General features: G+C 36.9%; 43 protein-coding genes and 1 tRNA gene (1 of these 44 cut by a window edge). 26 read left to right on the top strand and 18 right to left on the bottom strand.

Features of this window, described 5'->3' with window-relative positions; all coding sequences use genetic code 11:
- Position 1 precedes the first annotated feature (1 nt).
- A tRNA-Asp gene (locus FW781_RS15620) sits at positions 2–75 on the top strand.
- Between the two features lie 163 nt (positions 76–238).
- Here FW781_RS15620 and FW781_RS15615 read toward each other — a convergent pair.
- The gene (locus tag FW781_RS15615) at positions 239–4,858 is read right to left on the bottom strand and encodes a T9SS type A sorting domain-containing protein (protein ID WP_172625739.1); all 4,620 of its coding nucleotides are present in this window, start codon (positions 4,856–4,858) and stop codon (positions 239–241) included.
- Positions 4,859–5,480: 622 nt separating this feature from the next.
- On the opposite strand from FW781_RS15615, the gene FW781_RS15610 reads away from it, so the two are divergent.
- Entirely contained in the window at positions 5,481–5,807 is a 327-nt protein-coding gene (locus FW781_RS15610) for a winged helix-turn-helix transcriptional regulator (RefSeq protein WP_149388272.1), read from the top strand.
- 74 nt (positions 5,808–5,881) lie between these two features.
- On the opposite strand, the gene FW781_RS15605 is transcribed toward FW781_RS15610, so the two are convergent.
- The 3 genes from FW781_RS15605 to FW781_RS15595 all read right to left on the bottom strand — a co-directional run bounded on the left by FW781_RS15605 (position 5,882) and on the right by FW781_RS15595 (position 11,113).
- A complete protein-coding gene (locus FW781_RS15605; RefSeq protein WP_149388271.1) occupies positions 5,882–7,063 on the bottom strand; it encodes a phosphatidylinositol-specific phospholipase C domain-containing protein in 1,182 nt (393 codons plus the stop codon).
- An 18-nt stretch (positions 7,064–7,081) separates the two neighbouring features.
- Positions 7,082–9,928, bottom strand: coding sequence for a TonB-dependent receptor (locus FW781_RS15600; RefSeq protein ID WP_149388270.1), 2,847 nt, complete (start codon positions 9,926–9,928; stop codon positions 7,082–7,084).
- Positions 9,929–10,063: 135 nt separating this feature from the next.
- Entirely contained in the window at positions 10,064–11,113 is a 1,050-nt protein-coding gene (locus tag FW781_RS15595; protein WP_149388269.1) for an AraC family transcriptional regulator, read from the bottom strand.
- Positions 11,114–11,357: 244 nt separating this feature from the next.
- Here FW781_RS15595 and FW781_RS15590 point away from each other — a divergent pair, with 244 nt between their 5' ends.
- The 3 genes from FW781_RS15590 (at position 11,358) to FW781_RS15580 (ending at position 13,723) form a co-directional block, all read left to right on the top strand.
- On the top strand, positions 11,358–11,645 hold the full coding sequence (locus tag FW781_RS15590; RefSeq protein ID WP_149388268.1) for a hypothetical protein: 288 nt from the start codon (positions 11,358–11,360) through the stop codon (positions 11,643–11,645).
- Positions 11,646–11,654: 9 nt separating this feature from the next.
- Positions 11,655–12,494: an XAC2610-related protein gene (locus FW781_RS15585; protein ID WP_149388267.1), complete on the top strand. Its 840-nt coding sequence runs from the start codon at positions 11,655–11,657 to the stop codon at positions 12,492–12,494.
- Positions 12,495–12,679: 185 nt separating this feature from the next.
- Positions 12,680–13,723: a L,D-transpeptidase gene (locus FW781_RS15580; protein ID WP_172625738.1), complete on the top strand. Its 1,044-nt coding sequence runs from the start codon at positions 12,680–12,682 to the stop codon at positions 13,721–13,723.
- On the opposite strand, the gene FW781_RS15575 is transcribed toward FW781_RS15580, so the two are convergent.
- From FW781_RS15575 to FW781_RS15565, 3 genes are all read right to left on the bottom strand, one after another.
- The gene (locus FW781_RS15575) at positions 13,716–14,243 is read right to left on the bottom strand and encodes a hypothetical protein (RefSeq protein WP_149388266.1); all 528 of its coding nucleotides are present in this window, start codon (positions 14,241–14,243) and stop codon (positions 13,716–13,718) included. The genes FW781_RS15580 and FW781_RS15575 overlap by 8 nt on opposite strands.
- A gap of 4 nt (positions 14,244–14,247) precedes the next feature.
- On the bottom strand, positions 14,248–15,567 hold the full coding sequence (locus tag FW781_RS15570; protein WP_149388265.1) for a PDZ domain-containing protein: 1,320 nt from the start codon (positions 15,565–15,567) through the stop codon (positions 14,248–14,250).
- A 119-nt stretch (positions 15,568–15,686) separates the two neighbouring features.
- Complete coding sequence (locus tag FW781_RS15565) at positions 15,687–16,325, bottom strand: alpha/beta hydrolase (protein WP_047381019.1); 639 nt, start codon at positions 16,323–16,325, stop codon at positions 15,687–15,689.
- Between the two features lie 246 nt (positions 16,326–16,571).
- On the opposite strand from FW781_RS15565, the gene FW781_RS15560 reads away from it, so the two are divergent.
- On the top strand, positions 16,572–17,003 hold the full coding sequence (locus tag FW781_RS15560) for a hypothetical protein (RefSeq protein WP_223601703.1): 432 nt from the start codon (positions 16,572–16,574) through the stop codon (positions 17,001–17,003).
- A 48-nt stretch (positions 17,004–17,051) separates the two neighbouring features.
- On the opposite strand, the gene FW781_RS15555 is transcribed toward FW781_RS15560, so the two are convergent.
- Both FW781_RS15555 and FW781_RS15550 read right to left on the bottom strand, forming a co-directional pair.
- Positions 17,052–17,690, bottom strand: coding sequence for a response regulator (locus FW781_RS15555; RefSeq protein WP_149388264.1), 639 nt, complete (start codon positions 17,688–17,690; stop codon positions 17,052–17,054).
- Positions 17,680–19,653: a tetratricopeptide repeat-containing sensor histidine kinase gene (locus tag FW781_RS15550; protein ID WP_149388263.1), complete on the bottom strand. Its 1,974-nt coding sequence runs from the start codon at positions 19,651–19,653 to the stop codon at positions 17,680–17,682. The genes FW781_RS15555 and FW781_RS15550 overlap by 11 nt, the downstream gene beginning before the upstream one ends.
- A gap of 200 nt (positions 19,654–19,853) precedes the next feature.
- Between FW781_RS15550 and FW781_RS15545 the strand changes: the two genes are divergently transcribed.
- Positions 19,854–20,273: a hypothetical protein gene (locus FW781_RS15545; protein ID WP_149388262.1), complete on the top strand. Its 420-nt coding sequence runs from the start codon at positions 19,854–19,856 to the stop codon at positions 20,271–20,273.
- Between the two features lie 70 nt (positions 20,274–20,343).
- On the opposite strand, the gene tyrS is transcribed toward FW781_RS15545, so the two are convergent.
- A complete protein-coding gene (tyrS, locus tag FW781_RS15540) occupies positions 20,344–21,639 on the bottom strand; it encodes a tyrosine--tRNA ligase (RefSeq protein WP_149388261.1) in 1,296 nt (431 codons plus the stop codon).
- A 176-nt stretch (positions 21,640–21,815) separates the two neighbouring features.
- On the opposite strand from tyrS, the gene FW781_RS15535 reads away from it, so the two are divergent.
- Entirely contained in the window at positions 21,816–22,376 is a 561-nt protein-coding gene (locus FW781_RS15535; protein WP_149388260.1) for an RNA polymerase sigma factor, read from the top strand.
- Between the two features lie 96 nt (positions 22,377–22,472).
- Here the strand turns inward: FW781_RS15535 and FW781_RS15530 are convergent, their stop codons facing one another.
- The gene (locus tag FW781_RS15530; RefSeq protein WP_149388259.1) at positions 22,473–23,105 is read right to left on the bottom strand and encodes a hypothetical protein; all 633 of its coding nucleotides are present in this window, start codon (positions 23,103–23,105) and stop codon (positions 22,473–22,475) included.
- Between the two features lie 113 nt (positions 23,106–23,218).
- Here FW781_RS15530 and lipA point away from each other — a divergent pair, with 113 nt between their 5' ends.
- A complete protein-coding gene (lipA, locus tag FW781_RS15525; protein WP_027374985.1) occupies positions 23,219–24,085 on the top strand; it encodes a lipoyl synthase in 867 nt (288 codons plus the stop codon).
- Between the two features lie 291 nt (positions 24,086–24,376).
- Here the strand turns inward: lipA and FW781_RS15520 are convergent, their stop codons facing one another.
- Positions 24,377–25,276, bottom strand: coding sequence for an AraC family transcriptional regulator (locus tag FW781_RS15520; RefSeq protein ID WP_149388258.1), 900 nt, complete (start codon positions 25,274–25,276; stop codon positions 24,377–24,379).
- Between the two features lie 182 nt (positions 25,277–25,458).
- Between FW781_RS15520 and FW781_RS15515 the strand changes: the two genes are divergently transcribed.
- Positions 25,459–26,661, top strand: a complete 1,203-nt coding sequence (locus FW781_RS15515) for an MFS transporter (RefSeq protein WP_149388257.1) — start codon at positions 25,459–25,461, stop codon at positions 26,659–26,661.
- A 72-nt stretch (positions 26,662–26,733) separates the two neighbouring features.
- Here FW781_RS15515 and FW781_RS15510 read toward each other — a convergent pair whose 3' ends face one another.
- Positions 26,734–27,114: a SpoIIAA family protein gene (locus tag FW781_RS15510; RefSeq protein ID WP_047377160.1), complete on the bottom strand. Its 381-nt coding sequence runs from the start codon at positions 27,112–27,114 to the stop codon at positions 26,734–26,736.
- Positions 27,115–27,228: 114 nt separating this feature from the next.
- On the opposite strand from FW781_RS15510, the gene FW781_RS15505 reads away from it, so the two are divergent.
- Positions 27,229–28,434, top strand: coding sequence for an NAD(P)/FAD-dependent oxidoreductase (locus tag FW781_RS15505; protein ID WP_149388256.1), 1,206 nt, complete (start codon positions 27,229–27,231; stop codon positions 28,432–28,434).
- Between the two features lie 371 nt (positions 28,435–28,805).
- Here FW781_RS15505 and FW781_RS15500 read toward each other — a convergent pair whose 3' ends face one another.
- From FW781_RS15500 to FW781_RS15490, 3 genes are all read right to left on the bottom strand, one after another.
- Entirely contained in the window at positions 28,806–29,993 is a 1,188-nt protein-coding gene (locus FW781_RS15500) for a VWA domain-containing protein (RefSeq protein ID WP_149388255.1), read from the bottom strand.
- A 165-nt stretch (positions 29,994–30,158) separates the two neighbouring features.
- Positions 30,159–30,839 (bottom strand): SIMPL domain-containing protein, encoded by a 681-nt coding sequence (locus tag FW781_RS15495; RefSeq protein WP_149388254.1) that lies wholly within the window; start codon positions 30,837–30,839, stop codon positions 30,159–30,161.
- A gap of 112 nt (positions 30,840–30,951) precedes the next feature.
- Positions 30,952–31,869, bottom strand: a complete 918-nt coding sequence (locus tag FW781_RS15490) for an SIMPL domain-containing protein (protein ID WP_149388253.1) — start codon at positions 31,867–31,869, stop codon at positions 30,952–30,954.
- A 133-nt stretch (positions 31,870–32,002) separates the two neighbouring features.
- Here FW781_RS15490 and FW781_RS15485 point away from each other — a divergent pair, with 133 nt between their 5' ends.
- The 5 genes from FW781_RS15485 (at position 32,003) to FW781_RS15465 (ending at position 36,558) form a co-directional block, all read left to right on the top strand.
- Positions 32,003–33,796, top strand: coding sequence for a tetratricopeptide repeat-containing sensor histidine kinase (locus FW781_RS15485; RefSeq protein ID WP_149388252.1), 1,794 nt, complete (start codon positions 32,003–32,005; stop codon positions 33,794–33,796).
- 193 nt (positions 33,797–33,989) lie between these two features.
- Positions 33,990–34,688 carry a DUF4386 domain-containing protein gene (locus FW781_RS15480; RefSeq protein WP_149388251.1) on the top strand — a complete coding sequence of 233 codons (699 nt, stop codon included), beginning with the start codon at positions 33,990–33,992 and terminating at the stop codon, positions 34,686–34,688.
- A 10-nt stretch (positions 34,689–34,698) separates the two neighbouring features.
- Positions 34,699–35,115 (top strand): DUF6326 family protein, encoded by a 417-nt coding sequence (locus tag FW781_RS15475; protein WP_149388250.1) that lies wholly within the window; start codon positions 34,699–34,701, stop codon positions 35,113–35,115.
- 90 nt (positions 35,116–35,205) lie between these two features.
- Entirely contained in the window at positions 35,206–35,940 is a 735-nt protein-coding gene (locus FW781_RS15470; RefSeq protein ID WP_149388249.1) for a LytR/AlgR family response regulator transcription factor, read from the top strand.
- A 75-nt stretch (positions 35,941–36,015) separates the two neighbouring features.
- A complete protein-coding gene (locus FW781_RS15465; protein WP_149388248.1) occupies positions 36,016–36,558 on the top strand; it encodes a lipocalin family protein in 543 nt (180 codons plus the stop codon).
- Between the two features lie 45 nt (positions 36,559–36,603).
- Here the strand turns inward: FW781_RS15465 and FW781_RS15460 are convergent, their stop codons facing one another.
- Entirely contained in the window at positions 36,604–37,077 is a 474-nt protein-coding gene (locus tag FW781_RS15460; RefSeq protein WP_149388247.1) for a DUF7832 domain-containing protein, read from the bottom strand.
- A 114-nt stretch (positions 37,078–37,191) separates the two neighbouring features.
- Here FW781_RS15460 and FW781_RS15455 point away from each other — a divergent pair, with 114 nt between their 5' ends.
- The 4 genes from FW781_RS15455 (at position 37,192) to FW781_RS15440 (ending at position 46,629) form a co-directional block, all read left to right on the top strand.
- Positions 37,192–38,442 (top strand): CinA family nicotinamide mononucleotide deamidase-related protein, encoded by a 1,251-nt coding sequence (locus FW781_RS15455; protein ID WP_149388246.1) that lies wholly within the window; start codon positions 37,192–37,194, stop codon positions 38,440–38,442.
- Positions 38,443–38,529: 87 nt separating this feature from the next.
- Positions 38,530–41,928 (top strand): polysaccharide deacetylase family protein, encoded by a 3,399-nt coding sequence (locus FW781_RS15450; protein ID WP_149388245.1) that lies wholly within the window; start codon positions 38,530–38,532, stop codon positions 41,926–41,928.
- A gap of 172 nt (positions 41,929–42,100) precedes the next feature.
- On the top strand, positions 42,101–44,158 hold the full coding sequence (locus FW781_RS15445; protein ID WP_149388244.1) for a M13 family metallopeptidase: 2,058 nt from the start codon (positions 42,101–42,103) through the stop codon (positions 44,156–44,158).
- Between the two features lie 374 nt (positions 44,159–44,532).
- Positions 44,533–46,629, top strand: a complete 2,097-nt coding sequence (locus FW781_RS15440) for a M13 family metallopeptidase (RefSeq protein WP_149388243.1) — start codon at positions 44,533–44,535, stop codon at positions 46,627–46,629.
- Positions 46,630–46,694: 65 nt separating this feature from the next.
- On the opposite strand, the gene FW781_RS15435 is transcribed toward FW781_RS15440, so the two are convergent.
- Positions 46,695–47,741, bottom strand: a complete 1,047-nt coding sequence (locus tag FW781_RS15435) for a hypothetical protein (RefSeq protein ID WP_149388242.1) — start codon at positions 47,739–47,741, stop codon at positions 46,695–46,697.
- Positions 47,742–48,094: 353 nt separating this feature from the next.
- On the opposite strand from FW781_RS15435, the gene FW781_RS15430 reads away from it, so the two are divergent.
- The 6 genes from FW781_RS15430 to FW781_RS15405 all read left to right on the top strand — a co-directional run.
- The gene (locus FW781_RS15430) at positions 48,095–48,541 is read left to right on the top strand and encodes a type VI secretion system contractile sheath small subunit (RefSeq protein WP_172625737.1); all 447 of its coding nucleotides are present in this window, start codon (positions 48,095–48,097) and stop codon (positions 48,539–48,541) included.
- Positions 48,542–48,561: 20 nt separating this feature from the next.
- Positions 48,562–49,923: a DUF5458 family protein gene (locus tag FW781_RS15425; protein ID WP_149388240.1), complete on the top strand. Its 1,362-nt coding sequence runs from the start codon at positions 48,562–48,564 to the stop codon at positions 49,921–49,923.
- Positions 49,924–50,001: 78 nt separating this feature from the next.
- Positions 50,002–50,463: a hypothetical protein gene (locus FW781_RS15420; RefSeq protein WP_228720209.1), complete on the top strand. Its 462-nt coding sequence runs from the start codon at positions 50,002–50,004 to the stop codon at positions 50,461–50,463.
- A gap of 42 nt (positions 50,464–50,505) precedes the next feature.
- A complete protein-coding gene (gene mutY, locus FW781_RS15415; RefSeq protein WP_149388238.1) occupies positions 50,506–51,573 on the top strand; it encodes an A/G-specific adenine glycosylase in 1,068 nt (355 codons plus the stop codon).
- 44 nt (positions 51,574–51,617) lie between these two features.
- A complete protein-coding gene (gene gldD, locus FW781_RS15410; protein WP_149388237.1) occupies positions 51,618–52,175 on the top strand; it encodes a gliding motility lipoprotein GldD in 558 nt (185 codons plus the stop codon).
- A gap of 27 nt (positions 52,176–52,202) precedes the next feature.
- Positions 52,203–52,870 carry the 5' portion of a PfkB family carbohydrate kinase gene (locus FW781_RS15405; RefSeq protein WP_149388236.1) on the top strand. Its footprint extends 256 nt past the window's final position, so only the first 668 of its 924 coding nucleotides appear in the window; its start codon is at positions 52,203–52,205; its stop codon lies beyond the right edge, outside the window.

Raw genomic sequence — 52,870 nt, 5'->3', positions numbered from 1 at the left:
TGATCCGGTAGTTCAGCTGGTTAGAATGCCGCCCTGTCACGGCGGAGGTCGCGGGTTCGAGTCCCGTCCGGATCGCAAAAAATCTTCTATTTCTAGAAGATTTTTTTTTGTTTATTCCCTTGATAAAAATTGCTGCCTCAAAAATGGTAAAACTTTATCTACTTTTATATATTTAAACATAAATAAAAATGGCCGGAAGAAATTCCGGCCATCGTTGCTTTAAAGTATTGTTTATAATTTACTTTTTAATAATTTTTACAATAGTTTCAGAATTGTTGATTCTTACCAGATAAGCTCCGGTCAATAATGAAGTAACATCTGTTTGTTTATTGATAAATTTACCTTCTTTCATCAGCTGTCCGGACATATTATAAATCTGATAATAATAATCCTTATCATCTTTTGCTTCAATATATAGGATATCTTTTACAGGATTAGGGTATAAAATAAGCTTATCATCTTTTACTTTTTCCTCGATAACCGTTTTACTGAAAGCCGTTCTGGCCTGAAAACCTGTGTTTGGTGTTACAGGAATACCTGGCAGCGGACCTCTTGGAGTTCCAAGATCTTCCTGTTTCACACATCTGCAGCTCAAAGATGCAAAGGGATCTACGTCGGTGTTTTTTACATTGTTTCTGCTATAAATATCAAAATACATATAAGTAGATCTTCCTGTCATTTCACCGTTCAAATTAGCATACCATATTCCTCCTGATGCGCCAACAGCTGTACTTAATGCGCCTGCATACATTACACTTCTGCTTCCTCTGCTAACGGCCTTTGGATAATTTCCTATATTATATAAACTGTTGGTAAAGGAGTATCCTACCGTTTTACCCCAGAAACTTGGTGCTGTTACGCTATAGATAGGCGCTCCGTAATAACCTGCTTCTGTACCGTCAATAGTTCTGAGTGCTTCAGGATTGCTTTTCAGACTCCAGGGAGAAGTTTTGTTTGAACCTTTACCTAACACTTCGGGAATTCTCCATCCATTCGGACAAGGGTCAAATACAGACTTTTTACCACCTATTCCCCATCTTTCATCATATAATCCCTGATATTGGGTATCAAATAACCAATCTGAAGCAAGAGTATAATGAGGCGTGTTATCTCCACGATACGGATATGCAGTCACCGGCATCATTAATTTTAATGGATTTGCAACGGAATATCCAAGAATTTTTTCTATTCTCACATCTATTTTATCTGTTGCAGTAATGCTGCTCTTGTACGTATTGTAGTTTACAATATTACTTGAATTATAGTTTGCCTCTGTAAAAGTTGAATACGTTACAGCACCACTATTATTGGTAGTACCTAAGAATATATTGTATTTAGTACCATTAATATTATTGAATATAGGCAGAGGATCTTTTCTTCCCCATTGATAATGTAGTCCTTGTGAACCGTTGAGCTGATTTACCTGAGCGACAATAGTTGGGTTATATGGACTTGGCATTGCCTCAACAGCCCCTATGTTCCTATCCATAATAGTGGTTTTCAGGATAGTTCCGTATTGGGTATAATTTACATAATTATCAGTGGTGATAGGGGTATCGTTTACATGGGTAAAGGAATTTACGGATGTATTGGTCACCCAGATATGCCAGCTCCAGTATACAGGATTGCTTATTGAACCATTGTGTAAGGTCAGTACAGCATTTCCTGATTGGTTTGCATTTACTTTCACATTGATATTTGCCTCTTTGGAAGAAGTATTGTCGAGGGTTAATTGTGTAATTAAACCTGGATTATCCGTCCAAAGTATATTTGCTTTTAAGTCATTAAAACTTGTTGTATTAAGAATCTGAGTATTTCCTAAATAATTACTCTGTACGGAAAAAGCTTTACTTACCGGTACCGAAACGATCTGATCTGCAGTAGATTTTGTAAGCATATAGGTATTAGGGTTGTCTAATCCTGTTTTATAGGTTTCAGTTTCAGTAAAGAAGGTCGTATCGAATTTATAATTATTTTTTATAAATAACGGATCTTTAATACATCTGCACGCATGTGCGTTGTTGGTTGAATAATCATCGGAAGGCCTGTAACTATACAAACCATAAACATTAGGATAATTGGCAGCATCAGGTCGGTAGTTATTGACGATCTGGTCAGCAGCTGGAATTAATCTTAATGAGCTTGCTAATGATGAATAATTACCAAAAGTAGTCATTGTAGATGTCCATAGGTAAGTTTCAAGCTGATCCGTAAATGTTGCTTTAGTATGATATCTGGCATCTGAAGCGGCTCCTCTTCCAATCCATCCGGTTCCCGGGAATATCCCGATATTGTTGCCAGCTACATTCGTCATATCGAAACCATACTGAGGATATACTTTTATACCAGCAAGATATCCTTTTAAATTAGATAATCCTGGAGGAATATTTGACTGAACTCCATTCAATGCTGATAATGGACTGTTTACTTTAGCTCCAAAAGGTGTAAAATCCATTCTTACGTTTTTGGTTGAAGATGCAACTAAAACCGAAGGTAGTCTCCATCCGTTAGGACAAGGGTCATAAGATGATTTATTTCTATAGGGCTGTGGCACTGAAATATCGGCTGCCTGTACTCCCTGAGAGTTATCTGACCATAAGTTAACTTTACTTAACTCATTAGTCTGTAATCCCGGCACCTGTCCAAACCAGTTGTAATAGTAAGGAATATTACTAATCGTTCCATAAACGGAAGGAGTAGTGGTATTATCATCATTAACGTATATCAGACTTAAAGGGTTTTTAACCGATGATCTAATATTGTCCGTTATGTTTGCAGCTGATTTATTTACAAATAACCTCAGATCATTAAAATTTTTATAATCATTAAAAGGACTGTTGGTAAATTTTAATCTTGGTATTGCATCATCATAAACAACTTTCCCTAAGCTTCCTGTAACCTGATAAAAACTGGTATCAGTGTAAGTTAAAGAAGGGAAAGGATCTTTTCTTCCCCATTGGTATAGAAGTCCTCCATTTCTGTGCCATCCATTTCCATTAAGGGAATTTCCTATTGCACCAAGGTTTCTGTCCATCCATCCCCATTCAGAATTAGGAATAGTCTCTACAGTTCCGTCGCTTAACTGTCTTTTTACATCATCATAACTTTTATAGGTAGAGCCATTTGTTGGGTCATCTGTTACCCAGACATGCCATGACCAGAACACTTCTCCATTTACCTTAAAAGCAACAACCGCATTTCCTTTTTTTACTTTGTTTACAGGTACTTTTATTTTTGCATTTTCATCTGATCCTATAATGTCCAGAGTATAATTTTCTTTAGATTTTATCAATCCCATAGTATCTTCCCACAAGACATCTGCAGTTATAGGTCCGGAAGGTATGTCGATTCCTTTCATATAATTGCCGCTTCGCCACATTTCGTAGGCTTTTTTTACAGGGATATAAAGCCCGTCTACATCATTGCCATCTTTATCTTTACCTGTGAAAATGTAGCTGTTAGGAGCTTTTGTCCAGTCTGCTACTGTATTGTCAGGCTGTGCTCCGGCATTGATTGCGAAGCAGTTATTTGAGCAGTCTGCTGAATCATATGCTGTTGTATTTCCAAAAATACCTACATACTTTATGAATTTTTTGATTTCAGCTTCTACTTCCGAAAGGGGCCTCATCGGTCCGTTCCAGTCAGCACGCACTTTTCTGTTTCTGATGGCTCCGATACCATATAATGATGCTTGAGGAGTATTGCTTAAGAAAAAATTTTCAGAGCCGGGTCCTCTTTGTTTGTCATATAAAGGAGGGTAACCGAAATCGTTCACTGTATTATAATTGCTTAATGCATTTACAGTGATATACTGTCCGGTAGATTTATATACCCTGAAACCGGTTATTTCGCTTACAACAATAACTACAGGCTCCTGGTCCGCAATAATGTCGGTCAGTTTCTCGTTGATGTAATTGTAAAGGTTGTAATATCTGTTAACTAAAGCATTAGGGTTTGTAAAATCCAGATATCCTCTACCCCAGGGTTCTCCGCCCTCCTCAGGAGGTAAAAACCAGTTACTGAAGTTAATAAAGAAGCCTGAACTTGAAAACTTGCCTGCAAATACATACACAGGGTCATGATAAGAAAACTCAAAAGGGCTTGTATCACTGCCCTGGTAGATGTATTTCTGTGAGCTGACAATCGTCCCGAGATTATTAGGATTTTCAATGTTGATGACAGGAGCATTGGTATTCGTATTATCTAATGTACCATTTGCATTGACTGATAAAACAATATCGTCAAGTTTCTTTGTCAAATGCTGTGATTTTACCCTGTCTTTTACACCAGAAACAGTTCCGTTAGGATTAAACAATACCGTACCGCTTTTTTTCGGGGTGAAAAGTATTGTGTATTCGTTTTCATCCAGCTCACAAGCTGTGGCTGTATAATCTCCGAATTTGTAATGGCTCACCGCCTTATTCCATGTGATGCCGGAGAAGCTGTTGGTTTCTGAGCCTAGCTCAACTTTTAAATTGTATGTACTGTTTACAGAAGCAGGCAATTCAAATGTTGCATTAAGATTTTCATCATACTGGTTACTGGCATACAATGTTTTACACCATGCACTGATCCATTCTCCCTGGGAATTCTGATATTTTACGGAAATCAGAATGTCACTGGTGGTGACAGGTTTGTGGAGCTGGCCGCTCATGACAACGGCTCCTTTTTCATTCGCATTTTGTGAAATTACAATCAAAGGATCCAGATCAAAATTGTAGGTCGTCACAGGAATGTAACTTCCCAAAATAATGGGGGAATTACGAAAATGCCATTCCGTGTCGCCCCGTGGAGAGGCATAAACGGATGCTGCTGAGCATAATACAGCCCAGATTGATAAGAAGGTTTTTTTTCTCATACACATGTTTTTTTAGATTAATATTTGATCCTATGAATAACTTGTATTCAAATTCTACGGTATTTGCAGATTCTCAATCATAGACTATTGAAGAAGTATAATAAAGTAGATCTACTTTAAAATGGTCGTTTGTCGAAAATTAAACTGTTAATTATTGTATCGAACTTGTAGAACCGATTATTCACTACAACCATTTCTTTTTCATTATGAAATCACGATAGGGAATCCAGATCAGATGAGTAAGTTGTTACAGCAATGCCGTTTTTTGGTTTAAATGATCATTCCTGGTCTGTCGGATCATGTTGCCTTGTGGTGGAGTATAGGCTGGAACAATAGAATATATTGCAGCCCGGATTGGAAATAAAGGTCTTTTTTCATGTTTGTGTTTCTAGGTTTTTAGTTTTTATTAAAAATAATTGATAATCAATTATACAATTATGCAAACTTACAATCAGAACAAATTAGGAAGAAACATTTCAGAAACAGATGTTTTTTAATGAGAAATTTCTAAAAAGTTTTTTGCGCTTTCCTTAATGTTTTTTGTTAAATGTTTGAATAAGATTATATTAATTTATTAATAACTATTATGTTTGCAAAGTTACTATATTAAAAAAAACACACAATGAGTCAAAAAAATCTGACTAATAACAGCTCTGCTGATGGGGAAGAAATATGCCCTGTACAGAAGTTTTTAAAAGCACTTTCAGGTAAGTTAAAACTGGAAATATTCATTCTTGCATCCAAATCAACTTTACGTTTCAGTAGTTTGCTGCGTGATATAGAAGGGGCTAATAAACAATCACTATCCATTGCATTGAGAGAACTGGAAGAAATGAATTTGTTGGAGAGGGTAGTCATCAGGCAGAAACCTTTGCACGTAGAATATAATCTTACTAAAAAAGGACAAGCATTGATCCCTATTTTTCAACAGTTGGAAGGTTTGGTATAAAAACGAAAAATTATTTGCCCTCAGGTAGAGCAGATGATAATTAAAAAGCCGGTTCGTTCAGAACCGGCTTATATTTATTTACATGAAGAGTTTAAAGGGTTGTTAAGATAATCTTTCCCTTGTGGCGGCTGTACAAAATAAGGTGTTCCATAAGTATTTCCCGGGCGGAAAAAGTCGGTGGAAATTACCTGGGCACCGCTGCTGGATGCTGCCTTAGATCGTGTAAAATCATTAGTTTTTGCTTCGTAGGTTTCAATATCTGATCTGGTTCTGACCATAAAGCCCTGTTTTACCAGATTCTGTATCTCTTTCTGCCTTACGATGGCGTTATCCCGAAGGATAAATCCTGCGAAAGAATCATCAGGTTCACTGTTCAGGAACATGACTCTTTCCTTTAATGAACCGCCTATGAGGTAAGGATTATTTTTTGAAGATAAAGTTCCCGCACTTCCGGGAAGCAGCATGAAAATGAATTTTCCTTTGCTGTCGTTCAGTTTAGGCCAGTTATTGTGGGTTACAGCTTCTCTGAGTGTAGGGTATTTACCCTGAACTTCTTTTGGAGTGATGATCTTGTCCTTTCCAAGGTATTTTACAATTTCTCCATCCAGATCATCGTAGGCTTTTTTATCAAAAGGCAGGACTTTTGTACTGTTTTCAAGAATCGGGAAACCTGAATCTTTGGCTTCGATCATCATAAAAACCGGAGTGTGATCAGGATGTTGATCAGACCATGTTTTAAGAGCGGTAAGCGCATCTTTCAAAGTTGGATAATGAGTTCTGAAATCAATATCTGCCATATGCAATACTTTAAAACCAGGCTTATCCATCCCTGTTGTATTAAAAGAAGCCAGATCTGTTACTCCTTTTGCCTTTAATATTTCATACGTGGCAGGATGGCTGAATCTGCCTCCTTCCGGGTCATAATAGACATCTATTTCCAGGCCTCTAAGATTGGCGTTGAGCTGTTCTGTGAAGTCAGGATGATTATAATTCAGTCCTTCTTTCAAGTCCATTCCGTAAGGGTGATACTCTTTAAATTTGGCTTTTTGCTCTTCAGACATCATCCTGTTGTATTTCTGCATCATTCCGCTGATGATAGGAGTTACCAGATCCAGCACTTTAGGGTCTGCGGGCTGTGCGTATGAATTATGAGTTCCTACAATCTGAAGTTGATTGATTCTTATATTCTGGCATTTATCCTGTGCCTGCAGCAGTGCTGTCATACAAAATGCAGCTCCATACATATACTTTTTCATATGAATAAAAACTTTTGATTAAAAATTAAAATTGAATCCCAGCTGCCCCCGTATTCCTGAGTAAGAAATATTTTCTACGCGATCTTTTGTTCCCATATAATAGCGGTTGGGTTCATTAAAAATATTGTTCAGCTCTATAAACAGACGGACTTTCTTTGTAAGACTGTAAGAAGTGGACAGATCTATCGTAAAGTTTTTATCAAAATACTGATAATGATCTGCACCTGCAGCGGCTCTGATTTCGCTTACATAATTTCCTTTATAATTTCCGGCCAGACGGATCATGAGTTTACTGGTTTCATAGAACAGAATGGTATTGAAAATATGTTTTGCCTGATTGGGGATTGTGGTAGACATGGTTCCGGTCTGTTTGCCGTTTTCGTACACCGGCATATTCATTTTGGAAGAGATATAGGTGTAATTCCCTTCAAAACCAATATTTTTCAAAAATCCGGGCAGATTTTCAAAACGTTTGGATATTCCGAATTCAAAACCGAAAAGCTTTGCTCCTTCCAGGTTTTTAGGAGCTGTAAAAGTATAAGTTCTTCCTGCGAGATCTACCACAGACTGGTCTTTATAGATAAGATTGGTAATATCTTTATAGAATACTCCGGCCGTTATCAGATCCAGTTTTCCGAAATAGTTCTCAAACATAAGATCAAAGTTATTTGAAAACGTAGGATCCAGTTTGGTATTTCCCTGGGTGATGGTGTTGGTAATATCATTGACGATGGTTCCGGGGTTCAGATCATTGAAATCCGGCCTTGCAAAAGAACGGGTGTAGGCCAGTCTCAGGATGCGGTCACTGCTGATATTCCATTTCATATTCACCATAGGAAGCACTACATTATAAGTTTTATTGTCTTTAATGTCTTCTGTTTTATTGTCTTTATCAGAGATTACTTTTTTGCCCCAGAAGGTAACGTCATTATATTCATTTCTGAAACCTCCCAATATCTGGAGCTGGTCCGAAATCTTCCAGGTTCCCATCAGATATGCCGCCCATACATTTTCAGTACCTCTGTAGGAACTTGTAATATTCGAATTGCTGTCTTTGCCGCTCACCTGCATCAGTCCCAGACTGTTTTGTGTACCCGGATTGTACATCTGATCGATCTGCGCATTGGTAATCTGATCGATGATTACCGCATTGTAAGGATTGCCCAAAGGGTTCATAAAACCTCCTTTATATTGAAAAGCTTCACGCTCAAGCTGATTTAGATAAGTGACCGGAGTTCCTGGAATCCCCAATGATGATTTTGGCATCCAAACAAGCACAGAACTGTTGACGATCTTGTTCTTATTGTTGTATTTGCTCCCGAATTTAATTTCAAAATTATCAGCAGCTTTATATTTAATATCAATTTGCCCTCTGAGGTCGGTTTCACTGTTGTGGTTCTGGCTCAGGATAATCTGATTCAATTTGAGTTTATCTGCTGCAATTGACTGTTGGTTATAAGGCAGGGTATATCTTCCGGTATCACCAATGCCATCCGGAGCATCCATCGCCATATACTTTCTTCCGTCAGTAGAAAGATTCCCATAGGTCATGGCTTGTGTGAAATTAATAATAGGGTAGCCTCTTTGATCTTCTTCAAGATTGTCAGGGGAATTGAATTTAAACTCAGAGCGTGCTTTGGATAAGGACCAGTTCACCTCCATACGCTGTCCTACCTGATGATTGCCGCCTACCTGCATAGAATAAAGGTCTGTAAGATAATCCGCATGCCGAGCCTGAAGAAGAACATTTTTACTGTCAAAATTAAAATAGGTTTCCCTTACAGATTGACCGTCTTTATATTGGCTGTATAGTGCTTTTGCATATAATTTATTTCTGCTGTCTATCTCATAATCCAAGCCTAAATTGAATCCCAGCGTTCTCCGGTTCGCCAGATAATCACGAAGTTGAAGCTGATTGATGGAATAAGAGGCTGTTTTATCTTTCAGTCCATAGTTATAAATATTTCTCATCTGGTCAATAGCCGTAGAACGCTCCCAGATCACTGCTGAGGTAATGAATTTCAGCTTATCGGTAATTTTATTTCCATAGACAATAGATGTGTTGTAACTTGGAGATTTTGACATGTTGACATATCCGGAAGCCATACTTACAGCCAAAGTTTCTTTATTGGGTGAGGTTTTCGTGATAAAATCCACATTTCCGCCAATAGCATCTCCATCAAGATCCGGAGTCAGGGCTTTGGACAAGCGGACATTCTGAATAAGTTCTGAAGGGAAGATATCCATCTGAACTCCACGGTTGGCATTGTCACCGCTGGCACTTGGCATTCTGTTGCCATTCAGGGTGGAAGAGGTCCATTGTATAGGCGTTCCTCTTACGGCAACAAAACGTCCTTCACCCATATCCCTTTCAATAGATACTCCCTGCATACGCTGTACGGCATCTGCAGCATTACGATCCGGTAGTTTCCCGATGGCATCGGCAGACAGTACTTCTGTAATTGTGTTGGAGTTTTTCTTCATGGTAATTGCTCTGGCCTGTGATGCTTTATACACACTGGTAACCACAATTTCCTGAAGATTGTTTTCTTTAAACTTAGCTCCGAATTTAATTAAACCAAGGTCTACTTCTTTTTTATCGGTAACCGTAAAAGGAATATAAACATTATCATATCCCTTATATTCCACAACAAGCTTATAACTGCCGTCATAAATAGGAGTAAGAACAAAAGAACCATCGGTATCGGAAGTTACCTTCTGTCCGCTGTTTTCAATATAAACCAGGGCGTTGGGAAGGTTTCCCTGGCTGTCTACTACAGTTCCGTGAACGCTGGTTTGTGCAAAGGCCAAAGGCCCAAGAAGAAAAAATGCTGTTTTTGTTAAAAAAAGTCTTTCTCGTGACATCCTTATAAAGTTTGGTGCAAAGATGTCAGCTCCCTCAAAAGTTTTGGTTCATTTAAATTTTATGCAACTTCTTCTGTTGAGTTCGAGGTGAACTGTGTTGTAAATCAATAAGTTGCTAATGTTAAATAATTGTAACTAATGAACAAGCTGAGAAGGAAGACAATCGAATTCCTTTTTAAAATATTTATAAAAAGTAGATTTGGATTTAAAACCACATTGAAATGCAAGATCTGTAACACTGGCTGAAGGATCTTCCGATAAGATCTGTTTAAAGTGCTGTATACGGTTTCTGTTGGTATATTCGTGAAAATTGGAATGAAGATGTTTATTAAAAGTAATGCTTAAATCTGCCTTGCTTATTTTCAGATAGCCCGAGAGCTGATCTAAAGTAAATTCCTCATCCAGATAATCATGACTTTCCTGATAGAAAGAAGTAATGGCACTTTGCACAGAGTCAAAATCTATTTTTGAAAGATCTTTATACAGATAGGTTTCTTTAGGGGCAGAAGAATGTGATATATTTTGCTGTTCCTGAAGTTTGTGCTGGTACGTTAAAATATAAACGTACAAAATCCATCCGAACTGGAAGAGAAAAAGAAGGCTGTAGATTTTCTGATAAATCAGAGTATCCCATCCCAGTTTGTAAACCGCCCAGAATATCAATACTCCCAACAATACATAACCCACAAGATAACGGAAATTGCCGGCTGCAGGATGAGTAATGTTTTTGCGGTATCTTGTCAGTAAATAAATACATAAAACAAGGCACGCAATCCAATAATAACTGTAATAAACAAAATAGGATTTGTATGAACTGATAGCCAGATCTGCCCAGGAAAGGCCCAGCATCTTTGCAGAAAGTGCAATGGCATGATGGATGACAACCAATGTTAGCGGAACGATAAGGTATTTAAGCTTATCTCTCCATTTTGCATGAATTAAATGAGTAGCGATATAGAGAAAAATAAGCCCTTTAAAAACGCGAAGACTTCCCGGAATTTCATACAGTACAGATTCATAACCGAATTTTTGGATGATGAAATATTCATATCCCATATCCAGCGTGACCACTCCGATATACAATAGCAGCATATTCAGTACAGATTCCCTGTTTTTGATAAGAGACAGCAGCAGAGTAAGGGTGATAAGTGCCTGTAGTACAACTACCATAATGATGTATAACATGATAACTGATATTTTCTCAAAATTATAGATAATATGGGTATGGCATCTTTAACAAATTATTAAATATCAACTTGGAAAACAGACAATAAGTAAGATATAAATTCTGACAGGTATTTTTTCCGATTTTGTATATTGAGTGGATATTGCTATTTTAGCTAGTAAGCATAAGTTGGATGTCAAAAAGAAAATTTATTACTACAGATTCATTCCACTTCACCTTCACCAATCACTGATACTATAATTCATGAAAAAACAATTTCAAAACTGGACGCTCTTTTTTATTATTGGGATCACCGCGATCATTGCCGGATTGATTGCTTCTATTATCCTGATGAATGGATCCTCGGCTCCTGATGGATTATTCGGAATGTATATCCTGTTCAGCCTCATTCCCATATTACTCGTGATTATCATAGATCGGATTCTCGTATGGAAATTCGGAAATAAAAATGTCAATAAAGTTCAGTTTTCAATACTGCTTTTGATCGTACTCTTATGGATTGTAAGGTTTGTAGTGAATCTGATTATATAAATTAGTCCTATGAAAAAATTATTGCTGTTCTGTATTATCATGATCTCTGACGTGTATTTCGCGCAGCCTTTTACCCTGAAATCTACAGGAGAAGCAAAAGAGTTCAGGCTCACGCTTTATTACGGAGCGCAAGGCAAAGGAGCTTTTGTGCAGTATACAGGGAAGAAAGAAATCATCCCTTTACAGGTAAAAAGTTTTAGAGTGGATACTGACGGGAGAAACGATGGACAGCCGGATATCGAGTATTACATTTGGAATGAAATGATTGAAGGGAAAATAAATGGAGTGTATAGGTTTGAAATCATGCATCATCAGACTTCAAACATTAGCTATACAAGAGGAAAAGACAACAGAAAGTTTACGCTGGAAATGGTTGAAGATGAAAAAAAGTACGACGGAAATGGCAAATATCTCCTGCATGGGGCTTTACTTTCGTTTAATCATTTTTATAATAATCATTTTACCATTACTTATCCTGACGGGAAAACAACAACTATAGAGCTTTCCGCTCCTGATAAACCTTCTTTTGTCAGACAGAGCATTATAGAGGATTATAACTTTGACGGCTATGATGATATCGCATTCTCTGTTCCTGATGATGGAATGGGTGTGTACAGGATGTTTGATGTTTATCTCTACAATACTGGAAGCAAACGTTTTGAAAAACTTAAAGAGCCGGATTATTCCCGTTCAAGCTGTTCATGCCTTTGTGATGTGACTATAGAAAAAGATAAGAAGCTTTTAAAAACAGGATGTAGAGGAGGAGCAAGGTGGCATCAGGACATCTACCGCTTCGGTAAAAAAGGAACTTTAGAGTGGGTTGCCACAAAAGAACAGACAGAAGAATAATGTTTCTGTTCAACGTTTGAAAACACCCTTAAAATCTATATTTTTATAAAACTTTCCAGCTTTAACTCCTCATTTTCAGTGATAAAACCTCCGTTTTTTTACGGTATTTTTGATAATGTCTTTTGTGATTCAATTTTAGGTCTGATATTTGTACTGGGTAGCCAAACTAAATGGCCGATTTATTTATGAAAAACATATCTGTGAAAAAATCCTTTCTTTATGCATGTTTATGCGCAGTTTTTCTTGTTTCCTGTAAAAAAGAAATAGACAAAATAAGCGATACTTTTAAAGATACTGTGTCTGCTTCGGAGACCCCGGAGGTAGAAAAGGACTCTATAAAGAAAGATTCTGTTCCTGTGGTAAAGAAAGAATCTGTTCCACCTGTAATGCAGGAAAATGGTTTTTATAATGCTTTTGTTCTTCCAAAGGATAAAAAGATGCGTGATTCTATCTATGCAGAATACAGCAAGAAATACAGTGTAGAAGAGCGTACTGCTATTTTAGCTTTAAACAGACTGGACTCTAAAAGTAAATGGAATGCCGATACACTGGTGGTTCCCGCGAAAATAGATACAACTTTGATGGCGTATTCGCCATTCCCAATGCAGTTAGATGTATTAAGCGGAGTGAAAAAGTTCGTTATCTTCTCTTATCCTATACAGGCTTTTGCGGTATATTCCAATGGAAGCCTTGTGAAATGGGGACCTACAAGTATGGGGAAAAAAGCTGCTCAGACAACAAGAGGGCTTACTTTTGCCAACTGGAAAAAGAAGCTGGCTATTTCCACAGTGAGCACAGAATGGAAGCTTCCCTATAATTTTAATATTCACAATATAGGAGGGATCGGATGGCATGAATATACACTTCCGGGATATCCTGCTTCACACTCATGTCTTCGATTATTGAGGAAAGATGCCCAATGGCTGTATTCCTATGCAGATACCTGGATACTGAATCCTGGTGGTGCTACGACTAAAGCTAAAGGTACGGCAGTAATGGTATTCGGAGATTATAAATGGGGTGGAAGAAAGCCGTGGAGAAAGCTTTTAGATGATCCTAATGCCAACAATATATCCGTTGAAGAACTTACAAAACTCCTGGAACCGGAAGTTCCGAAAATGCTGAAAGAACAAAGTAACAGAGAAAAAGTAGCAGATTCTATCAAAACGGCAAAAGCAATGGCTACACCTATTCAGAATGAAAAGCCTGTAGAATCTCCGTCTAATTAATTTTCTTTTCAAACTGCAGAGTAGATTCTTCAGCAAATTTTCTCAGCTTAAGCATTTCATCTTTCCCTTTATGCTGCCCGAATCTTGCAGCGATATAAGTAAGAAGAATAAAAAATAACATGATAAAAGAAGCGCTTAGTGCCCAGGGGTATTCAGCGCTTTTTATTTGTTTCTCTACGTAATACATAGTGAAGAAAGTCATCCAGAGAATAGAAAAAGTAAAATACAGGAACATGAAGAATGTCCATACCGCCGAACTGGGACCAAATACTCCGCGTATTGCCGTATGCTCGTCTTCCATTTCTATCCTTAATGCAAGGCAGGGCTTCCAGTAGTTGTCGTATTCTGTTTTTATCCAGATAGTAGCAACTTCCTTATTGATATTGCCTGAAAACTCATCTTTATGCTCTTCCATATATTTTTTCAGATTTTCAGCGTACTCTTCCTTGGTGAGATGAGTAAACATTTTAAATCTTGGCCGGGTTCTTATTCTGTCTAAGGTACTTTCTTCAGTATTCATATTTTTATTCTTGATATGGAATGGGATCCTCCAGAGCGAAACTCAACGTCAGTTTTTGATTTTTCCTTTCAATAACCATGTTGATATTTCTTCCTTCATTTGATTTCATCAGTTCTACAATTTTTTCAAGAGTCATATCTGATGTTCGTTCTCCATTGATGCTTATAATTTTGTCATCTTTTTGTAAGCCGGCTTTATAAGCGGGAGAATCTTTTCTTACTCCTGCGATGGAAAATATAGGTTTCAGACTGAATTTATATTGAAAGGCATCTTTATAAACTTCATTTACTACGGTAGCTGATTTTTGAGTTTCAATATTTATCTTGTCCTGCTGCCATTCCAGGCCGTCCTGTTTGAAATCTAGACCACTCATATTAAAATGGAAAGGATCATCAAAATATCTGTTTTTTCTCAAATATAGCTTTTGGTTGGGATAATCAAAAATTACAGTAAACCTTCTCATAATTTCGCTTCCCACTGAACCTTTTCTGCTTTCCACTAATTTGACATGCTGGATAGAAAATTCATCTGGCATAGCAGTAAGAGGTTTTTCAAATTTAAACCTTCCAAGATAGAAATTATGAATACGGCTTCTTTTACCATAAATATCTCCATTGAAACCACGGCCCAGAAAATCATCAATATTGGGTCTGTTGTAGACAAAATTTTTAATAAGAGTAGGGAAGAGCCAGATCGCATCACTGTTTCCAAGGTCAATCAGAAGTTTAGAATCTTTCTTTTCATTCGTCATTTCCACACCGGCATAGAGATAAGGTTTGTCTTTTTCAATTGTGATTGGGAACTCTTCAAATCTTTTGGTTTTCTTGTTTAGAAGATCAGCATTTTCATAAACTGTTATTTTCTTTGAGGCATAATCAATGTAAATAGGATGATCTTTAAAAAAATGATATCCGATAACTCCATTGACGGGAATTCCTACATGAGGTGAAATATTAAATTCTTCATCAATAATGATATAGATAGACATGGAAGTATTGACAATTTCATTTCCTATTTTACCCAAATTGCGTTCAGATTTTAAGCCGTCAATACTTAAACTTCCCCCAAGACCGGAAAATTTGACTTTTTCAACATTGCTCAATTTGAGTTCTTTATTCTCCAGACTGAAAAGTATGGTTTCCGAAACCCCTGTATCCAGCAAAAAAGTAAGCTCAGCACCATTGACATTGATAGGAATGAAGATAAGATTGTTGATAAACTGAAAAGGAATCACCGCTTTTTTAGTATTAATCAACTCAAAAGAATTTTGGGCATTTATAAAAATGCTTAGAAATAATCCCAGTAAAAGCAACTTAAATTTCATTTACTGAATTTAGTGAAATTATCGTTATGATAAAAAAAAACATTCCAAAAGCTGGAATGTTTATATAAACTACAATGAATTGTATTTGTTTGTTGAAAATGTTTAAAAAATGATTCTTTCTATTTGGAGAAAAATTCCATCAGATCCATATAATTCTTCTGATTAACGCCATGCCCGCTCATATATTCTCTGAAAGTGAAATAACAGCTGAGATCATACAGAAGATCAGCTGCTTTTCGTCCCCATTCAAGTGGAATCACAGCATCATCGGAACCATGTGAAATGAAGAAACGAAGTCCTTCCAGTTTCTTTTTATCTTTTACAATACCGTCCAGAATTTTATCTTCAGGATAGCTGCTTAGACAGGCAACATAATTGAATAATTCAGGATGTTTTAAAGCTAAAGCATAGCACAAGATTCCTCCCTGGCTGAAACCGCACAGATGAGCCTTGCTTTCTGTAAGTCCATAATGGTTGATGATCTTAAGCATACTTTCCAATACAGCATTTAAAGATTCCTTTGCCTGAGGAACATCAATAAAATTTTCGGGATCGTTGAAATTAATATCATACCAGGAATATCCTTCAAACTGAGTATCGCGTGGAGCTCTGAAACTTACAATGATCCAGTCATTGGGAAGTGTTTCCCTGAAGCTGAAAAGATCCTGCTCGTTACTGCCGTAGCCATGAAGCATAAAAAGAATAGGGGTATTGGAGGTAATATTTTCCGGTTCCCTTACTAGATAATCTAAATTCATAGAACAAAGATAATTAAATTACATTCAGAATCTTAACTTTTATTATTCATACAATGAACTTTAGCCGGATGATGCTTTATGTGTAAGGATTGTTTCTTTGAAGTGTATTTTTTGACTTTAGAGGCTGGTTTTTATTTTTGTTGATTTGATATTATTTGGAAATCTTTGTTGGAAAATTTTCATAAAAATTATTTTTATATTAATAAAAAACTTATATTTGAAACATTAAAAAATCTATTTGGAGAAATGAAGCAATTTTACAATTCAAAAAGTTTACTTAGACTTTCTTTTTTATTCGTTTTATTATTTTCTGTAATTACCGTTGTTAATTCTTGTAAAAAAGATGACGATGAAGAATTTAAGGATCATGTGGTTCAGTTTGAAGTGAAAACCACTACAGGAGGAAACATTATAAGTGTTGTAACACAGGTGGGCACGGCTCAGAACACGATATACAATACTCCACAGTCACCGGTAACTTCACCATGGACAAGCGGAGAATTCTTTGTGAACTCCAGCCAGGCACAGTTGAATCTTGATGCTAATGCATCAATGCCGGATGATAATTCTGAGTTAACGATCAATCTTTATATAGATGGAGAAGTTGCAAGAACTGTTAAGAAAAAAGGGAAAGGAGTATTAGTTGCTTCTATCGATTACAGTTTCTTAGAACCATAAAAATAATACAGTATTTATATACAAAAAACCGCTCTAAAAGCGGTTTTTTTATTTTTCAATCAATTGTTGCTGTATCGCAATATTAATAAGCTCTGTTGAGTTCTTGGCATGGAATTTCTGAAGCAGATTCTTACGGTGGGTGTCTACAGTAAGCGGACTTAAGAACAGCTCTTCGGCAATCATATTACTTGTTTTTCCCTGCGCTACCATCTGCAGAATCTGTTTTTCTCTTTTGGTAAGCCGCGGCATTGGAAGATCATGCTGAGAAGGACGGCTGATGATCTGTTTTGTCTCATTACAGAAAACAATATCTCCGGAAAGAGCACCTTTGATGCATATGACGAGTTCATCAATAGAAGTATTCTTGAGAAGATAACCACTTGCCCCGTTTTGTATAGACTGCATGATTATACTTCGCTCAGAGCGGTTACTGAACATGATCACTGAGGTATTCGGGGATATTTTCTTTATTTCTCTGCAGAGTTCCGTGCCGTTGCTATCGGGTAGTGTAATATCAAGGAGAATAATATCCACCATTTTTGATTGGATAAAATTGATGGTTTCTGCACCAGTCGTAAAACTTCCTGCTACGTTAAAAACAGGCTGGCTGTTTAGCATCATTCGAAGACCTTCGATGACAATTGGATGATCATCCACAATGATGATGTTTATTTTCTCATTCTCCATGGATGTTGAGTTCTATGTTAATAGCTGTTCCCTGATCATCAGAATGTATTTCCATTATTCCTTTCAGGTAGTTGACCCTGTTTTTCAGGTTACGAAGTCCCATACTTTTGGTGGTGTTTTCTATATTTTTATCAAAACCTTTTCCGTTGTCTTCAATGGTGATCAGAAAATTTTTGCCGGATTGGGAGCATTGAAGCAAGATGCTGCTGGCTTCTGCGTGTTTTATAGCATTGGCCAATAATTCCTGTACAATTCTGTAAATATTAAGCTGAATATTTAAAGGCAATGTTTTACTAATATCTATAGCCTGAAAATCAATTTCCAGGTTTTTTCTACTATAAAATTCACACAAATCATGCATGGCTGTTTCCAAACCAAAATTAAGCAATGATTCAGGCATTAAATTTCTGGCTACATGCCGGAGTTCACTCACAGAATTGTCCAGCTGGCCTAAGATTTTATAAAATTCCTGATCCTTTTCAGGGTGGAGATGAGTGGAAGACCATGTAGAAAAATTGATTTTAACCCCTGCAAGCATTCCGCCCAGACCATCATGTAGGTCTCTTGCAATACGTTCTCTTTCTCTTTCTTCACCATCCAGAATAGCTTTGGTCAATGATAGTTCTTCCTTTTGTTTAATATCTTCTATTTTCTGTTCGTTTATTTTTTTATTTTTTCTGAAAATGACATACAGAAAGGCCAGAAGGCTTAATGCTAACAGTAAAACAAGACCCATTCCCCATAGATAAGAGTTCTTCTTGTTTACCTCCAGATCCTTTTGGTTTTTTTCAGCATTTAAAGTCGCTATTTTCCTTTCTTTTTCAGCAGCATTGAACTTAGATTCAAGTTTGTTGATTTCAAGCTTCACATTCTCGGTGTTCAGGCTGTCATTAAGTTTAGAATATTTCTGTTCCCATAGAAGTGCTTCTCTGGTATTTCCTGTTTCTTCATTGAGCAAAGAAAGCTGCTTATAAAAAGTTTTCCTGTTGTTAAGATCAATAGCTAAGGACTTTTCCGTTAAAACATCCTCCAAAGTAGTTTTGGCTTCCTTATATCTTTTAAGTTTCTTTAAAATATCATACTTATTGAAATAAAACATCTGAGCCAGAAGATTTTGATTGAATTTTTTTGCATAAAAGATCCCTTTTTCAATCACCGGGAGTGCTTCTTCATTTTTTTGCCGGGTAATATAAAAAAGTGTTTTACTGTAATAATAAAATGCATTGGAGGAAGATTCCGGATAAGGGCGAATGAGCTTTTCTGCTTTATGTAAAAACTTTTCAGCTTCATCTCCATTCGCCTGATAGCAGAAATTGTTGGCAGAATTGAGATAAGTGAAAAATAATTCAGCGGATTCCGGATATTGTTTTTCAAGGATTTTCAATGCTTTGTTGTTGTAATCTTCAGCTTTTTTAAACTGGGCATTGTAAGTAAGAATCACTGCAAGCTGAGTGTATAAGAAACCTAAATTTCTGCTGTTTTTATATTTTTCAACCAGAGGAATACTTTTTTCAAGCATTATCTTAACCAAAGGGATATATCCTTCCTTATCCTTTTGAGAAACCCCGTAGCTGTACCAGGCCAGTGCCTGAAAAAAATCGGATTCTTCACTTTTAAATTCAGATAAAGATTTGATAGCCTGCTGATAAGATATACCCGCTTTCCTTTTGTTCCTGTCCAGGTTATACTGCCCTTCGTAATAATAATATTTTGCTGAAAAGAAAGGGTTGCTTCGGGCCAGTATTTTTCCATTTGCAAGATATTTTTTACTCAAAACAGAATCACTGTTTCTATAATAATTTGATAAAAGGAAAGAAGCTGTTGCTTTTGAAGTATCGGGAAAATTTCCCTTTGTAATACTCTGCAAGCTGTCTATATAAGATTTCTCATTAAGCGGAATGATTTGCTGGGATTGCAATTTAAAAAATAAAAATAGGCTTAATAGGACAAGTAATCTCTTCATTATGGATCAATTCTGAAAAATATTTTTTTAAACGTTCAATTTAATTAAAAAAAATAGCATAAAAAATACCTGAATTTAGGTAGAAAAAATTACTGATTTTTCAGGATTGATAGAGATAAATGATGCTCATAGCTTTGCAAACATCAAATCATGAATCATAGAATATTTAATATAGTAACTAAAATTTAAACAAAAAGATTATGAAAAAAATGAGAATGAATCAGCTGTTAAGAGGTGCATTTGTTGCAGTAATAGCCGTAATGCTTATTGGATTTACAGCTTCATGCAGTAATGATGACGATGACAACAATGTGAATGGAGCAGGAAAAAGCCATAAAGTGGTTTTTAAAGCCATCGCATCTTCGGGAAGTAATATTGATGTAGCGGTGTACGGAATTGACGGTAACCCTACTACAGCATCAAGTCTTAGCGGATCAACGTGGAGCAGCCCTGAAGTAACATCAGAACCGGGGGCATACAGTGCTAATGTTGCAGTAAATGCTATCGGACCGGATGCTTCTGCTACTTTGAAGGTTCAGATCTGGGTAGACGGAGAACTGAAAAAGGAAGGAACTTCCAGCGGACAGTATTTATCAGCTTCTACAAGCTATACATTTTAATATCAAATTTTTAGGACGTAAAACAGGCGCTGAGATTCATCTCAGCGCCTGTTTTTTATGGTATTTAAGATTAACCTACCTTAACAATAAAGTAGCTTTTCTTACCTTTTTGGAGCAATAGGAATTTACCGTCAATAAGGTCAGTTTCATTAGCTGTAAAAGTATCATTTACTTTTTGCTTGTTGACAGAAATTGCATTTCCTTTAATTTCTCTTTGAGCTTCGCTTTTAGATTTTAGGAATCCTGATTTTTCAGAAAGAAGATCAATAATATTCACTCCTAAAACATCAGTTTTAGCAATTTCTTTCTGAGGAACTCCGTCAAAAACTTCAAGAAATATTTCCTCATCAAGGCTTACCAGATCTTTAGCAGTGGAACGTCCGAAAAGAATTTCAGAAGCTTTCAGTGCTTTTTCATATTCTTCTCTTCCATGTACCCAAACCGTTACCTCTTCAGCAAGTTTCTTTTGAAGTTTTCTTTCGTGTGCCGCTGTTTTATGCTCTTCGATTAAAGCTTCAATTTCTTCTTTTCCAAGGAAAGTATAGAACTTAATGAATCTTTCAGCATCATCATCCGTAGCATTCAGCCAGAACTGGTAGAATTTGTAAGGAGATGTTTTCTTTTTATCCAGCCAATAGTTTTCTCCGCTTTCAGATTTTCCGAATTTAGAGCCATCAGCTTTTGTAATCAAAGGAACCGTTAATGCAAATGCTTCACCCTGAGCTTTTCTACGGATCAGTTCTGTTCCTGTAGTGATATTTCCCCACTGGTCAGAACCTCCCATCTGTAGCTTTACATTGTTATTTTGGTATAAGTGAAGGAAATCATATCCCTGAATTAACTGGTAGGTGAACTCTGTAAAACTCATTCCGTCAACACCTGCGTCTCCGGAAAGTCTTTTCTTTACAGAATCTTTAGCCATCATATAGTTGACTGTGATATTTTTCCCTACATTTTTAGCAAAATCAAGGAAAGAAATATTCTTCATCCAGTCATAGTTGTTCACCAATTCAGCTTTATTGGGTTCGTTTCCGTCAAAATTTAAAAATTTTGAAAGCTGGTTCTTTAAACAGTCAACATAGTGTAAAAGAGTTTCCTCATCAAGAAGATTTCTTTCAGCCGATTTCCCTGAAGGGTCACCAATCATTCCTGTAGCACCTCCTACCAAGGCAATAGGTTTGTGGCCATGCTGCTGGAAGTGAGCTAAAATTTTTATCTGGATAAGACTTCCGATATGTAAAGAATCGGCAGTAGGATCAAAACCAATATATGCAGTAGTTACCTCTTTATTCAGTTGTTCATCGGTTCCTGGCATCATATCGGCAAACAGACCACGCCATTTCAGTTCTTCTATAAAGGAATTCATTGATTGTTAACTTTAAAATTTTAAGAAGCAAAGATAGTAAATTCAGAAGGAAGAGAAAAAGGAGAACCAGCAAATAAGCAAATTGATAAAAACCTGAAAATGCTTTGGTGGTAACTTTGCAAGCTCACTGTTTTCCCTTTTGCAATTATGCCCCAAATACGCTATATTTGTTATTAATGAACGACGAACAGCTATTCCTGCTCATACAGAAGGCCAAGGATAAAGACCAGAAGGCCCAGACTAAACTCATCAATGTTTTTTGGGTGGATGTTTTCTCTTTTGTAATGAAAAAGGTGAGGGATGAAAACGATGCCGATGAAATTACCGTAAATGTTTTCTCAAAAGTATTGTCAAAACTCGATATGTTCGATCCTCATTTTCAGTTTAAAACCTGGATTCTCACTATTGCACAGAATACCGTTATCGATTTCTGGAGAAAAAAGAACCGTGACAACGAAGATGCCGTTGAAAATCTTGATGAGGTTAAAAATCAATATGCAAAATCTCCGGAAGAGCTCCTTATTTCTGAAGAAGAACAGAAGAAGATCATCAAAACCATAGAATCCCTGGATGCCAACTATCAGGATATTATCAAATTGAGGTTTTTTGAAGAAAAAAGCATCAAAGAAATTGCTGAAGAGCTGGGGATTTCCGTTGCCAATACCAAAGTACGGGTCATGCGTGCTAAAAAAGTCTTAGCCGAATTGTTGAAAAATAATGAGTTTGACGATAATTAAGTTAAATAATAATATTCAATAGAAGCGGGCTTTAGCGTTTACTGAAAAAAAAATTCAAAATCGGCTTTAGCCAAAACATAAATCTTACAATTTAATTTAAAAATAAACTTCTTCTTTTGTTTTCGGAAGGATTATTTTTTGTTGTTTTTCCTGATTTCTGTTTTGCAGATTGATCTTCAATCCCTTTTTAATATAGGTTTCCTTTAAGGATTTACCATATTCAGCAGTGTTTTCCACTTCTTTTGAATAGTTCAGCTGTCCTGTTGAAAGATTGAAATCAATATCCTTCCAGTAATCTCCCGGTCTTCCTGAAGTGGAGGAGGTGCCAATGAGTTCAAAATGTCCGTTCTGAAATCTATATTTGTCTGTAACATCCCATTTCCAGCTGCTTCCGCCATTCTGAGAAATGATCAGAATTCCTTTTTCTATTTTAGTTTCCCTGTAAGGATCTCCCATCATACCTCCGGCGCTGCTTTCCATAACGGCGTTTTTTGATTTTTCAAGAATTGTCCATTGTTCGTTGACTTTTTTCAGGATTTGAATTTCACGGATTTTTCCCAGCTCACCTTCGTCTTTTGTTGTGTAGATGATTACCTTTTCAGGAATTTTATCCCCATCAAGATCTCCGTCTGCCATTTCAAGGAGGGTAGAACCCGCTGGCTGAAATTGTTTTTGAGCAAGACAGAATGTGCCGGCTGCCAGACAAAAAAGAAATACTATTTTTCTCATAAAGAATTTTGAAAACCTAAATGTACATGAAATTTTGAATTATAAGTTTCATCAATATTTCTGGTTGATGGTTTCCATTAAAAATTCCTTAACTTTGAACTTCAATTTTAGAAATGGAAAATTCAGTTCAAGACACTACCGTTCAAAAACCAAAATGGATCCGCGTAAAACTTCCTACCGGAAAGAATTACAGAGAGCTGAGAACTTTGGTTGATAAATATAAATTAAATACTATTTGCCAAAGCGGAAGCTGCCCGAACATGGGAGAATGTTGGGGTGAAGGTACAGCTACTTTCATGATTTTAGGAAATATCTGTACAAGAAGCTGTGGATTCTGTGGCGTTAAAACAGGAAAACCACTGGATGTAAACTGGGATGAGCCTGAAAAAGTGGCAAGATCAATCAAATTAATGAAGATCAAACATGCCGTTCTTACATCTGTAGACCGTGATGATCTGAAAGATATGGGATCTATTCTTTGGGGAGAAACAGTAAATGCTGTAAGAAGAATCTCTCCGGGAACAACTATGGAAACCCTGATTCCGGATTTCCAGGGTATCACAAAACATCTTGACAGACTGGTAGAAGTAGCTCCGGAAGTAATCTCTCACAACATGGAAACAGTAAAACGTCTGACCAGAGAAGTGAGAATCCAGGCAAAATATGAAAGAAGCCTTGAAGTATTAAGATATCTGAAAGAAGCCGGCCAAAGAAGAACCAAAACAGGCGTAATGCTTGGACTAGGTGAAACCAGAGATGAGGTTTTCCAAACGATTGAGGATATCAGAAATGCGAATGTAGATGTTATTACTCTTGGCCAGTATCTGCAACCGACTAAAAAGCATCTTCCTGTAAAAAAATTCATCACTCCTGAAGAATTTGATGAGTTCGGAGATTTTGCCAGAAGCTTAGGTTTCAGACACGTTGAAAGTTCTCCTCTTGTAAGAAGTTCTTACCACGCAGAAAAACATATTCATTAAAATATAAACCGTTCAGCAATGAGCGGTTTTTGTTTTGTTTAGGCTGTAGATGTTAGGTTGCAGGGATTAGGGAAATGAATGGCCTCCATTAGTAATAACGGTCTCCATAATTCCCCTCCTCCGGAGGGGTGGCGAAAATTCAAAGAATTTTTGACGGGGTGGTTAAAATATAACGTTTCATTTAAATATCAATAGAAGCGGACTTTAGTCGCTTATTATAGAATTAAAAATCATCCGGCTTTAGCCGAAACCTAAAGCTGTGAATATTTTTGTACACCCTGCAAATTGATCCTATTTATTACACGCTGTCTCCTTTGTAATCACCCCAATCCGGCCATTGATTTCAATCGGCTTAAAATGTTTTTTCTTAAATTCAGAAGGCGTTTCTCCAGTATGCTGTTTGAATAGTTTATTAAAGTATGAGAGACTTTCAAAACCTACCTGAAAACAAACTTCAGTCACCGAATAATCTTTCAACAAAAATATTTTAGCCTGATTTATCCTGTAATTATTAACAAAATCTGTAAAGGTCATATTGGTCTGTTTTTTAAAATAACGGCAGAAAGCAGGCGTGCTCAGACTTACAATTTTGGCAATTTCATTGACATTGGGTTTCTTGTCGTAATTTTCGTGAATATAGTCGTAGATGGTTCCCATTCTGATTTTATCATTCAAAAACCATTTAATTCTGGTGTCTTCTTTGTTGAGTTCCTTTACTTCTTTTGAATTGGCGAGGATCTGTAGAATTTCAATTAATCCTACCAAAGATTCAAAGGAGTTTTTATCTTTAATGATCTGTAGTTTTTCAACCACTGTATTTTTTGTTTCTCCGGAAAAGGATAACCCAAGATATGAACGTTCCAAAAGATCTTTAATATTTTCAAATTCAGGAACAGGAAGAATAATATCCTGAAGGAAGCTTTCCCGCATCTGCAGTACCAGCTGTCTGCATTCGGTCTGAATTCCATAATCAAAATTAAGGTGGGGAACATTAGATCCGATCAGTAAAAGATCACTGTCTGTAAATCCCGAAATATCTTTTCCTACATGCCGGATTCCGTTTACGGCTTCTACATATACCAATTCTATTTCCGGGTGATAATGCCAGAAAAAACAATTTTTCAGGGAAGGGGCAAATAGTTTGAATGATTTCCCTTTTTCAAATTCAATAATTTCCTTCTGGATTTTCATCTTGTTCTCATTTGATTGTTTCTGAATATAAAATTAAACAAAAAGGTTAATACGGAGCAAATTTTTATCATTCAAAGAGGAGTGAAATTCAAACTTTCTTTCGAATTTTGCACTTTGAAAAAGAAGACACTCGGATATTTTTAATTTAAAAGAAATTAATTCAGAAAAAAGATTTAGATACAATGAAGATTGATAAAAGAATAATACCACTGGCCATCGGTGGTTTGGGAATAGGAACCACGGAATTTACCGTAATGGGGCTATTGCCGGATATTGCAAAAACATTACAGATCACGATCCCGCAGGCCGGACATTTAATTTCTGCTTATGCCATGGGAGTCGTTATCGGCGCACCAATTCTAATCGGGTACTCGGTGAAATTCCCACCGAAGAAAGTTCTGATAGCTTTTATGATCCTTTTTACGATATTTAACGGGCTTTCTGCTATTGCTCCTGATTATAACAGTATGCTGATTATCCGTTTTCTGTCTGGGCTTCCTCACGGAGCATTTTTCGGAGTAGGAACGGTGGTCGCTTCAAAAATGGCAGGAAAAGGGAAAGAGGCATTTTATATATCGATGATGTTTACAGGGCTTACGGTCGCCAACCTGGCCATGGTTCCTCTGGTCACTTACATCGGACATACATTCCATTGGAGACTGTACTTTGCTATTGTAGCGGTTATTGGTCTTTTTGCCATATTATTTTTGAAACTGTGGCTTCCTGCAATGGAATCCAACCAAAATACCCACTTCATGGAAGAGTTGAAATTCCTTAAAAATAAACAGTCGTGGCTGGTACTTGCCATTACAGCGATTGGATTTGGAGGTCTTTTCACATGGCTGAGTTATATTACACCTTTGATGACTGTTGTTGCAGGAATCAAGAGCAGCCAAATGGCCTATGTCATGGTTCTTGCCGGAGCCGGGATGGTAGTTGGAAACCTGGTAGGAGGGGTTGTTTCAGATAAATTGGGACCTGAAAAAACCTGTGCCCTTCTCATTTTCCTGATGATGATTTCTTTAGGAGGCGTTTTCCTGCTTGCTGAACATCAGAATATTGCTCTTATACTGACTTTTATGTGTGGCGCTTTATCTATGTCTATTGCATCACCCATCAATATTATGATGATGAAAGCTGCTCCAAAAAGCGAAATGATGGCCGCTGCTTTTATGCAGGCAGGTTTTAATATTGCCAATGCAATGGGAGCTTTCCTTGGAGGAATTCCTCTGGAATATGGTTATTCATTCAGCTATCCATCGTTGGTAGGGGTAGGAATGACTTTTATAGGAGTGATTATAAGTATTAGATACATGTACCTGTATGGTTCCGGAGCTCAAAATGAAAAGGAAGTAGCCGCAGAATGCGTATCTTGTGATAAATAAGATTAAATGACCTATTGAATAAAAAAAGAGCCTGTTTCAATCAGAAACAGGCTCTTTTGTATAAAATGAGTTTTATGCCTCTACCTCATCTCCATTTTTGCACCAATAGAGGGCATTGTATAAATTTTCTTTAGGGAAAGATTTAAACTCTCCCGGCATCAGAACACTGAAAATGCTGGTAAAATCTCGTATACCTTCTTTGTCTGTAACAATGGCTGACCGATTCCAGTTGGTAAGATTTTTCAATCCTAACAGCAGATCTTCAAGCCATGCTCCCATGGTAAAATTATCCAGATCGGTATCCAAATACAATAAATAATTCAGCTCACCGAATTGCTCTACCTTCTCTTTTACGCGCGGAATTACCAGTCTTTCAAAATCCTCTTTCGTTACTTCTCCCGTTGCATTGAATGCTGCAACATTTTCCGGGGCTTCTGGAATAATTGTTATCATAATAAATATTTTATGGTGGTTGAGTTTAAAAGAATAACAATAATTACACCATAATTTGACAGGAAATTGTTAAAAAAGGTATAAATATTGTTACTTTTAGTATAAAATATCAATATGGATCTCAAATCAAATGAACCTTTCTGGCTTTTAAAAAACGGACTGCTAGCATCTTATCCTTCTTTAAAATCAAATGAAAAATGCGATGTTCTCATTGTGGGAGGTGGTATTACAGGAAGCCTGATTGCCCATCAGATGATAGAAGACGGGTACAGTACAATCCTTATTGATAAAAGAGAACTTTGCAATGGAAGTACTTCTGCTACAACTTCAATGCTGCAGTACGAAATAGACGTTCCTCTTTATGAACTGATAGAAAAAATAGGGGAGAAAGGCGCTGTTTCAAGTTATAATGCCTGTAGTGATGCCATTGATACATTAGAAAAGCTTTCAAAAATGATCAAATCCAATGCAGGTTTTAAACGAAAAAAATCCCTGTATTTTGCTTCTAAAAAGAAAGACGCAGAATGGCTGAAGAAAGAATATGAAGTGAGAAAAGAAAACGGATTTGAAGTACAATGGCTGGAAGGAGAACAGATTCTGGAAAAATTTGAATTTGAAAATACCTATGGTGGAATATTATCCAAACAGGGAGCCAGCATTGATGCTTTTCAGTTTGCTCATGAGCTTTTTATGCACAATGTAAAAAAAGGATTAAAGATATTTGATAAAACCGAAATGGTAAAAGTGGAGGAGCATAAAGGTTTTAATCTGGTTACGGTAAACAGTGGCTATCAAATCAAAGCAAAAAAGATCATTTACTGCATTGGTTATGAAAGTAAAAATTTACTGAAAGAAAACTTTGTGAATCTGAAAAGTACCTATGCCGTGGTTTCTGAAATAGACAAAGACAGGTTTAAAAATATCGGCAGTACGTTGGTCTGGAATACCGATGATCCTTATCTCTACATGCGGACTACCGATGATGGGAGAATGCTTATCGGAGGAGGTGACGAAGACTTTTATAACGCTGAAAAACGAGATGCTCTCCTTAATAAAAAAGAAAAAGAAATTCTTAAAAGTCTGAAGAAAATAAAGCCTGATTACCATTTTTATCCAGATTTTGTTTGGGCAGGAGCTTTTGGAGAGACAAAAGATGGTCTGCCTTATATCGGAGAACATAAAAAATTGAGAAACTCCTATTTTGTATTAGGTTTTGGAGGAAACGGAATTACCTTTTCAGTAACAGGGATGAAAATGGCTTCTCTGTTTATGAAAAATAAGAAACATCCGTTGTCAAGGTATTTTAAATTTGGAAGATAATACGGGATTTTTATAGCCGCAAAATCTACAAATCTTTAAACACTTAAGTTATTAGGCTACTACTAAATATTTTAGAAGTAAAATTAAGTTTCTGAAAACCTTCGATTTTGAATCTATCCATAAAAACTGTTTAGACTCCTACGGAATGACAAACTGCCTGAATAAACCGGCGTTTCAATTGCATCATTCTGTAGGAATCCTGGTTAAATTACTTGGAAAAAATGTAATAAATAGATACTCCAACAAATACTCCAATTGCAGATGCTTAATTCCCTTCCTCTGGAGGGGTGGCGAAAATTCAAAGAATATTTTGACGGGGTGGTTTACACGTATTTAATAACATATAAAAGCGGGTAAAACCCGCTTTTAAACTACAAACTATACCCATTTTTTTTAGCCAGTTCAACAATAGAACTCTCAATGGCTTTTCCAAGATCGTCAGAATCATCAGTGCCTCTTTTCTTCATTTCTCCGTCTATATAGGCTTGGCGCTTTTTGGAAAGCTCTTCAATTTCTTTCTGAATTTTATCACGAGCGGCAGACTTTGCCGTAATGGTTTTTTGAATTTCTTTTTTGCTTTTTCCCTTCAGCTCGGCAGGAAGTTCACTTTCTTTTACATTGGCAATAAATCCGGCATCCTTTTCGGCCTTATCCACCAGATCCCAGTGGTCATTTTTGTAAGCATTCTTTTTAGATTTGGCAACAGCCCTTTCCACTAAGTTGGATGCTGACTGTGATTCAGCGTTTTTATCCTGCATGATCTGCTTTAGTCTGTATTCAGAACCATGGTTTCCATAATAGATGTAAGTATCGTTCAGCTTTGCATTGCATTCGGAAATTCTGATGTCGTAAGGTGTTTCTATATAGATTACTTTTCTGTCACTGTCTATATTAAAATATTTTCCGCCTCCCAAAGATGCTCCGTTTTGCCAGAACGTCTGGATTCCTTCTTCCCGGCTTCCACAGAAAATGGTGTTGGTATAAATATTTTTATCCTTTGTTTTTGAAACAACATCCTTATAATTTATTTTCCCCTGATTGAATGCTTCATTTCCTGCAATATAAATCAGTTTCATACTTTTATCATTGCTGTCCCAGTTCAGGTTGGCAGAAGCATCACGGATCACAGCTCCGCAATACTCACTACCGCCATTAGTTCTTAAGGCGAATAATTTTTCAGAAATAAGATCAAGATCCTGAGTAAGAGGAGCAACCTGGCGGATATAATTTTCATCACGAATTCCGTCGTTACCATATTCATACAGGGCAATTTCAATCTGGGGTGCTTTTCCGTTGTACTTTAAAGTGGTCAAAGTATTCACAATATTCCACAGTCTGGATTTTGCCTGATCAATCAATCCGTCCATACTGTTGGAAGTATCCAGTAAAAGAGCGACCTGAATTTTATTGTCTTTTAAGTCTGATCTTACCGGAATCAATGATATTTTTTGTTCTGGTAAATTATTGTCAGTATTATTTATAGAGCGGTTGTCCGGAATATTACCGGAGCTTAAAAAAGCTGTACCTGCTGCAAGTGCTAAGATTTTTAAAGTTGTCATATTTTTATTTTTTATGGGTTATATTGAATTCCTGAAGTAAAATTATCCCTATTTAAGGCTGGAAATCGGGAAACTTGGTGAAGCAGCCTTTTGACTTGGTGAAGTTTTGGCTGGAGGAAAATAAAAAAACAGCTCCTAAAGGAACTGTCTTTTTACATCTGTTGTTTAAAGGATTTCGTATCGTGTTTTAATGCTGTATTTCAGCTTGATATTTTCAATATTATCAAAAGAATAATCTACCGGAGCCTCAGCCATTTCCATCTGTATATTGCTTGCTCTTCCTTTGTAAGCAACGGGCATGATCATGTCGCTCGTATAATCTTCTATTTCTACGATTTCAAGAGCATTTCCTGTCTTTTTACCCATGCTTTCCAACAAATAATCTGCTTTTTCTTTAGCGGCTTTCAAAGCATTAATCTTTACCGCTTTTCTGAAATCTGCAATTTTAGTACTCTTTACCTCTGCGATGTTCAGGCTGCTTACCCATTTTTGGTTCAGGTCTTCAAAGATTTTACTCAGGCTTGATTTTGTGCTGGCTTTAAACTGATAGCTTTTAGTAAACTTAGCCGTTTTAGAATATATATTCTGATACATTGATTTGAACTTAATGTCTTCGTTCTTTACTCCAGCATTCTTTAAGGTTTCAAATAACTTCTTCTCATTATCAGCCAGATCATTTTTGTTATCTGCTTTTATTCCGATGCTGAAGATGATTTCATCCGGTTCTACTTCCATTTCAGCAACGCCCGTTACTTCAATTGCATTTTTCTTTATTTCTTGTGTCTGAGCATTAACAAAGCTTCCAAGAGTTAAAATTCCGATTAATAAAAAATGTTTCAATTTCATAATTTCCTGTTTTTAAATTTTTAATTCTGATGTAAAATTACACAGATCAGAAACCGGAATTCGGGAGACTTGGTGAAATGGAGCTTTCACTTGGTGAGCCTTGAGAAATGAATTACTTCTCTTTATTTTTCTTCAGATCATACTTTACGCTGAGGTTCATAATATATTGTATACCTACTTCAGGATCGGAGTTATTAATAACCTTATCAAAGCCGGTATAATCTGTTCCGTCATAGTAAAAGGTCTTTGATTTTCGCTCCTCCTTTTTGACATATCTGGTATCATATCCATAGGTAATATTGGCACTTTCAAAGGCTGCATAATTCTGATATTGGTTTTTAGGAAAAACATAAGTAAAGCCTGAAGAAGCTGTGGGGTTTCCCATAATTTCCTTTTTAAACAGGTTAAAATAATTTTCCTTCTTTTTGTCAAAAACAGCGTAAGCCTCCTTGAGAAGATCTTCCTGGATTTTATCAATATCATTGTTGATGTAATCCACTTTAATAATATCATAAATCTGGAAGTCTGAAGCTTCAGAGATCAGTTTTTCTATCATTGAATGCTTGTTTACTGTGATAATGATATTTTTCTTGGTTTCGAAACCATCCATTTTCTGGACGGCAGTCTGTGAGTCTTTATTGATGTTGTAATCATAGATTTTCGTCTGAGAGATAAAGTCCACAAAAATATCATCGTCTTTGATACCCATTGATGATATCCTTTTTATAAAACCATTAATCCTTCTGTTGATATGTTCAATGGCAATTTTGGGAGTGGCCGCTTCTTCATTCAAGCCCAGAGTAAGTTTATAGCGGTCTGCCGTTTTGTTCATCAATACTTTTACAGTGACAATCAGTGTAGAATCGGTAGCAGAATAGTTATTAATATTGATGAATTCAGGTAAATTTCTGGAAGTGGAATAGTCGGTATTATTTCTGTCTTTGTAGATCTGGTTTCCTCCGACCTGTGCCTTTGAAAGACTTAAAAAAGTTACAGTAATGAAGAAAAAAGAGAGAGTTAGTTTTTTCATGATTTTTAATTTTAATTATTCTGTCCCAAACTTAGCTTTACGCTCACAGTATCAAAGAGTAAACTTGGTGAAAGGGAAACTTCACTTGGTGAATAGTTTTTGAGTACACTATATATATGTATATCTTTGTTTTATGAAAATGCTTACACTTCTTACCACCTTTCTACTGATGTTTTGGGGAAATACAATATCTTCCCAGACGACTACTAACAGCAGTGCTGCTGTAGAAGATGTGCAGGTGGAAACGAAGAAGCTGAAAAAAGCAATGGATACAAAAAATGAACCTGCCCAGGCAGATTCTTATTATAATATTGGAGAAACCTTTTTTAACAGCGGGAATTTTTCGAAGAGTGAAGAATATTATACTAAAGCTAAAAATCTGTATGAAAAACTGAATGACAAGCCCAATATTGAAAAAGCAACCCGAAGATTGGCCCAGTCACAGGAAAAGCAGAATAAAATAACGCCTGCTATCAGTAACTATGGCAGAGCGGCAAAAATGGGGTATAGTGAAAAAAGTAAGGCGGTCAACTCTAATGACGTCACAAGACTCTCTTCTCCTACGCCTGAACTGAAAGCTGAAGCTATTCAGAGTAATATCAATCTGAGTAAAAAAGAAAACGAACAGGGCGATCTTGCGGAAAGCTACAGTCAGCTGGCTGATGTCAATCTAAAGCAGAAAGATGTTTCCAGTGCCGAAGAAAACCTGAATACCGCTTATAAAATTTCCAAAAAAGAAGCACCTCAACAGGCATTAGCCATCAATCAGAAGCTTGCAGATCTTTATGTTGAAAACAAGAACTTTGAAAAGGCTATTGAAGCCAAAAAGAAAGTACTGAAAGAAGATTTTGTAAAAGAAAACTCGCAGGAGAAAGTCAATCAGATTCAGGAACTGGCAGATATTTATATTAAAAAGAATGATCCGAAAGAGGCAGTAGATCTTTTGAAAAATGCCTATGGAATTGCTTTGGACAAAGGTCATACATTAGAAGCGCAGAAAAGTGTAAAAAAACTGGATAGCCTTTATGCTATTTCAGGAAATATAGATGCCTCCGTTCAATTGTACAGAGACTTTTTGGGAAAACTTCCCAACCTGGTTTCCAAGGACAGAAGCCTTGTAGACAATAAAATTCTTGAAGATACGGAACAACGGATTTCTCAGCTGGAAAAAGAAAGAGAATTGAAAGACGAGCTTATCCGCAAGAAAAATGTATTCAACTATAGTCTGATCGGAGCTCTAATTCTGTTGACGGGATTGATTATTTTTATTTTCAGAACACTCAAAAAAGTTCAGACAAAGAATAAAAAAATTGCTCTTCAGTCATTGCGCAGAGAGATGAATCCACATTTTATTTTTAACAGTTTAAATAGTGTCAACCACTTTATAGCCACCAATAATGAGCTGGAAGCCAATCAGTATCTGACAAAATTCTCCAAGCTGATGCGCGGCGTAATGGAAAACTCTGCCGAAGATTTTATTCCTTTCCAGCAGGAGCTTGATCTTCTTCAAAATTATCTTGCTTTAGAAAAAACACGTTTTGCAGATAAGTTCGATTATGAAATTGATGTAGATGAAAGCCTGAATATGCAAAACCTGCAAGTTCCGGGAATGCTTATACAGCCGTTTCTGGAAAATGCAGTCTGGCATGGACTCCGCTACAGATCTGAAAAAGGATTTTTAAAATTAAGCTTTGATAAAAGTGAATCACACCTTAAAATTCTTATTGAAGACAACGGAATAGGCATTGAAGAAAGTAAAAAGCAGAAAACCCAGCATCAAAAGACAAGAGAGGGCAGAGGAATGAAAAATACACTGGAAAGAATCCAGCTTCTGAACGATCTGTATAAGAAAGATATTACCTGCTCTGTAAAAGATAAGGAAAATAGCAGTGGAGTGTTGGTGACCCTTCAAATCAATCTGAGCTAAGTTGAATTCAGATTGATTTACTCTATTTTTTCTTCCAATTTGAGAATGCATTAAGTTGTCTCAAAGTCCTGCAAACACCCGGGGATTTTGTGTTTCTAATACCTCTTAACTTATATCTGTTACCCGCCACCTGAAAAATTCTGTAACCATTTTGAAACAGAAATTGTCTTAATAGACAAAAACATAACCCAAAATGAATACCCACAGAAAAACAGCCAGACTCGCGGGATTTCTTTATCTCGTTGTTGTGCTAACCGGATTTTTCAGTTTAATGTACGTTCCATCTAAGCTGATCGTCTGGGAAAATCCTGCATTGACTTTTCAAAATATTTCTTCCTCAGTACAATTGTTCAGACTGAGTATTGCCGGCAGTATGATCTGCTATAGTGCTTTTACTTTACTCCCTTTAGCACTCTATCAACTGTTGAAAGAGGTAAATGGAACCTATGCAAAAATGATGGTTATTCTTGCCCTTATCAGTGTACCCATTTCATTCATCAATCTCCAAAGCAAATTTTCAGTGCTTACCATAATTGAAGGCGCCAATTATTTGAAAGTATTCGATGTAAAGCAGCTTCAAGCCCAGATGATGCTCCTGCTGAGCAATTATAACAAAGGACTTTTAATGGCACAGGTCTTTTGGGGATTATGGCTTCTCCCTTTTGGATATTTGGTCTGTAAATCTGGTTTTTTACCCAAGATTTTAGGAATTTTCTTAATGATGGGTTGTTTTGGATATCTGCTCAACGTTTTTGGAAGAACTGTTTTTTCTCATTTTTCAGACTATACCCTATCAAATTATATCACGTTACCGGCAACAATAGGAGAAATAGGAACCTGTTTGTGGCTGCTGTTGGTTGGAATACGAAATAAAAAAGTAAATCAAAATTAAAATATAAGCCATGAACAATTCTACAAAATTTGAAGATATTAAAGTTAATACAAAGATCATATTGGCTGGCCTTTGGACGTCGGTGACGCTGTGCTATTTATACGGTGATTATTTCGAGCTTTATACTCCGGGGAAAACCCGTGGACTTGTGGAGGGAACCAATTTATTAGATTCCCCGCCGAAATTATTTCTTGCTTCAGTGGTGCTGGCTATTCCTGCTGTGATGGTATTTCTTTCTCTGGTACTAAAACCGATAACAAACAGGATACTTAACATCATCTTTGGTATATTTTTCACGCTGGTTATGCTGTTTATTGGTATTACTTCCTTCTCGGACTGGTACTTGTTTTATACTTTTCTGGCAATGGTAGAATGCGTAATCACAATATTGATCGTTAAATATGCCTGGAACTGGAAAAAAGAATAGCATGGAAGTTATATGCGCAGATTGTAGAGTTGGTTAAATATTCCTAATTTGCATCTGGAATCTATTACCTGCCACCTAAAATCTGATGTAATGAAAATAAAAGCCGTAATTGTAGACGATGAACTCATAGCAAGAGAAGTTTTACGAAGCTATCTTACCAAATACTGTCCGCAGGTGGAGATTCTTGGCGAAGCTGAAAATATTAAAGAAGCGGTCCCGTTGATTGCTGAACAGCAGCCTCAGCTGGTATTCCTGGATGTAGAAATGCCTTTTGGAAATGCCTTTGACGTATTGGAAGCTACCAAAGAATTTTCCTACGAAACCATTTTCATTACTGCATTTTCACAGTATTCATTACAGGCTTTAAACAAATCGGCAAGTTATTATATTTTAAAACCTATTGATATTCAGGAGCTGATTCTTGCGGTGAATAAAGTAGTAGAAAGTCTTGAGAAAAAAGAAGAGCTCAACCGGAATAAGATTCTGCTTGAAAACCTGAAATTAAAACCTGAAAAACAGCAGCTGATTCTTCCTACCCTGCAGGGATTTGATGTTGTAAAGACAGAGGACATCGTAAGACTTCAGGCAGATGGAAATTTTACACAGGTCTATCTTACCGATGGTTCAAAGAAGATGGTGTGCCGCTTTTTAAAACATTTCGATGACCTGCTGGAAAACCCGTTTGTGAGAGTTCACCGTTCCCATATTATCAATACAGGGTTTGTGAAATCCTACCATAAAAGCGGAACGGTAATGCTGTCTGACAACACAGAAATTGAGGTTTCAGGAAGTTTTAAAGATAATTTTCTGAAAGTATTTTCATAGAATTTATTGTTCCTTAACAGCTTTAAGGCATTATTTTTGACGTTTTTATAAGAACCACACAAAAATATTCCCGTCATGAAAACCATTCATAAAATTATACTTCCCGTTTCGTTGGGAGCATTGGGGCTTATTATTTTCAACTCATATTCTGTAAGAATTCCCAGAGGTGCCACTGCGGTAAAGAATTTTGATCTTAAAAAATACCTTGGCAGATGGTACGAGATAGCCCGTTTTGATTACAGGTTCGAAAAAAATATGGATAATGTCACTGCAGAATATTCATTGAATCCGGATGGAACAGTTCAGGTAAGAAATAAAGGATACGATTACGTTAAAAAAGTATGGAACGAATCTATCGGGGAAGCAAAATTTGTAAAAGATCCGAAAGAAGCCCGTCTGAAAGTTTCATTTTTTAAACCCATCTGGGCCGGTTATAACGTTATAGATATTGATGAAGACTATCAATATGCTCTGGTGGCTGGAAGCAGTTTAAAATATTTATGGATTCTTTCCCGTACTCCTAACATTCCTGAAAGCATCCGCCAGCGTTTCCTTCAGAAAGCAAAAAAAATCGGCTATAATACCGATGAACTGATCTGGGTAAAACATAATCAGTAAAAAAGTAAAAGGGCAAAATGATGTGCAAATTTGCCCTTTCGCTCTTTAGTTATTAATATACTCTTTCCATTCCTCAAAACGGTGATCAATAACCAGTTTCATCAGGTCATAGTTTTCGTAGGTGTCCTCAATGTGGTAGAAGGTTTCGTATTCGTAGTCACTTTCCTCTGCTTTCGCATCAAAAATATTCACATAATCATCAGCAAATGAGCTGTATCTGTTTCCGAAATCGGTATCATCTGCATAATAGTCCTTTGCAAAAAGATTTCCCAGCTCATTCAGGTCATATTCAGAAAATTTGCCGTCGCAGGAATCCATAATGAATTCTGCACCCGTGATTTCTCTGCGTTTTAATTTTTCAATTTCCTCTTCGCCATCTTCTTTCAGTTCATCAGAAATCAGATTATTCTGAATGCACCAGTTCAGGAACATTCCTGTATGCGTTGCTCCGTTTTTCTGAGGAAGACCCTCAGGAAAATCACCACCATAATGCCATGAAGCATCATCATATTTAGACATAATTCTTAATTGTAGTTTTAAATATTTCCTTCAAAAATAGAAAAAATCAATTTATATTGCTCCAGCCACAGAATTTTCCGTCATTTGCAGAGAATTTTTTTCAACAAAAAACATATGGAAAAAGCTGTTCTGATCACCATCGGTGACGAAATCCTTTCTGGAAATACGGTAGATACTAATTCTAACTTTATTGCGACCGAACTTAAAAACATAGGAATAAAAGTTACTCAGATTCTTACCATCTCAGACGAAATTGAAACCATTAAAGAGGCTTTGAATGTTGCTTTTGAAACTGGTGATTTAGTCATTACAACAGGAGGACTTGGACCTACCAGAGATGATAAAACCAAAAAGGCACTTGCAGAGTATTTTAATGATGAAATTGCTCTGGATGAGGTGACATTCAATCACCTTAAAGGATATATGGAGAGAAGAGGAAGGGCAGATATTCTTGAAAGAAATAAAGAACAGGCTTTTGTCCCAACAAAATCTATTGTTTTTCAGAATCATTATGGTACAGCTCCGTGCATGATGATGGAGCTGGATGAAAAACTGTGTTACAGCCTTCCCGGTGTTCCTTACGAGGTAAAACCACTTATCAAAGACCAGATTATTCCCTATCTACAGCAAAGGTTCAGCCTTCATTATATCCATACCAGGATTGTTTCCGTAGTCGGAATTCCTGAGAGTATCCTTGCAGATACCATTGAAGACTGGGAACTGGCGCTTCCGGAAAATATTGCACTGTCTTATCTTCCGGTAGGAACCCGTGTGAAACTTCGTCTGACGGCTTCCGGTGAGAATGAAGAACAGCTGAAACAAAGAACAGAAGAAGAAATTCAGAAATTACTTCCTTTAGTAGAAGGCCACGTAATCGCTGTATCTGAGGATAAAATAGAAAATATACTTGCAGAAATGCTTACCGAAAGAAATCTGACGATTTCCACCGCAGAAAGCTGTACCGGAGGTGAACTTGCAAAAATGATCACTTCAGTTTCCGGCAGTTCAAAATATTTCCTTGGCGGAATAGTACCTTATGCCACAGAGAAAAAGATTAAAATTTTAAATGTCTCTAAAGAAACCGTAGATCAGTTTACTGTGGTAAGTGAAGAGGTAGCTCAGGAAATGGCAAAAGGCTGTCAGAAATTATTTGAAACCCATATTTCTCTTTCTACAACCGGCGTGGCCGGCCCGGGGAAAGGAGAAGACGGTAAAGATATAGGAACGGTTTACTATACGATAAGGATTAATGACAAAGCAGAAACCTTTAAATTATACATGCCGCATCTGGAAAGAGTAGACTTTATGAATTTCGTTTCCCAAAAGGTGATTCAGGATCTTGTAAGTTTACTTATTAACAGTTAGATATCTTTCTTCTTTTTAATTTTTTTTTAATTAATTTCAGTAGAGTTTTTCACACTTTTTGAGAGCCATTCAATAAATTTCAAAATCGTGGAAAATTCCAAACAGATTTTTCAGACCAACAGCAAGAAACGCTGGAAAAGTGTACAGTGGGGAAGCCGTATTTTTATCTTTTTAGGAATACTGCTTTTGCTTGCTTTGGGGCTGATGATGACCCTGGACAGAAGTCCTAAAATTCCTTTTAAAGAAGATTATAAAGCTGTAATTACTGCCAGTAAACCCTATCTTCAGGAGAATAAAATTTCCAAAGAATATAAAGGTTTCAGAAGCTTTATCTCAGAAAAGACAATCCATACCAATCTCGACAAAATTCAGAAGGCAAGAGCAGAAAGATATCAAAATCAGAACAGAAACTGGGCTCAGTTTCCAGGTGGAATCCGGTCTGCATTCTATGTAGCATGGGATCCTCAGTCTCTGATGTCTCTGAAACGAAATATCAGACACGTTAACCTGGTTTTCCCGGAATGGTTTTTCCTTGATCCGAAAACTGGAGATCTGAAAACCAATGTGGATCCGGAAGGGTACAAGGTGATTAAAAGAACCGGAGTTGCCGCAATGCCGATGCTGAGCAACAACTCTGATCAGGAATTCCATTCAGAAGGACTGGTAAAAGTTCTTAATGATCCGCAGAAAAGATCACATCTGATCCAAAAAATTACCCAGCAGTGTAAAAAATATCATTTCAAAGGAATTAATATTGACTTTGAGGATATGAACCTGGATTCTGATGAAAACCTGATTGCCTTTATGAAAGAGCTTTCAGAAACTTTCAGAAAAAACCAGCTGCTGGTGACAATGGATATCATGACAGATAATGATGATTACAACATCCCGAGATTGAATCCCTATGTAGATTATTTTGTACTGATGGCTTACGATGAATATTCTGCGGGAAGTGATGCAGGACCCGTTTCTTCTCAAAAATGGATCGAAGAACAGACCGGAAAAATCGTAAAACAAACCTCTCCGCAAAAAATCATTCTGGGCTTGGGAGCGTATGGTTATGATTGGAGTTCCAATAAAGATGACAACACTTCTGTTACCTATATGCAGGCCATTACCAAAGCCAGTGCCAGTAAAGCAATAATTGATTTTAATGACAATACTTTTAATTTAAACTATTCCTATACCGATTCTAAAAATCTCACCCACACAGTGTTTTTCAATGATGCGGCTTCTATTTTCAATACGATGCGCTTTTCCTCAGAATATCCATTGGCAGGAACAGCACTTTGGAGACTGGGAAGTGAAGACAGCAGAGTCTGGAATTTCTATGATAAAGACCTCACGTTTGCCGGCCTTTCCAAACTGAATTTAAAAACCCTGGAAAATGTAAAAGGACAGACCATGGTGGATTATATTGGTGATGGGGAAGTATTGGATGTTCTGAATACTCCTCATGATGGAAAAATCGCACTGGAAATTGATCCTAAAGAAAAAATTATCACAGACGAAAACTACATTACCTATCCAAGTTCTTACGAAGTAAAAAAATATGGAGGTGCTCCCCAAAAAGAACTGGTGCTTACTTTTGATGACGGTCCGGACGAAACATATACCCCTCAGATATTAGACGTACTGTCCAAATACCATGTTCCGGCAGCATTCTTTTTGGTAGGATTAAATGCAGAAAAAAACCTTCCGCTCGTTAAAAGAATTTACAGAGAAGGACACGAGATCGGAAATCACACCTTCACCCATGAAAATGTCGCGAAAGTAAGTCCGGAAAGGGCTTTGCTAGAGCTGAAACTGACAAGATTACTGATAGAATGCGTGACAGGGCACAGTACAATTCTGTTCAGAGCTCCGTATAATGCGGACTCTGAGCCTACTACTTCAGAAGAGATTATTCCGGTAGCATTGGCAAGACAGCAGAACTATCTGGATATTGGGGAAAATATTGATCCTGAAGACTGGCAGCCGGGAATAAAATCAGATGAAATTGTAAAACGTGTAATGGCCGGGCTCAAACTACAGAGAGGAAATATCATCCTTCTTCATGATGCGGGCGGAGATACCAGAGAAGAAACTGTAAAAGCTTTAAAAATCCTGATTCCGACACTTCAGAAACAGGGCTATCATTTTACCAACCTCACCAGTATTCTGCATAAAACCAGAAGCGAACTGATGCCTGAAGTTCCGAAAACAAAGTCATATTATATCATGCAGCTCAACCTTGTACTGGCCACTGTAATTTATGGAATAAGCCATTTTCTGGTGGCATTGTTTACTATTTTCATTGTATTGGGATTGATCAGACTATTCCTGATGGCGTACTGGGCTTTTAAAGAAAGGAAGAAAGAGAAAAAACTTGGCGAATTTCCAGTCCTGGAATCTTATCCGAAAGTTTCCATTATTGTGCCTGCTTATAATGAAGAAGTGAATATTGTTTCTTCCCTTCATAATCTGTTGAAGCAGACCTATCCGAATTTCAACATTATTATGGTAGATGACGGAAGCAGGGATTCTACGTATGAAAAAGCAATAGAAGCATTTCCGAATCATCCCAGCTTGAAAATTTTCACAAAAAGTAACGGTGGAAAAGCAACGGCTCTGAACTTTGGAATATCACAAACGGATGCAGAATATGTCGTGTGCATTGATGCTGATACCAAACTGCAGCAGGATGCCGTAAAATATCTGATTGCAAGATTTCTGAACTCAAATCCGGAAGAGAAAATTGCAGCCGTAGCAGGCAATGTGAAAGTAGGAAACAGAGTCAACTGGCTCACCAGATGGCAGGCTATAGAATATACGACAAGTCAGAATTTTGACAGACTTGCTTATGCAAATATTAATGCGATTACCGTAATTCCGGGAGCAATCGGGGCATTCAAAAGAGCTGTTATTATTGAAGCCGGAGGCTATTCATCCGATACTTTGGCAGAAGATTGTGATATTACCGTTAAAATTTTAAAAGCAGGGTATACTGTTGCCAATGAAAACAGAGCGGTTGCCGTTACTGAAGCGCCGGAAACTGCGAGCCAGTTTTTAAAACAGCGTTTCCGCTGGACCTATGGAATCATGCAGATGTTCTGGAAGCAGAGACAGACTTTCCTTAACCCCAAATATAAAGGATTGGGACTTTGGGCAATGCCGAATATTTTATTATTCCAATACATTATTCCATTTTTCTCACCATTGGCAGACGTGATTATGTTCTTTGGAATCCTGTCCGGAAATGGAGATAAAATATTTACCTATTATCTGATCTTCCTTTTGGTGGATGCCTCATTAGCTTTAGTGGCATTCATTATGCAGCGCGAAAAATTAATCAATCTGCTGTATATTATTCCACAGAGATTCGGGTATAGATGGCTGATGTATATTGTTTTATTTAAAAGTTTAAGAAAAGCATTGAAAGGCGAAATGCAGTCCTGGGGATTCCTGAAAAGAACCGGGAATGTAAAAGAGATAGCAACTTCTTAAGAAGTGGGGAAGCTGGAAGTTATGGTATGATTTTATAACTTCCAGCTTCCTCCTCCCAGCTTCCAGCTTTTATAAATTATTATCATGCTGTAATGTTATTTGTTTAAATTTGTTTTCATAAAAAGTAACAAATACGAAATAAATCATACATATTCTAAAAATTGTTATCATAATGAAAAAAATAACGCTTTCTTTGTTTTTAATAGCAGGGATCTGCACTCAAACTACTATGAGCGCACAAGCTAAAGCTGCGAAAATAGCAGTGAACAATACAGACAAAGGTTTAGACCTTAGCTTGATGGACACTTCGGTGCGTCCTCAGGATGATTTTTATAACTACGTGAGTGGAACTTGGATGAAAACTGCCAAAATTCCATCTGATAAACCAACTTGGGGAAGTTTCAACAAACTGGCTGAGGATACGGATAACAATTCCATGACAATCCTGAACTCTCTTCTGAAAGATAAATTTGCTGACGGAAGTGAAGGTAAAAAAATCCAGGATCTGTATGCTACTTACATGAACATGGAGAAGAGAAATGCAGACGGAATCAAACCTATCCAGGAAAATCTGAATAAGATTGATGCTATTAAAAATATGGCTGATCTTCAGAACTACCTTACTTCTGTAACGAAAGAAGGAGAAAATGTTTTTTACGGATGGGGAGTAGATGCAGACCTTAAAGATTCTAAAATGAACGCGGTTTACTTAGGAAATGCTTCTTTAGGTTTAGGAAGAGATTACTATCAGAAAGTAAACGAGAAAAATACAGAAGCGATTGCTGAATATCAGAAATATGTAGCTTCAATGCTGAAAGAATTAGGGTACAAAAATGCTGATGAAGCCGCAAAAGGTATCGTAAATTATGAAAAAAGCATCGCACAGACTTATCTGACAAATGAGCAGAGCCGTGATAACACACTTCAGTACAATCCTAAGACGATGGCTGAACTTTCTGCTTTGGTAAAAAATATTGATCTTCCAGGATATCTTAAAAAAGTTGGAGTAAATTCTGACAAAGTAATTATCGGTGAATTAGGATTCTATAAAAACTTCGATAAATTAGTGAATGCTCAGAATCTTTCTGTAATCAAAGATTATCTGAAATTCCACATGATCCACGGAAGTGCTTCTTACTTAAGTGAAAACTTAGGAAACATGAAATTTGCTTTCTATGGAAAATACCTTAGAGGACAACAGGAGCAAAGAGCTCTTAACAAAAGAGGTTTTGAGTTGATCAACGGGTCTCTAGGAGAAGCTTTCGGAAAATTATATGTTGAAAAATATTTCCCTGCTGAAGCTAAAGCTCAGATGGTAGAATTGATCGACTATTTAAAGAAGAGCTTCGCAGTTCACATCAACAACTTAGCCTGGATGTCTTCTACAACTAAGGAAAAAGCAATGCAGAAACTGAATAAGTTTACGGTAAAAGTTGCTTATCCGGACAAATGGAAAGACTATTCAAAATTAAATATCGTTTCTGAAGCTAAAGGTGGAAACCTGTATAAAAACCTTCAGAACATTGGTGAATGGCAGTACAACAAAGACTTAGCTAAAATTGGTAAGCCAGTGGATAAAACAGAATGGGGAATGACTCCACAGACTGTAAATGCGTATTACAACCCGGTAAACAACGAGATTGTATTCCCTGCTGCTATCCTTCAACCGCCATTCTTTAACCCTAAAGCTGATGCTGCTGTAAACTTCGGAGGTATCGGTGCAGTTATCGGTCACGAAATGAGCCACGGATTTGATGATTCAGGAGCACAGTTCGATGCTGATGGTAACTTAGTAGACTGGTGGACTCCGGAAGATAAAGCGAACTTTGAAAAAGCTACAAAAGCTCTTGCTTCTCAGTATGACAAATACGAGCCGGTAAAAGGAACTTTTGTAAATGGTACTTTCACCAACGGTGAAAATATCGCTGACTTAGGGGGAGTAAATATTGCTTATGATGCTCTTCAGATGTATTTAAAAGACAAAGGAAACCCAGGAAAAATCAGTGGATTCTCTCAGGATCAGAGATTCTTCCTAAGCTGGGCAACCGTTTGGAGAACATTATCTAGTGAGAAATATATGGTAAATCAGGTGAAAACTGACCCGCATTCTCCGGGATACTTCAGAAGTTTTGGTCCGCTCATCAACGTTGATGCCTTCTACAAAGCATTCGATGTGAAAAAAGGAGACAAATTATACAAAACTCCAGAGGAAAGAATCAAAATCTGGTAAAAATAACAACCGCTCAGCAATGGGCGGTTATTTTTTTAGGTAGCAGATGATAGGTGGCAGATAATAGGTGATAAAGATTAGGTAATAAGTAATAAGTAATAAGTAATCGAAGGTAGCAAATTTTATAATAACGGCTTCCATCATTCCCCTCCCTCGGAGGGGTGTCAAAAATTCAAAGAATTTTTGACGGGGTGGTTGTATACATAATAACTTCAAACTTCAAACTTCAAACTTCAAACTTCAAACCTTGAACCTTAAACTTTAAATTTTTAATCCAAATCTTCAATTTTTTACCCATATATAAATATCATTCATCACATATCATTAAAGTTTGTATATTTGATAAGTTTGTGTAAAATCAAAAATAATCTTTAATGAAAAAGCTAAATATTGGAATACTTGCCCTTTCAGGTATTGTATTTCTTAATTCGTGTGGTGCTGCAAAGACTGCAGGGACAGAGAATAAAACAGAAGCTGCAGCAAAAGTGGCTGAACCGGTAAAAGAAGAAGCAAAAGAAGAGGGAATCAATTTATCGTATATGGATACCAGTGTCCGTCCACAGGATGACTTTTTTAGCTATGTCAACGGAAATTGGGTGAAAACGACTCAGATTCCTTCCGATAAAGCAAACTGGGGCTCTTTCAATGCTTTGAGAGAAAACGTGGATGATGCTTCATTAGATATATTAAACAAAATCCTTACAGAATCATATTCAGCCGGATCAGAAGGGCAGAAGATTCAGAATCTGTATGCCTCTTTTATGGATACCAATAAGAGAAATGCAGAAGGTCTGGCTCCTATTAAGGCTGATCTTGCCAAAGTAGACGCCATTAAGACGCTGAATGATCTTCAGAAATACCTTTTGGAAGCAACAAAATTAGGAGACAATTCTTTCTACGGATGGAGAGTGGGCGCTGATATGAAGAATTCCAACATGAATGCAGTTTATCTTGGGGGTCCGGATCTGGGATTGGGAAGAGATTATTATCAGAAAGTAAACGAAGCAAACACCAAAACACTGGCAGAATATCAGGCATACGTTGGAAAGCTATTCGGAGTTTTAGGATATAAAAATTCTCCACAGGCTGCGCAGAATGTGGTAGACTTTGAAAAACAGCTTGCCAACTATTTATTGACTCTTGAGCAAAACAGAGATGCTAATTTAAGATACAACCCTAAAAATGTATCTGAATTATCAGGTCTTGTGAAAAATGTAGATCTGGCAAAATATTTGAAAGATGCCGGAGTAAATACTGACAGAGTGATCATTGGGGAACTGAAATACTACCAGAATATGGATCAGTTCATTACCCAGAAAAACCTTCCCTTACTGAAAGATTATTTGAAATACCATATCATCAACGGAAATGCAAGCAACCTGGATGACAGTCTGGAGCAGATCAGATTTGATTTCTATGCTAAATATTTGCAGGGTCAGAAAGAACAGCGCCCAATGAACAAAAGAGGGCTTACCCTTGTGAATGGTGTTCTTGGAGAAGCTTTTGGAAAATTATATGTTGACAAATATTTCACTCCTGAAGCTAAAAAGCAGATGGAAACGTATATTGATTACCTTTTAAAATCATTCAAATCCCACATCGCAAACATAGACTGGATGTCTCCTGAAACCAAAGTAAAAGCTCAGGAAAAACTATCCAAATTTACCGTGAAAATTGCTTACCCTGATAAATGGAAAGATTATACACAGTTAAAAGTAGAATCTCCAAAAGAAGGAGCAACATTATATTCTAACCTTCAGAATGTAGCTGCATGGCAGTATCAGAGAAGTTTAGATAAAGTAGGAAAACCTGTGGACAAAACAGAATGGGGAATGTCTCCACAAACTGTAAATGCGTACTACAGCGGATCAAACAATGAAATTGTATTCCCTGCAGCAATTCTTCAGCCGCCTTTCTATAACCCTAAAGCGGATGCAGCAGTGAACTTCGGAGGTATTGGTGCCGTTATCGGACACGAAATTTCTCACGGATTTGATGACAGTGGTTCCCGTTTCGATGGAGATGGTAACCTTAATAACTGGTGGAGTGATACAGACCGTAAGAACTTTGATGCAAAAGTAGGTCAGTTGGCAGCTCAGTACAGCGCTTATGAGCCTGTAAAGGGAAGCTTTGTAAACGGTAAATTTACAAGTGGTGAAAACATCGGTGACTTAGGCGGAGTAGCGGTGGCTTATGACGCGCTGCAGATGTATTTAAAGGATAAAGGAAATCCAGGAAAAATCAGCGGATTCACTCAGGATCAGAGATTCTTTATGAGCTGGGCAACTGTGTGGAGAACAAAAGCTACCGATCAGTATATGATCAACCAGGTGAAAACAGATCCGCACTCTCCGGGCATGTTCAGAGCCTTTGGACCACTGGTAAATCAGGATTCATTCATCAAAGCATTTGATATCAAACCGGGAGACAAACTATATAAAGCTCCTCAGGACAGAATAAAAATCTGGTAATTTTACCTGAAAATTGTTAGAGAAGAAAGAATCCGTCTCACATTGGTTGGGGCGGATTCTCTTTTTTAATATTCTTTCTTATAATTCCGGAGAACAAATTTTATTCCGGTTTCTATAATGTCTCCCATTGTTTTACAATACTTGAATTTGACATCATAAGTGAGTTTTTGTAAAGCGGTCTTTAGTTCTGTAACATTGGCTTCCGGTGCAATATTGTCTTTTTTCATAATAGAAATAAGTTCATCGAATCTGTTTTGGCTGCTTGTCACTCTTTTTACGATTTGTGAACGTACTTCCTTACGGTACTGCTCTATAGAACTTGGCTTCAATTTTTCCAGGACCATAGTGACCATTTGACTGTTTTCTTTGAAATACTGCGGAAGATAGACTTTCAGATTCCCCTCATAAGTTTGCTGATCAAAATCGATGGGACGGATTCTGTAAATAACCTGGTCGAAATCATGTATGGGAATCACAACATAGTTATAAGAACGCATGTCCCCAAGAAGTCCGATGAGGCACCGCTCATTGAATTTTACAAACTCCTTGGAAATCTGAGCTTTTTCCAGTTCTGTACAGTTAAACAAATGTTTCTCAATAAAAACATCTCCGGGAATTCCCAGAATATGCTCTTCAATCAAAGTATTTTTGTACACCAGAAAGTTGATTCGGTTGGGAGAAAGCAGATCTTCAAGCTCCAGTCCAAATATTCGGGAAGCATCGGCCTGTTTAATATAAAAATAAGTATAATTATCATTCAGTACATTTCTCACCCGAATCCGGAAAGGTTTAGAGTTTCCGAAAGTACAGAAGTCAATGGTATCCACTTTCAGATAAGGTAAAGTAGCAATGTCTCCATCAGAATGAAGAAGGGTGTAAATCTTATTTAAATTGGCCTCTATTTCTTTAAACTCAAATTCAGGATATAATACCCCAAGCCACAACGTATCTTTTCCGTCTTTATCCAGAATACTCACACTGTCACTGAACCTTAGAAGGTCTTCATACAAAAATTTGATCTTGGTAGTTCTGTTATATTTTTCCAAATATTGCTGTAATGCTTCTGAAACTGGAAATATTGGTTTTCTAAACGCTATTTTTACATCTTTCATGACACGGTTCACTTTGATTAAATATAAAGAATATTTTTTGTAATAGCTGAGGAATCCTTATTTTAACATTCATTGGATAACGTTACATAAGAATAAAGCGAACAAAAATTTTATTTATTTTTTCTTGATTTTTTTTATTTATTTTTTCATAGCTTAGTGATATCGTAATATGGTGATTTTATGATGAATAAATGTAGATAAATTTAGATGGTTCAAGAAAAATCTTAGTAAAGTTTTTTATGTTACAGTTTTTTTTTAAATTTAAACACTGGATTGGTAATTTATTTGATTCATCTGTAAATTACTCAAAGACAGATCCAAACCAAAATAAGAAATCTCAAAATAACAATAATATGGCAATGTTTAATTATGGTGTTGGCGGAAACGAAGTAAAAGTAGATGCTAATGAAGCTATTCAGGAAATACAGGAAAATAAATCACTGATAGTAAGCCAACTTACAACAGAAGAGTCTTATACCCCTGAAATCGTAACAGGATTAAAAACAGTGGAAGACGTTTTCAAACATTTTCAGCCTTCAATATCGGTACAACACGAAACAGAAGACGGAGGAATGGTAGAAGAAGAATTCCGTTTTCAAAACCTTGGAGACTTTACCCCTAAAAGCCTTACTCAGAAGTCAGATTATCTGCAGCAGCTGAGCATGGAGCAGGAGCAGTACAATAAAATCGTACGTCAGCTGAAAACAAATAAAATTCTACGCAATATGCTGGAGAACGATCAAACAAGAGCGGCGTTCATAGATGTATTGAAAGAAGTGGCACAAGAACTTGAAAAATAATTAAAGACTTACATTAAATCATGGATAGCAAATTACAGGCACAAGAAAGCCAGCAGCAGGGTCAGCAGCAGCACTCGGGACAACCGAAAGGCAACCCGCTTGCAGAGCTCAATAAAATGGGAGGATTTGGCTTTGTTGAATCCGTTGTAGACGGTATTGCCAATATGAACCCAACAAGAAAGGCAAGAAAAGAAATCTTCCTGAATGACAGTAATAAAGCAGATGAAAGAAAAGAACTTCTTCAGAAGATCAATCTTTGGGTAAACCTTTTAGAAGGTAGCGAATCTGCAGATAAAATGGCCGATACATGCAAAAGTAGAGCACAACAGGCCGACCAAAACCTAAAGACAAACTTAAAAAATACACTCGATGCCGTTCGTATGTTGGAAACCAACTACAGAACAGTAGCCCAATTCTACAAAAACACAGAATTGGATAAAGTGGACAACGTAAGTATTGTAAACGCAAGCATCGACCAGGTTTCAGATCTGGACAATCCTTTGTTCATTGATGCAATCTCAGAAGAATTTAAAAATTACTATGACCGTCTTGACCTTAGAGATAACTACTCAATCCTTGCAATACCAGGATATTTAGGATCCAATAAGGTAATCGAGAAATGGGCAAAAATCTGTAACGAAAACAAGGTAATGATGGTTACAGACTTCGCCAACCTTGATAAGCCGGATGACGTGGTAGACTTATTCCACTCAGCCAATCTTACAGGAGGTGAACTTCACAGAAGTAACGTTATTATGACGTGTAACTGGCTGGTAGGACGTGGTAAAGCTGAAGAAGTAGGAGAAGAAGAAAATGTAGAACTTCCACCTTCCACTTCATTAGCAGGAAAAATCCATAAAACCCTGATGTCTCAGGTAGCAGCAGGTAAAAAGCATGGTAACATCAATGAAGTAGACGCTGTAAAATTTGAATTGAAGAAAAGTGAAATTTCTCAGTTGGAAAAAATGGGTCTTGTACCAATGGTAAACGAGTACGGAAAAATTATGGCTTTCTCTGCGAAGACATTATTTACAGGAGACAATATCGGTCTTCAGACGTATTCTGTAGTTCGTGTATTCGACTACGTAACCAAAGTACTTCTTGACTTCCTGAACAGAAGAGCTTTTGAAAACTGGAATGCTAAAAACGAAGACGATTTGAGAAGACAGATCGTAACCTTCCTTGATAACATCAAAGGACCGGACAAGTTGATCGAAAAATTCAAAATTGTTCGTTTTGAGCAGGATAGAGTAAACAAAGACAGAGTATGGCTGGATATCCGTATGACGCCTTATTTCCCTACAAAGAGTTTCGTTATTAAACTTGACGGACACAAAGGAGATGACGGTAACGAATGGGATGCAGAATATACTCAGGAGTAACATCAACGTACTTTATATAACAAAAACCGATGCAATTTTACATCGGTTTTTTTTCAACCAACACCTATGAAATTTAATATGAATAAGAAACTTATCATGAGCTTACCCGCTATATTGATGGTACTTTTGATAAGCTGTGAGAAAAAATACCAAAGCCCCGGCCAATACGAAAATGATCTTTTTGCAGATGAGCATCAGGAAGGAAAAGCATATATCATGAGTAAGGATGAATGTTTTGATGGGAGTGAGCTGGTAATTGCAAGTTCAGACGTAAAGCTGACAGACAGTTCAAAAGGCCGAGGAAAATCATTCTTCCTTTACAAAGTAAGATCTGGAAAAGTATTAAAAACAGTAAGAGATTCCACCGTGGAAATGCCGATGTTATTTTTATCCCAATATAAATTAAAGATAAAAAATACGGATTCTATGTATGTCTACCTGAAAAAACTGGAAGGATACCGTTTTTTAAAGAAAGACAGAAACCTTAATTATCAGTGGCTAAAAGCAGCTCCTGTATATTCTGTGAAAGCTGATAAATAAATTTTATCTTTGCCAAATGGAAATACTTCGTAAACTCCGTTCATGAGGTATCTCATAAAAGCAAAACAAAATTTTTTGGAGAAGGATAGCAGAAATTCAGATTTTCTATACATTGGCAGCAAAATTCTGGGATGGTACGGTAATAATGCAAGAGATTTGCCTTTCAGACAAACAAAAGATCCCTATAAAATCTGGATCTGTGAAATTGTATTTCAGCAGACCAGGATCAATCAGGGATTAAATCATTATAATAATTTCATCAAAAGATTTCCCGATGTAAAAATGTTGGCAGAAGCTGAAGAAAATGAAGTTTTACTCTATTGGAAAGGATTAGGCTATTATTCCAGAGCGATCAATATCCATAAAGCTGCCCAACAGATCATGAATGATTATCAGGGTGTATTTCCCAGTCAGTACGAAGAAATTTTAAAACTGAAAGGAGTAGGGAAATATACAGCCGCAGCCGTTTCAAGCATATGTTTTGATGGGAAAATGCCTGCTGTTGACGGGAATTTCTATCGTGTTCTGAGCCGTCTTTTTGCAGACGATTTTGATATTTCAAATTCAAGAGCCTTTACTTATTTTTCTGAGCTGGCTGCTTTGGTGATGCCTGAAAATGTGGGAGATTTTAACCAGGCGATGATGGATATAGGTTCAGAGATCTGTAAGCCCAAAAATCCACTTTGTGGGGAATGTCCCATCAATGAAGACTGCCTGGCATTTTCTATGCAAAAGACTTCAGGTTATCCCGTAAAAACCAAAAAAGTAAAAGCAGAAGATCTTGCCCTGACCTATTATTTTGTTCACAGAAACGGCCAGTTTCTGATCCGCCAGAGAACAGAAGATTTCATATGGAAGAAATTATTTGAATTTCCAACAGTCATTACTTCTGATATGGAACCATTCATTACAGGCTCAAAAACAGTTGCCCATAAACTGACCCACAAGAATTTAAGCATTGAGATATTGAATGTTGAGGTTACTTCTGAGAAGATATGGAATGATTTTATAACTGAAAATCAGTACCTGATTACAGATGTTGAAGGCTCTCACGAAAAATCGTTTCCCAAGCCTCTGGAAAATTACATTCAAAACTCTCTGAAAGACTGAAATTTGTCTTCTGAAATCTGAAATCTAATTTGTACTTTTGCAAAATGATTAAAAAAGTCATTTTTATTTTTGTATCACTGCTTTTAATTTCATGTGGAAAAGACCCTTCACCCAAACCCTATGGAGAACTGCGTCTTGAATATCCAGTACCGAAATACCAAAAGTTTGAAAACGATTGTGCCTATACCTTTGAGTATTCGGACTTTGCTACTATTGCACCTGCGAAAAAACCTTGCTGGTTCTATCTGAATTATCCCAAAATGAAGGCGAAGCTTTTCGTTACCTATTACCCAATACAAAACGACTTTGCAGACCATATAAAAGAAGCGGAAAAAATGGTATATGAGCATACCATCAAAGCCAGTTCTATAGATACAAAATCCTTTGAATACCCTGAAAAGAAAGTCTATGGGAACTTCTATGAACTAAAAGGGCAGAGCGCTTCCAACCTCCAGTTTTACATTACAGACAGTACGAAACACTTCGTTACTGCTTACTTATACTTTAATACAAGACCGAAACCGGATTCTCTTGCGCCTGCAGTGAACTATATCAAAAATGATATGAAACACATGCTGGACTCTTTTGAATGGAAAAAATAATTACTTTTAATATACATTGAAAAATATATGAAACTTTTAGTTGTAGGAAGTGTTGCATTTGATGCAATTGAAACACCATTTGGTAAAACGGATAAAATTTTAGGAGGTGCAGCCACGTATATCGGAATCACTTCATCAATTTTAGGCGTTAAATCCGGAATTGTTTCTGTAGTAGGAGGAGACTTTCCACAAGAACATCTTGATATGTTCACAGACAGAGATGTAAACATCGAAGGAATTGAAATCGTAAAAGAAGGAAAAACATTCTTCTGGTCTGGAAAATACCACAATGATCTGAACACAAGAGATACTTTGGCTACAGAAGTAAATGTGCTGGAGAATTTTGATCCGAAAATCCCGGATTCTATGCAGGATGCCGAAATTTTATTACTTGGAAACCTACACCCTGGAGTTCAGTTATCAGTACTTGAAAAAATGAACAACCGTCCGAAACTGGTTATCCTTGATACCATGAACTTCTGGATGGATTCTGCATGGGATATCTTAATGGATATGATTGCGAAAACAGACGTAATTACCATCAATGATGAAGAAGCAAGACAGCTTTCTGGAGAGTATTCTTTAGTAAAAGCGGCTAAAAAGATTCATACAATGGGACCAGAGTATGTGATCATCAAAAAAGGAGAGCACGGAGCTTTACTTTTCCATGACAATAAAGTATTTGCTATCCCGGC

This window comes from Chryseobacterium panacisoli, assembly GCF_008274625.1.
GTDB classification, from domain to species: domain Bacteria; phylum Bacteroidota; class Bacteroidia; order Flavobacteriales; family Weeksellaceae; genus Chryseobacterium; species Chryseobacterium panacisoli.
This window is presented reverse-complemented; position numbering and strand designations above follow the sequence as displayed.

Bases quoted from the DNA above. Each gene is read 5' to 3' on its own strand.
- FW781_RS15515 (WP_149388257.1), top strand. From the start codon at position 25,459: ATGAAGATTGATAAAAGAATAATACCACTGGCCATCGGTGGTTTGGGA.
- FW781_RS15440 (WP_149388243.1), top strand. From the start codon at position 44,533: ATGAAAAAGCTAAATATTGGAATACTTGCCCTTTCAGGTATTGTATTT.
- FW781_RS15530 (WP_149388259.1), bottom strand. From the start codon at position 23,105: ATGAGAAAAATAGTATTTCTTTTTTGTCTGGCAGCCGGCACATTCTGT.
- FW781_RS15545 (WP_149388262.1), top strand. From the start codon at position 19,854: ATGAAAAAAATGAGAATGAATCAGCTGTTAAGAGGTGCATTTGTTGCA.
- gldD (WP_149388237.1), top strand. From the start codon at position 51,618: ATGATTAAAAAAGTCATTTTTATTTTTGTATCACTGCTTTTAATTTCA.
- FW781_RS15490 (WP_149388253.1), bottom strand. From the start codon at position 31,869: ATGAAAAAACTAACTCTCTCTTTTTTCTTCATTACTGTAACTTTTTTA.
- FW781_RS15500 (WP_149388255.1), bottom strand. From the start codon at position 29,993: ATGACAACTTTAAAAATCTTAGCACTTGCAGCAGGTACAGCTTTTTTA.
- FW781_RS15425 (WP_149388240.1), top strand. From the start codon at position 48,562: ATGGATAGCAAATTACAGGCACAAGAAAGCCAGCAGCAGGGTCAGCAG.
- FW781_RS15550 (WP_149388263.1), bottom strand. From the start codon at position 19,653: ATGAAGAGATTACTTGTCCTATTAAGCCTATTTTTATTTTTTAAATTG.
- FW781_RS15610 (WP_149388272.1), top strand. From the start codon at position 5,481: ATGAGTCAAAAAAATCTGACTAATAACAGCTCTGCTGATGGGGAAGAA.
- FW781_RS15565 (WP_047381019.1), bottom strand. From the start codon at position 16,325: ATGAATTTAGATTATCTAGTAAGGGAACCGGAAAATATTACCTCCAAT.
- mutY (WP_149388238.1), top strand. From the start codon at position 50,506: ATGAGGTATCTCATAAAAGCAAAACAAAATTTTTTGGAGAAGGATAGC.
- FW781_RS15435 (WP_149388242.1), bottom strand. From the start codon at position 47,741: ATGAAAGATGTAAAAATAGCGTTTAGAAAACCAATATTTCCAGTTTCA.
- FW781_RS15480 (WP_149388251.1), top strand. From the start codon at position 33,990: ATGAATACCCACAGAAAAACAGCCAGACTCGCGGGATTTCTTTATCTC.
- lipA (WP_027374985.1), top strand. From the start codon at position 23,219: ATGGAAAATTCAGTTCAAGACACTACCGTTCAAAAACCAAAATGGATC.
- FW781_RS15510 (WP_047377160.1), bottom strand. From the start codon at position 27,114: ATGATAACAATTATTCCAGAAGCCCCGGAAAATGTTGCAGCATTCAAT.
- FW781_RS15460 (WP_149388247.1), bottom strand. From the start codon at position 37,077: ATGTCTAAATATGATGATGCTTCATGGCATTATGGTGGTGATTTTCCT.
- FW781_RS15595 (WP_149388269.1), bottom strand. From the start codon at position 11,113: ATGTTATACATCATTATGGTAGTTGTACTACAGGCACTTATCACCCTT.
- FW781_RS15445 (WP_149388244.1), top strand. From the start codon at position 42,101: ATGAAAAAAATAACGCTTTCTTTGTTTTTAATAGCAGGGATCTGCACT.
- FW781_RS15575 (WP_149388266.1), bottom strand. From the start codon at position 14,243: ATGAATACTGAAGAAAGTACCTTAGACAGAATAAGAACCCGGCCAAGA.
- FW781_RS15605 (WP_149388271.1), bottom strand. From the start codon at position 7,063: ATGAAAAAGTATATGTATGGAGCTGCATTTTGTATGACAGCACTGCTG.
- FW781_RS15420 (WP_228720209.1), top strand. From the start codon at position 50,002: ATGAATAAGAAACTTATCATGAGCTTACCCGCTATATTGATGGTACTT.
- FW781_RS15600 (WP_149388270.1), bottom strand. From the start codon at position 9,928: ATGTCACGAGAAAGACTTTTTTTAACAAAAACAGCATTTTTTCTTCTT.
- FW781_RS15535 (WP_149388260.1), top strand. From the start codon at position 21,816: ATGAACGACGAACAGCTATTCCTGCTCATACAGAAGGCCAAGGATAAA.
- FW781_RS15580 (WP_172625738.1), top strand. From the start codon at position 12,680: ATGAAAAACATATCTGTGAAAAAATCCTTTCTTTATGCATGTTTATGC.
- FW781_RS15495 (WP_149388254.1), bottom strand. From the start codon at position 30,839: ATGAAATTGAAACATTTTTTATTAATCGGAATTTTAACTCTTGGAAGC.
- FW781_RS15465 (WP_149388248.1), top strand. From the start codon at position 36,016: ATGAAAACCATTCATAAAATTATACTTCCCGTTTCGTTGGGAGCATTG.
- tyrS (WP_149388261.1), bottom strand. From the start codon at position 21,639: ATGAATTCCTTTATAGAAGAACTGAAATGGCGTGGTCTGTTTGCCGAT.
- FW781_RS15485 (WP_149388252.1), top strand. From the start codon at position 32,003: ATGAAAATGCTTACACTTCTTACCACCTTTCTACTGATGTTTTGGGGA.
- FW781_RS15615 (WP_172625739.1), bottom strand. From the start codon at position 4,858: ATGAGAAAAAAAACCTTCTTATCAATCTGGGCTGTATTATGCTCAGCA.
- FW781_RS15455 (WP_149388246.1), top strand. From the start codon at position 37,192: ATGGAAAAAGCTGTTCTGATCACCATCGGTGACGAAATCCTTTCTGGA.
- FW781_RS15505 (WP_149388256.1), top strand. From the start codon at position 27,229: ATGGATCTCAAATCAAATGAACCTTTCTGGCTTTTAAAAAACGGACTG.
- FW781_RS15570 (WP_149388265.1), bottom strand. From the start codon at position 15,567: ATGAAATTTAAGTTGCTTTTACTGGGATTATTTCTAAGCATTTTTATA.
- FW781_RS15470 (WP_149388249.1), top strand. From the start codon at position 35,206: ATGAAAATAAAAGCCGTAATTGTAGACGATGAACTCATAGCAAGAGAA.
- FW781_RS15430 (WP_172625737.1), top strand. From the start codon at position 48,095: ATGGCAATGTTTAATTATGGTGTTGGCGGAAACGAAGTAAAAGTAGAT.
- FW781_RS15475 (WP_149388250.1), top strand. From the start codon at position 34,699: ATGAACAATTCTACAAAATTTGAAGATATTAAAGTTAATACAAAGATC.
- FW781_RS15590 (WP_149388268.1), top strand. From the start codon at position 11,358: ATGAAAAAACAATTTCAAAACTGGACGCTCTTTTTTATTATTGGGATC.
- FW781_RS15560 (WP_223601703.1), top strand. From the start codon at position 16,572: ATGAAGCAATTTTACAATTCAAAAAGTTTACTTAGACTTTCTTTTTTA.
- FW781_RS15555 (WP_149388264.1), bottom strand. From the start codon at position 17,690: ATGGAGAATGAGAAAATAAACATCATCATTGTGGATGATCATCCAATT.
- FW781_RS15585 (WP_149388267.1), top strand. From the start codon at position 11,655: ATGAAAAAATTATTGCTGTTCTGTATTATCATGATCTCTGACGTGTAT.
- FW781_RS15520 (WP_149388258.1), bottom strand. From the start codon at position 25,276: ATGAAAATCCAGAAGGAAATTATTGAATTTGAAAAAGGGAAATCATTC.